This window comes from Undibacterium sp. GrIS 1.2 (assembly GCF_040544435.1).
Lineage (GTDB): Bacteria > Pseudomonadota > Gammaproteobacteria > Burkholderiales > Burkholderiaceae_D > Undibacterium.
In genome coordinates this window covers 1-57,671 of the sequence record NZ_JBEONP010000017.1, presented here as the reverse complement: position 1 = coordinate 57,671, position 57,671 = coordinate 1, and the positions used below count along the sequence as shown (strand labels likewise).

Sequence of the window (57,671 nt, the reverse complement as noted above, 5' to 3'; positions counted from 1 at the left end):
CGTCTGGAGCAAGTGCGCCAACGAGAACAAGCGATTCAGCAAGAGCGTCAGCAAAAGCAAGCAGCAGAATTACAAGCCCAACAGCAGGTCATTGTGCAAGCCAACAAGCAAGCCGCCGAGCAAACGGCTAGGCAAGAAGCACAGCGCATTGCACAGCAAACCGCACAGCGAGAACAAGAAAGCAAGCAAGCTCAAACCGCTCAGGCCAGCACAAAATTTGAGCCGCGTACCTTGCCTGCGATCGGTAATAACAATAATCACGGCGATAGCATTGCCAGCCGTGCAGATAGTGGCGACCGTAGTGGTGATAAATCAGGCGAAGGCAACGGCATCAAAGACGGCGACCGTAATGGTAACGGCAGTGAAAAAGGTTTCGTCCTGCCTAAAAATTTATTCAGCAGCGATCTCGCCAACAAAGCGCTGGAGCAATCACGCGGCTTAGGTCTGTTACGTGGCCGGCCACCAGTCCCCATCTTTGGCGATGACGACAAATCACGTCGCCGCGCAGTCGGTAGTGAATACAGCAAAGATGTTCCATTACGCATGTATGTAGAAAGCTGGCGTCAAAAAATCGAGCGCAATGGCAGCCTTAATTATTCACAAATTTCTAAAGACAAAGCCCGTGGTTATCCCGTCGTATCGGTCATCATCCGCAGCGACGGCAGCGTAGAAGACATCGTCCTCATCAGTTCTAGTGGTCGTGCAGATCTGGACGAAGCGGTACGCCGCATCGTCAAAGTCAACGCCCGCTACGCATCCTTCCCCGCCAACGTGGCAGAAAAATATGACACCATCGAAATACGCCGGGTCTGGAATTTTGAGGAGGCGTTAAGGATTACTGAGGAATTGCGGTAGATTTGTTGGCGATGTTTAGATTGGATGTTACGAGTGATTGTTTTAAATGAAATTACATTAAATCCCTAAAGGGACGAATGATGCATCGCTTAATCAGTTCGCTTTGCTTTGCCGCAGTTATCGGTGTGACGGTGGCGACCTCTAGTGCATGTGGTATCGGTTTGTTCGAAGGAACCAGCACATGGTGTGGCTTACCGCTTTACTGGATTTTTGGATTTCCTGTCGCGATTATATGTGCTGTTATTTTTGGTTTTCCTGCTCAATTACTATTTCGCCGTTTGGGCTTGCGCCGTTGGTGGCAGTTTGAGTTGGGAGGTCTATTGTTTGCGATGCTTTTCTGGTACTTGAGCGCAAATCCATTTACATCCGCGCGCTGGATTCAATCGAGATTTTTCGATTCCCTAAATTACCTTGGGTCTGGTGCAGCGGCAGGTTTCGCTTTCTGGTGGCTTTCTATTCGACGGGAACGGCAGAACGCTCTTTAAATAGAGTAACTAATGAATAGGCGAGTGGAATTGTAACCAACCATTAATCGCCAGCCAAGTCATCACATGCGCTTTGCCGCTGGTTACCCACGAGGGATCTTTTAGTAAGTCCGGTAGTTCATGCCATCCTACGCGTAGCAGATTGCCTTCCCAATTTTCTTGCAGTTGTTGCAGCGCTTGCGCACTGACGCTTATGCCGATGGCGGCGCATTGGACGAAGCCTGTGGTTTTTTCTTTGACTAGCGATAGCGGGCGCGATGAAGGCCAAGCTTGTTGTAGCTGTTGTAGTGGAATGGTGATTCCGGTTTCTTCTTTTATTTCTCTTTGTATTGTCGCCAGCAGGCTTGCTTGTCCGTTGCTCCGGTCTTGTCCGGGGTGGAATGCGCCGCCGATGATGTGCAGGCAGTTTGCGTGGGTGGCGACATCGGCTGCTCTGCGTTGCAGAATGATTTCTTGCGTGTCTTCGCAAATCAATACTGCGCTGGCGCTGAGGATGGCGGGTCGCTGTCCCTCGGCGCGTAAGGCACACAGTTCGGAGAACTGAATTTCTTGTACTTGTAGTCGTCTGGGGTTTGCTGATGATGGTGCGTTTTGAGCTTGTTCATCTAACCCTGATACGACGATGACATGGGGATCATCTGGTTTGCCTGACTGATGTAGTTGCCTTGCGAATTGATGCGCTTGATGTTGTTGCTGCTCCGTGAGTATTACTTTGCAGATGATTTCAATTGTTGGCTCTGCTTCTAAAAAAGCGATCAGTTCCAGTTGATCCCGGAACTCGTGGCGTAGCCGCTGCTGTAATACTAAAAGAGGGTGTGACATAGTCGTGGCAAAGAGAGTGGGGCGGTGTTTTCTGACGGGTCTTAGGCGAGTCTTATAGTAAGTCTTATAGCGAGTCTTATGGCAATATAGGCAGATTCACTAGAAGAGGCAATCACGATGCGTATTTTGATCACGGGTGGTACCGGTGTAATCGGGCAGCGCTTATGCCCAGCGTTGTTGGCAGCGGGGCATGAGTTGACTGTATTAAGCCGCAGCCCAGCAAAGGTGCAGCGTTTGTGCGGTGCTGCGGTAAAGCCGATGGCGTCTTTGCAGGAGTGGTTGCCAGCGGTCCATTTTGATGTTGTCATCAATCTTGCCGGCGAGCCTATTATTGATGCGCGCTGGACCGAAAAACGTAAGCAGTTATTGTTAGATAGCCGGGTCGCATTGACCCGCGAGTTGATCGCTTGCATGCAGTTTGCTGCACAAAAGCCAGCACTGTTTTTAAGCGGATCAGCGATTGGTTATTACGGCGATACGGGTGATCGCATCATTGATGAAACTGCAGAGCTCGCTCAAGATTTTGGTGCCCAGCTGTGCAGTGCATGGGAGCATGAAGCCAATCAAGCCAGTGCGATGGGGATTAAAACGATACTTTTGCGTACCGGTCTGGTGTTCGACGCACGCGGCGGCATGCTGCAAAAAATGCTGCTGCCGTTTAAGCTGGGTTTAGCGACACGATTAGGGCAGGGGCAGCAATGGATGAGCTGGATACATATCGCCGATTACGTCGATGCTGTTTTGTTTTTGCTGGCCCATCCTGATGCTGAGGGCGCGTTTAATATGGTGGCTCCGAATGCAGTGAGGAATGCCGAATTTACACAAACGTTCGCCAGCGTATTGCATCGTCCGGCAATCTTTGCTGCGCCTGCATGGTTGCTCAATACCGCCATGGGTGAGATGTCCTTGCTGCTGTTGGGTGGTCAGCATGTCGTGCCAAAAAAGTTGCAAGCACTTGGGTTTGCGTTTAACTATCCAAGCTTAGATCATGCATTACAAGCCTTGGTGACTGAGGGTTGAGCGGTAAAAAAGTGTATTTGAAAATAGTCAAAATTTGATAAAAATAAAATGAATGCAGCGACTAAATCTTGTACGGGGTTAAGTACCCAGCAGGGTACAACCCAGACTGCAAAGCGTAGCAGTTGTACGCGTTGTCTGCGTCCGCAAAGCACTTGTATTTGCCATTGGATTGTCGCTATTAATCCCCAAGTTGAGATCGTGATTTTGCAGCATCCGCTAGAAGTACAAAATGCAAAAGGTAGCGCACGCTTGCTACATTTAAGTTTGACCGGAAGTCAAATTTGTATCGGTGAGAAATTTGAAGAATCTTTGCTTAAATCCTTACTGGATGTACCCGGAAAAAATAGCATATTGCTGTACCCGGAAACGCCGCAAGATCAGGGAATAGGTGTGATGCCTGCGCCTGTTTTTGATGTTAGATTATTGGCGCAGCCTGACAAAATACGTTTGATCGTGCTGGATGGCACCTGGCGTAAAAGTCGAAAAATGTTGTACCTTAATCCGCTGCTGCAAACATTGCCTCGTCTGCCTTTGCGGGACACGGCAACGTCGTTATACCGGATTCGCAAAGCACATAAGCCGGATCAGCTTTCTAGTTTGGAAGCGACTTGTTATGCATTGATGATGTTGGAGAATACATCGGAAAAGTACCAGCCTTTGCTGGATGCATTTGATGGATTTGTAGGGCAGCAAGAAGCGCTTAAGACATCGCACTATTCTGCTTCCGATGCTGTTTTGATTTAAGTTTTTTAGCTAATTTAATCCCTCTGACGCCTCACCTCTGCGCACACAATGTTTGCCGCCTTGCTTGCCTGCATACATCGCGGCATCGGCACGTTTGAGTAAGCTGATCGGATCGTGCCCATCTTGTGGTGCCAGCGCGTAGCCTATGGTTAAGCCGACGCTGCAAGTTTGCTCACTTAAGACAAACGGGCTGTCAAAAGCATCCAGCAATTTAAGTCCCAGATCGTTTGCTTGCTGTACGTTATTGAGCCCACTCGACATGACCACAAATTCATCCCCACCGAGTCGTGAAACAAGATCTGAGGTGCGCAAATTAGCTTGCAAGCGTTTGGCGACAGCGATTAGTAGTTCATCGCCAATGTCGTGACCGTATTGATCATTGACTTGTTTAAAGCCATCCAGATCGAGCATATATACGGCGAGAATTTTTTCTGCGGATGCTTGTGGCAATAGGTTGCCTAGGCTGGTATTTAAGCCACGTCGGTTAGGTAGTCCTGTTAATGGATCGGTATGTGCTAACGAATGCATGGTGTCACGTTCTTTACTCACGTTTTGGGCTTCCATATGGATCGCTTTGGTACGTAAGCCAAGTACGCGCATAAAAATCAGCATGTCAAAAGTTGCGCCAAACTGGAATGAGTGCATGGTCCAAAAATTAGCCGGAATTTGTCCTTGAATAACCCCGATGAGGATCGCGGTGGTGATGAAATAAACCGCCCAGCCGCTTAAGAAATACATCCCCACTTTATCGCCTCTGCGGGCACGGGTGATTGCGCCCGGTATGCCAAGTACAGCGGGCGCTAAGCCCAAAGTGCTGATGATGGCTGTGACCGTGTAAATATTGATCAGATCAAACGTGTAAAGCACGGCAAAAAAGACGGTCAGGCACGCGCCTGTTTTCATTAAAAAACCAAAGTGCCGATAGCGATCTTTACTCTGTAACGCCTGCTCGATAAATAGAAACGATCCACAGGCAGCGATCAATGCAGATAGGCCGCCTGCATGGAGTTCCATCCAGACATTGTCGGTCCAAACGTACTGCGCGCCCACACCAAATTGCAGTAATGAAAATAGTAAGCTGCCGGAGATCAGCAGAGCGTATTTAATAAACAGATATTCGCGCAGACTAAACCATTGAGCAACGCTATAGAGCAAAAGACAAAGTGCGATACCAGTCAAAATGCCTTGCAGCATTTGCTCGTCCATTGCGCGTGCATGGAAGGTGGAGGGCTTGCTCAGGGTGATCGGCAAGATCATCGGACCTATCGTTTCTACCCGCATAAACATCACGTAGTCCAAGCCTGGTTTTAGCCGTAAACCGGAGGCGTGAGAGCGGCTGGTGATCGGGCGTTGGGAATAGGGTTGCATATTTCCTAGCAGCCGATGTTGCACCATATCTTGGCCTTGCATCAGATAGACATCAATTTTGTTTAGGACTGGATAGTCAATGTCTAAAGCCCATAAGCCATCACCATTGGCGGCAACAGTTAAGGGCAGGCGTAACCAAACTACATCTTTGCGCAAGCCTAGGGTATCCGTTGCTGTCAGAGGGATGGTAAATTGATTGCTGAGCGCGATGGCGTCATTCAGACTTAGTTTGCCGCTGGCATCTGGCAAGAAGGTGATTGCAGACCAGGCATGGATCAGCGGAGTGCTATCGGTTAACAGCAGCGGTGCTGTTTGCTGGGTTGTTTGGTGATTGCTAATGGCTTTTCTGAGTTTGCCTGGGGCACTGGCCGGACTCTGAGCAAACGCGGAATTTGTGGCGCCTGCTGAACTTATATTGGCATTATCACCAACATAGCCCAAGCTGAGTGCAGCAAGCAAAATGAATAAAATACAGTGACGCAGCACCTGAAATTGGTGCATTGAAGGATGCCGGTATTTAGGCAATAAGGACTTAGCAAATCTATGCAATTTACTTGTCATGAGTTGCAGATGGATGTGGCAAAAAAGCCAGTGAGAATAAGTACGTCAGTTCAGCGGAAAACCAAGTTAAGAGTATCGTGTCGCTGAGGTTTTTCTGTCAAGCAGCATTTTTGCCAAAATCGCAGCGAATATTGTCGTGTTAACCACTCGTCATCCCCCAAAGCCTTGTCGATAAAATAAGTTCATTCTGTCGCTTGTAGATGTTTTGGGATGAACTAAAATCGCTTCCACAACTCTGTTAAGGATGACGCAACGGATCTTGATGCAGGCTGCGGACTATATAGATACTTTGGGTGAGTATATTTATATTGTCCATATAATCATTGGACTATAAGGTATTTTTCATAAAAAATCGTGGGAGTATATGAGTAATTGCTACTGTTGGCATATGAGAATGGGCGAAATCTAGCTACTTGATTTCGCCCATCTCGCCCTGGCTTGCATTGCTCTGCATTCCCTTTTTTTACCCTCTTCGTGTCTCCCTGGGATTGCCTCTCTGTTTATGCAAAGCCTGACTTAACTTGCTGTGGAAGAGGGCTGATCTTCTGCCTTAGTATCTACCTTAGTGTCTTACTTAGTTGCAGGTTTACTCAAACGCGCTTCTAAAGCGTTCATCCATGCAGGTGCTTTGGGGTCGGTTTGCCAGTCTGCCATCGTTGAATTTACCGAATATAAAAGATGCTCAGGCAGTTTTAAAGGCCGAGTCTGATCCATCAGAATCTTGCTCATCAATTGCTTACCCAGCAGGCGAGTAATCAAGCGTGAGATTGAGAACTCTGGCAATAACAGCCGCACCACGGTATCGGTCATCCTGATCAGTAACATACCCAAACTAAACACCATGCGCGACAGCAAAGACACCCGGCCATCAATACCAATATCTTTTGCTGTTCTGGTGCCGCATAAATAACGTGTCATTAATACAGGAAAAGGTTTAATCAAGCGGATAGGTATGATTGCTTCCATCGTATTCATCAATGCCATACCAAGGCCGGGGCGAGGATCGGGATCAATTGGATCTGCGCGACCACGGGCTTGCATCTGATTGAACAGGGCTTCTGCTTGTTCCATAGTCTCAGCCATTAATTCGCGTCGAATCCCTAAAATGTGGCCTACCACATTCCATGTATGCAAATAGGCCAGCTCGTCTTCTTGAACTAATCCTAAGCCCAGTGTGCGCAGACTACGCAAAAATACATAACCAAAGGTGAGCAGGGTATAAGCCAGCTCTTCCTGATTACAAGGCAGACCGTCTTCGCCTAACTTCCAGCCGTGTGAGAACAGTGCCTGGTACATATTGTTGGAGGTCTCTGGCAATGCGCCCGCGGCTAGTGGCGGTATGACGCCGGCATCATTTTGATTTTGATGATTACCCAACGCCAGCACCAGATCGGCAGGATTGCCATGCAAAATCAAGTTACGTATGGTGGCGTGAATCAGGCGTACTTTAAGGATCTGTGCGACGCCGCTGCCGTCTGGTTTGGTCAACCCACCCGCCAACATGACAGGGAAGATCATCGCCGCAGTGGAGCGTACCCGGTACTCAGTGTGTTTCTCTAATTGTCCTGCAATATGCAATACCGCCGACAGGTCGGGTATGACATAGCATTGCGGCAGGCTAGAGCAAAAAAGCAAAGAGCACGACAACATGCCGTAGTCGATAAACAAGGTCTCGGCACGATGTATTTGCGCCAGATCTGCCCATGGCGGTAGCGCACGCCCTTCGTGCAGATAGCTTTGTAAGTTGGCGCTGATATCGGCTGGCGTGGCTGGGTTGGCAGGTGTCCAGTGATAGATGGCGGCGTTGGATTGCCATTGCTCAAATTGTTGATTGATGATGCCGATTTTTTGCCAGTGCATGGCATGTACTCGCAAAAAATCGATTCCTGTGGCCGCATCCCAAGGGCCGAGAATCGCGGCAATGGTATTGTCTGCCAAGGGGTCCGCCTGATATTGGGCTTGGTCTAATTCGGCATCGCTGACTTTACTTTCTGACGGCGGCACTGGTTCTATCGTCCACTGCCACCAGCCAGCAAAGGCGCACAGCAAAGGTATGCCCATCACAAATACGGTCATGCTACGGATTTCTACAGGGTAGCCTAGCAATAACTGGAAGATCATCCCACTGGCGTATAAACCCATCGGCAACAGTGCCTCTTGTTTGCTAAACGCCACACCGGGTTTTTTAATCGCATCCCGAGTGGAAAGGCGGAAGGTCAGTAAAATCATCGACGACACAAAGACCCAGCCAAAAAATCCCTGAATAGTTTCGCCAAACCACCAGCCATCAGTTTTGGTCATGATCCAGGCTTTGAGTACGAATACCATATACGGGTCTGCGCCCAGATCAAATGCAGTCACCAGCATCGCTGCTAAAAACGACATGAACAATATATTGCCGGACGCGGAGGAAGTGTCCAGCGGCGTGCGCCAGACAATCAAGTTGCTGATCACATAGCAAGAGTAGGTCAGCGCAAACCACATTAGCGGGATCACCATCGGCACATCACCTAAGCGCCAGCCCAGCACCTCGGTGTAGGTGTAGCTACCAAAAAACCAGCCATGTGATGCTCCCATTTGCTCGGCAAACCAGCCAAAACTCAGGGCAATCGCGACAAACTTGAGTGCTGCTTTGCCACCAAGCAAATGGATGGCATTGGCCCAACACATTGCAAACATGAGAACAGAGCTACAAACAATCGCAATCGTAGTGTCGTTGTGGGTGCGTAAAGCGGTAGCAATTAAAAAACCTGCGAATAGAAAGTAACTAATAGCGGGTAGACGTGCTGACAGTGATTTCATCATGGCTCTATGGTCTTGTAAGTCGTTATTGAAATAATGTCCGGACTTGCAGCAAACTGCTTTTGCGTCACTCGGTTAGCAACTTTGCTTAAGCCCTACATCTGAACACGGATGAGAATGCATTAGAGAAATCTTGCGTTGTACAAGTATAAATTTCTCTGTTAAGAATATTACTCTAAGAACATTATTTATTTTCAACAGATTGACGTTGTATTTACACAGATGCGTTGTCTTGCCTGAATAGTTTTATCCTCTTTCGATTTGCCCGGCACGGCATGGAATAACCGAAAATAAATATACTCCCCATTAAATTATAAAAAATATACTTATTGTCCAATGATTATATGGACGATTTAAATATACATACTATGAGTATATTCATTCTTGGTTTGCAGCCGTATGATTTCATGCTATCCCCTAACTCTGTACACAGTTAATCTTACAAAATAAAAAAGCTCCACAGTTTTCACTGTGAAGCTTTTTTGCTTAGCTTTTGCTTACCTAATGTGGCGTATTGCACGCCACGTTCAGCGAAGTTATTCCTTGCGGAATTACATCATGCCGTCCATACCGCCCATGCCGCCCATACCACCCATGCCGCCGCTCATACCACCAGATTTGTCATCTGGTAATTCGGCAACCAAAGCATCAGTTGTCAAGATCAAGCCAGCGACAGACGCTGCATTTTGCAAAGCAGAGCGTGTTACTTTTGCTGGGTCCAGAATACCCATTTCGATCATGTCGCCATAAGTATCGTTAGCAGCGTTGAAACCGAAGTTACCTGTGCCGTTAATGATGGCGTTGACAACAACGCTTGGCTCGCCACCGGCGTTAGCAACGATTTCACGCAATGGCGCTTCGATCGCTTTCAACACCAGTTTGATACCGGCTTCTTGATCTGGATTGTCACCTTTGATGACGCCAGCAGCTTGACGTGCGCGCAACAGAGCAACACCACCGCCAGGAACAACGCCTTCTTCTACCGCAGCGCGAGTCGCGTGCAGAGCATCTTCAACGCGGGCTTTTTTCTCTTTCATTTCAACTTCAGTTGCAGCACCAACCTTGATCACAGCAACGCCGCCTGCCAACTTGGCAACGCGTTCTTGCAGTTTTTCACGGTCGTAGTCAGAAGTTGCTTCTTCGATTTGCGCGCGGATTTGTTTAACGCGTGCTTCGATACCAACAGCTTGACCAGCACCATCAATCACTGTCGTGTTTTCTTTACCGATTTCGATACGTTTAGCTTGACCCAGATCAGCCAAAGTCGCTTTTTCTAATGTCAGACCAACTTCTTCAGCAATTACTTGGCCGCCAGTCAGGATAGCGATATCTTCCAACATCGCTTTACGACGATCACCAAAACCAGGCGCCTTAACAGCGGCTGTTTTCAGAATGCCACGGATGTTGTTGACAACCAGAGTGGCCAATGCTTCGCCATCGACATCTTCTGCGATGATCAGCAATGGACGACCTGATTTAGCGACTTGTTCCAAGATTGGGAGCAAATCACGGATGTTCGAGATTTTTTTGTCGAACAACAGGATGAACGGATTTTCCAGAATCACGGATTGTTTTTCCGGGTTGTTGATGAAGTACGGTGACAGGTAGCCACGGTCAAACTGCATACCTTCAACGATGTCCAGCTCATTGTCTAAAGATTTACCATCTTCAACAGTGATTACGCCTTCTTTGCCGACTTTGTCCATTGCTTTTGCAATGATGTCGCCGATGTTTGCATCGGAGTTAGCAGAGATAGAACCAACTTGAGCGATCTCTTTGTTGGTTGTAGTTGGCTTGGACAACACTTTGATTTCAGCAACGATGGCTGTAACCGCTTTGTCGATACCGCGCTTCAGATCAGTTGGGTTGAAACCAGCAGCAACGTATTTGAAACCTTCGCGAACAATCGCTTGTGCCAATACAGTTGCTGTTGTTGTACCGTCACCAGCGTTGTCAGAAGTGCGTGAAGCAACTTCTTTCACGAGCTGCGCGCCCATGTTTTCTAATCTGTCTTTGAGTTCGATTTCTTTAGCGACTGAAACACCATCTTTAGTCACTGTAGGTGCGCCGAAAGAGCGTTCCAGGACAACGTTACGACCTTTAGGGCCCAGTGTTACTTTAACTGCGTTAGCAAGGATGTTAACGCCATTAACGATCTTAGCGCGTGCATCATCGCCGAAAATTACTTGTTTAGCTGCCATGTTAAATCTCCAGAATCTTGAATGGAATATTGTTTTCAGTCTGCATTACAGAGTAAATAACAGACTGAATTACAAAAAATGAATTACTTCTGAACGACTGCGAAAACGTCTTCTTCGCGCATTACCAGAACTTCATTGCCGTCAACTTTGACTGCTTGACCAGAATATTTGCCAAACAGGACGCGGTCGCCCACTTTGACTTCTAATGGACGTACTTTGCCGTCGTCGAGTTGTTTGCCGTTACCAACCGCCAAAACTTCACCTTGATCTGGTTTTTCAGCCGCCGCGTCAGGCAATACGATGCCAGATGCTGTTTTTGTTTCTTGATCCAGACGCTTGACGATAATGCGGTCGTGCAGGGGACGAAGGTTCATACAAACTCCTTGTGATTAGCTAAAAATAGCAATGGTTTTACAAAATAATGTAAGACACTGTGCTGCGATGCTCTGCAACGTTACCGGTGTCTCACGGACAAAGATGATATTTAAATAATGGTTGCTACAAAAATAAGTACAGGTCAGAGATTGTTAGCACTCTCTCCCGACGAGTGCTAATTATATGGGCGGAAGACGCCTATTTCAAGGCTGATTGAAGTGAAATATTAAAAATACTTTAATAATCAGATGCTTATCGATGATGAAGTTATGTTGAATTTTTTTTAATTTTGATTTGGAATCAAAAAGTCATCAAAAATATCCGTTTAGCACGACTCTACATGGTGCAAAAAGAAAATCGACAACGATGAAAAAAATCGGGATAGCGAATCTATTCGATTACGCTACCCCGATTATATTTATGCCGTGATTACCGCAGGATGATTACGCTAGTTTGAACGGCAATTCGCGTAAGCGTTTGCCAGTCGCTTTAGCAATCGCATTTGCAAAAGCCGGCGCCAGCGGAGGTAATCCAGGTTCGCCCATACCGGTCGGTGCATCCGCACTTGGTACGATATGCACGCTGACTTTTGGCATTTCTGTAATTCGTGGCACGACATAATCACCGAAATTACTTTGTTCCACCACGCCATCTTTTAGAGTGATCGCCGCACCCGGTAAGCACATCGATAAACCCATCAACGCACCGCCCTGGACTTGAGCTTCGATACTCTTAGGATTAACGGCAAGATTGCAATGGATGCCTGCTGTGACGTTATGCAGTGTCGGTGTGCCATCTTTGACCGAGGCTTCTACGACATAAGCCACGACCGTCTGGAAGGATTCATGCACTGCAACGCCCCACGCATGACCTTTGGCTAAGGTCTTTTTACCATAGCCGGACTGAGCGACGGCTAATTGTAAGGCGGCTTTATGACGCGGATGCTGATCGCCGATCAGGCTTAAACGATAAGCGACCGGATCTTGCTTGGTCATTGTTGCAATCTCGTCGAGCAAGGTTTCCATCACGAAAGCGGTATGAGTAGAGCCGACGCTGCGCCACCACAATACCGGCACATTGACTTTGGGATGATGTACTGACAGACGCATAGGAATTTCGTATGGCTCTTTCATCCCTTCCAGTGCGGTGGAGTCAATCCCGTCTTTAACCATCATGGCTTCAAACGGTGTGCCAGCCAGAATCGATTGTCCTACGACCACATGATCCCAACCGGCGATTTTTCCCTTGGCATCAAAACCGATTTGTGCCCGATGCACATGCATAGGCCGGTAGTAACCGCCTTTGACATCATCTTCACGACTCCACAACGTGCGAACCGGCGCGGTCAATCCTGCGGTCTTGGCGGCTTTGGCAACAGTGCATGCTTCTGCCACAAAATCGCTGGTCGGCACTGCCCGGCGACCAAATCCACCGCCTGCCATTTGCGTGTTGACCTTGACGTTTTGCGGTGGGATTCCCAATACTTTTGACGCTGCAAGACCGTCTATGCCTGGCATTTGTGTTCCTACCCATAGTTCTACTTTGTCACCATTGATCGCCACGGTGCAATTGAGTGGCTCCATCGGCGTATGCGCTAAAAATGGGAAGACGAATTCAGCATCGATCTTCATTGGTGCTGCCGCCATGCTTGAAATATCGTCGTTAAATTTCAGCTTACCAGTTTGTTTCGACAGCTCTTTGTAGCTCACTAATAATTGCGCACTATCTGCTTTTTCAACAGCCGAGTTATCCCATTGGATTTTGAGTGCGTCACGGGCTTGCTTGGCAGACCAGTAGCCATCGGCAATCACGGCAATACCCTCTCCACCACGATCAACCGGGATGCGGATAACGGCCTTCACGCCGCGCATTGCTTTGGCGGCTGTGTCGTCTACGCTGGCAATTTTTGCACCGAATACCGGAGGGCGGGCAACGACCGCTGTCAACATGCCAGGCAGATGGGTATCGATCCCGTATTGTTGCGAGCCAGTCGATTTTGCTCTGGCATCAAGGCGCCCGGTAGGTTTACCGATCAGACGGAAATTCTTCGGATCTTTGAGCGTCACTTTTTCTGGTACCGGCTGGCTCATCGCTGCTTCTGCCAGTTCACCGTAACTTAACTTTTTACCGCCCGGGCCGATCACGACACCATTTTGTGTTTTTAAACTGCTGGCATCTACATTCCATTGCTTCGCTGCTGCAGCGACCAGCATGGCGCGTGTACGCGCGCCTAGTTCGCGATACTGTGTGTACGAATTTTTGATCGAACTGGAACCGCCCGTTAAATGAATTCCAAACACAGGATCAACATAGGCAGGGTTGCTGTCACCATGCACACTCTTGACTTTGCTCCAGTCGGCATCCAGCTCTTCTGCCAGTATCAGCGGTAAACCAGTCTGCACACCTTGTCCAAAATCGAGCCGGTTGATGGTGATCGTGGTCGTACCATCTTTATCAATCCGGACAAACGCCGCTGGTTGTTCGATTGCTTTCAGTCCGCCGGCTTTCGCTGTAACCGAATCTTGACTGTTTTGTGCGTTGCCGATGAGCGGATATACGCCGAGAGCAAAACCGCTGATGGTCGCAACTTTTAAAAAGCGGCGACGTGGCAGGTCAGCTTGTGCGCTGACAGCATTGTTTGCGCCGGACTCTTGCTCGAACATGGCTTGCAATTGTTTTGGTAATTCATTACTGATATCAAAATGCATGATCGTCTCCTGGTTCAGGCAAGGTGGGTGGCTGCATCATGGATTGCAGCGCGGATACGGACATAGGTTCCACAACGGCAGATATTGCCCGCCATTGCGGCATCAATATCGGCATCGCTCGGTTTTTTATTCGACTTCAGAAGCGCTGTCGCGCTCATGATCTGTCCGCTTTGGCAGTAGCCGCACTGCGCGACGTCATGCTTCACCCAGGCGTCTTGCACTACCTTGCCAACTTTGTCGCCGGACATGCCTTCGATCGTCGTGATCTTTTGTCCTGCCACTGCAGAAATCGGCGTGACGCAAGAACGCGTAGCTTGCCCGTTGATATGCACGGTGCAGGCGCCGCACAAAGCCTGACCGCAGCCAAACTTGGTGCCAGTCAGACCCAGCGAATCGCGTAAGGCCCACAACACTGGCGTACTGGGATCGGCATCGAGAGTATGTTCTTTGTTATTGATATTGAGAGAGGTCATGGCTTGCTTCTCCATTAGGTTGATATCGGGGGAGTTGTACTGAGGCGACAGATAAAAGGCACGCTGACAAGTACAAAAGGCTGGCTACGTCGTTGATGAATCAACGCTTATTTTGAGCTAGTTTGGGAATCTTTGCTGATGATATTAAGAAAGTTGATACTTTGTGACTTACGGACTTGCCTTCGTGCTGATCTGACCCAAAAACGTTCCTGCTAATTTGTAACAAATGAAGACTTCCGTAAGCAGGCTTGACGAGTTTTATCGCGTATTTGTTATTTCTTCTTTACATAATCAAGCAATCACCGATGAGAGTGCATTTGCGCTTGTCTAGCAGTTACTAAAAACGGTGTGACATCTACTTACAAAGTGCGAATAGGCAATTAGGTTCAAGTTATCTATTGTTTCAATGTGTGAAAACAAGATCGAAACTAATAGAACGTTTAGAAAACAGCCCATCGCAACGGAGGCAGTACATGTCAGAGAACACGAGTTTGACGGATATATCCGCGCCGATCGCATCAAACAACCCACCTGAGTCAACGGACGATAATAATAAAGCCAGGATAAATCTATCTAGTACGACTCTTGCTAATGGCGTACTTGCAGGATTGTCAGCATTATCAGCCTTGTCACTAAGCGCTTGCGGTGGCGGTGGCTCAGGTGCTGTCGCAACATCTTCTGGCACGAGTTCTGGACCCGTCAGTCCGCCTGTTACTCCTCCAGTAACACCACCGGTCACACCGCCCGTCGGCATTACTGCCGCCCAGGCTGCGCGCTTTTTAGTGCAGGCGTCGATGGGTGCGAACAGAGCACAAATCGCGCAGGTACAGCTACTTGGTTATTCTGGCTGGCTGGATGCGCAATTCGCCTTGCCTGCATCGACTGCTCGGTTTGATTGGTTGGTAACTAAGGGGTTTAATGCCGCTACTTATCAGAACTCAGAAGCGGGTTTTGATTCTGCTGCCTGGTCCAAGCTACTTTCATCTCCCGATACATTACGACAGCGCCTGACCTTTGCTATTTCTGAAATCACGGTAGCGGCGATTGATGGTTTGATCGGCGGTGGCTGGCGCGCATTTTCGGCGGCTGCGTATCTTGATTTATTAGAAGCCAATGTGTTTGGTAATTATCGTACTTTGTTGCAGCAAATTTCGACCAGCGCTGCGATGGGACAGTTTCTGACTTTTCGCGGTAACGTTAAATACAATCCGGCCACCGGTGCGCTGCCAGATGAAAACTATGCACGCGAATTAATGCAGTTGTTCAGTATTGGTTTGCTAAAGCTAAATCAGGATGGTTCGGTGCAGCAGGTCAACGGCGTCTCGCAAGAAACTTATGTTCTGACCGATATAACCGGGTTGGCAAGAGTGTTCACAGGCTGGGACTTTAATCTGGATGCGTTGAAAACCAACACGCCAGATTTTTTACGCCGGCCAATGACACAAATACCCGCTCGTCACGAGCTGGGTGAAAAAGATTTTTTGGGCATCACTATCCCGGCAGGTACCAATGGTGTCGATAGTTTACAAATGGCTCTGGATGGCATTTTCGCACATCCCAATATTGCGCCCTTTATCAGCCGCCAGCTAATACAGGGCTTAGTTACAAGCAACCCAAGTCCGGCGTATATACAACGTGTTACGACGGCATTTAGTAATGACGGCACCGGTGTCAAAGGTAATTTAAAAGCAGTCATCAAAGCAATTTTGCTAGATACCGAGGCGCGTAGTGATGCCGGAATTACCGATCCCAACTTTGGAAAATTGCGTGAGCCGATTTTGCGCTTTACCGCCTGGGCTAGAGCATTTAATGCCAGCTCGGCGACCAATGCCTGGCAAATTGGCGACACTACAAATCCCGCCACCGCATTAGGACAAAGTCCTTTGCGCTCGCCATCGGTATTTAATTTTTTTCGCCCCGGTTACGTCCCACCTAACACGGGATTTGACAGCGCATCTTTAGTCGCGCCAGAGTTTCAGATCACGAACGAATCAACCGTCATCGGCTATGTCAATTATATGCAGCGTGCGGTCAGTACCGGGATTGGCGATGTAAAAGCCGATTACAGCAGCTTATTACCATTGGCAGACAACGCGCAATCCTTGCTGGACGAATTGAACTTGGTTCTGGTTGCCAGCCAGTTGAGCAGCACGACATATAGCCTGATTCTCAATGCGATTAATGGCATGCCAAGCGGTAGCGACGCGGTGCGGTATAACCGGATTTATGCAGCGCTGACGATGATCCTGGCGTCGCCAGATTTCATTGTACAAAAGTAGTCCATCTAAAAATAGCAAAGGGAAATCATGAAAAACATTATTCGGATGGATGCATCACGCCGGGCATTTTTAAAAAAGGCCAGCGCCTTGTCATTAGCTGGTGTCGCTACGCCATGGGCGATTAATTTAGCCGCGATGGCAGAGGCCTCAGCAGCGAATGCGACCGATTACAAAGCGACCGTTTGCATTTTTTTATACGGTGGCAATGACTATGGCAATACGCTGATACCTTATGACACCACCAACTACTCTTTGTATCAACAACTGCGCCCAACCCTGTGTTACGCCCGCGACAGTTTGAGCTCCACAATTCTGGTGCCGAAAGTCGCCCCCGTCGATACCGCAGGCGTGAGCCGGCAATATGCGTTGGCACCAGAGCTGGCACCATTGCTACCGATTTTTAATGCAGGGAAAATGGGCGTGATGCTGAACGTCGGCACCTTAGTACAACCGACGACCAAGCTGCAATACACCAATAAATCGGTGTTATTGCCCCCTAAATTATTCTCACATAATGACCAGCAATCGGTATGGCAATCGTCGGCGCCAGAAGGTGCGGTGTCTGGCTGGGGCGGACGCATGGGTGACTTGTTTGAGTCCAGCAATGGCAACACGACTTTTACTTGCGTCAACGTATCTGGCAACGCAGTATATTTGTCGGGTAACACGGCGGTGCAATATCAGGTTTCTACCAGCGGTTCTGTCCCCTTAAATGCCAGTACCAAGCCCTTGTTTGGATCAGCCGCATGCTCGACTGCGCTGCAAACACTGATGACCCAAACGGGTGGCAATTTATTCGCGACGGAATACAACCGCGTGACCAGACGATCTATGGATGCCAACCAAGTCCTGACTAGCGCCTTAGCGGGTGCGCCGGCTTTAACGACAGTTTTTCCGACGAATAATAATTTGGGTGATCAGCTCAAAATGGTGGCAAAAATGATTTCTGCTGCCAGTAGTTTGGGCGCAAAACGGCAAGTGTTTTTTGTGTCTATGGGGGGCTTTGATACGCATGATGGTTTGCTCGATATCCACCCCGGTTTACTGACCAGTGTGGCAGATGCGATGTCGGCATTTTATAAAGCGACCCAAGAATTAGGTGTGGCGAACAATGTCACCAGTTTCACCGCGTCTGATTTTGGGCGAACATTAAGCGGCAATAACGACGGTTCAGATCATGGTTGGGGCAGCATGCATTTTATGATGGGCGGCGCAGTCAATGGCCAAAGCTTTTATGGCACACCACCGATTGTTGCTAGCGACGGGCCAGACGATGTAGGCCAAGGACGCTTGTTGCCAAGTACCTCGGTAGACCAGTACGCGGCAACGCTGGGTAAGTGGATGGGCGCGTCGGATTCTGACTTGCTGACGCTATTGCCGAACCTGCATAATTTTGACGCGACTAAACGTAATCTTGGATTTGTGTAGATGGCTAGGGACTGAATTCAAGAATGAGTTGATAAGTGTAGATAACATCATGCTAGAGTCTTGTCTTAGCGACTTCCTGTTTTAAAGGGACGCTTTATTTTGACCACAAGGGTGATGACAAATGGCAAAGAAAGAAGAAATAGATCCAGAAACCGCTGCCCTCATCGCATGGTGTACTGAGGTAGAAGGTTTTCTGGTCAAAGGCGGCGCGACTTTGCGTCAGGCACAGGATCATATTGAAGAGGAGATCGATTGGTTTACTGATTTATTCTTTGATGGTTTGACGCCAGAGCAAGCGGCTAAAGAAGCATTGAGCGAGTAATCCAAATAAAGGGAGATTTTAATATACTCCCCTTATTTTTTTATAAATATGCCTTATTGTCCAGAGATTATATGGACGATTAAAATATACTAATATCCAGTATATGTAGATTGTCAGCGAAAAATAGTGATCGCTGCGCTCCCTCAAGTAAGAATTTTTAGTGACACAACTTGTCGTCACCACTGACAAAAGTTCGTTCCTAATTATTCAACACCACGCTGATGCACTTGCCAGGCTAAATTAGCACCGCATAAATCCTCTATCGCCGTCCCTACAGATTTAAATACCGTGATTTGCTGATCATCACTGCGCCCTGCATGCTGCTGGCTGACCAACTCTGCCAGCTCGGCGACGATGGCGCTGCGTTGTAGGCTGCCGTTTTGCAAAGTTTGGGTCAGGTCGCCGGCTTCTGCAATCGCACCTTCGTAGGTGTCGACAAACACAGTTGCTTTGGACATCAGCAGATCGTCAACCTCCCGCATGCCAGGAGTAAAACCGCCGACCAGATCGATATGAGTTCCGGCTTTGACCCATTCACCCAGCACAATCGGCGTGGTGCTGGTGGTGGCGCAACTGATCACATCTGCTTGACTGACAGCGCTTGCCAGATCGGTGGCGATGCTAAGCCGGATATGCGCAGGTAATTCTGTCTGCGCTTGAATAGCCTTGAGGGTTTGCGTCGCTTTATCTGCCGATCGTCCCCAGACCGTAATTTGTTTGATCGCTCGTACTTGGCTATGGGCGCAGGCAAGGTAAGGAATTAAGCTGCCCGTACCAACCATCAACAGATGTTCACTATCAATGCGGGACGCATAGCTGGATGCTAGCGCAGATGCGGCTGCCGTACGCCGTAACGTCAACTCCTCACCATCTATCAATGCCAGCGGCACGCCACTCACAGTATCAAACAATATAAATACCGCATGCACAGAGGGCAGCAAGGTATTTTGCGGAGCCACTGTCACCAGCTTCACACCGGTCGTGCCTTGTGGCTGCCAGACTGGCATTAACAGCAAGGTAGAAACCGGCTGTTCAGACAAACTATATACATGCCTTTTTGGCGCAATGATATTGCTGGCAAATGCAAGTTTTAAAGCAGGTATCAGATCAGCATAAGTCAAAGTCTGTTGTAGAGTTTGCTTGTTGATGTAGGGAATGGTGCTGGGAATGTTATTGGACATGATATGAGACACAGATAGCAGCCTTATTCGCGATTGGATCAGTCGCCTTGGTTGTGACAGTAATCCTTCATTCTAGCAATATCGGAGACAGGTAATAAAAAAGACTGGGCAATAAAAAAGCCCGAACGACTCGGGCTTTAACTGACATTTAATTCGATCCAACTTACTTTTTACAGCACAGTGACTTTGACATCAATATTGCCGCGGGTTGCATTTGAATATGGGCAAACTTCATGCGCCTTAGCAACGAGGGCTTCCGCAGCTGCGCGATCCATGCCAGGGATGGAAACATTTAACGCAACTTCTAAACCAAAACCGCCTTTGTCATTTGGGCCAATACCGACTAAGCCGTTGACGGATGTATCCGCTGGCAATGCTACTTTAGTTGCAGCGGCGACAAATTTCATTGCGCCAATAAAACAAGCGGAATAACCAGCAGCGAACATTTGCTCCGGGTTAGTACCTTCGCCGCCTGCACCGCCTAGTTCTTTAGGTGTGCTCAGTTTAACGGCGAGGTGATTGTCGTTACTAGCTGCTGTGCCATCACGACCACCAGTTGCTGTTGCGTTTGCTGTGTAAAGTACTTGCATGTGATTCTCCTGTTGGATTGGACTAATGAGTTTAGTCCAAATAAATAATTGATCAAGCTGAAATAAATGTTGCTGCGACTAATTTTCGATCTACTTACTCTGAAATTCTAACTACGCCGTTTTGGCATTATCGCTGCCAGTGAAAATATAATAGTACACAATTAAATTGTGCGCAATCTAAATTTAAATAAATATTTAGTAAACTTATTTAAAACCCGTATTTAAAAACCGCATTTAAAAATCTAACCATACAAATATCTCAAGCAATTCTTTTGGGTAATGTTTGTCGAACGATACTGCTCGGTTAGCCTAAGTTGCTCTCCGTTAAATCACCTCTGATTTGCGATAACTGAGACCGCAGATTGATTAAGGTTTCTTTCGTTTGCCCACTGGCACACATAATTTGCAGAGGGATTTCTTTGGCAGCTTTTTTCAGTTGCTTCCCTTCTTTAGTCAAAGTGATTCTGACCTGGCGTTCATCGATCTCGTCGCGTGTACGTTGCAGCAGATCGGCGGCTTCCATCCTCTTTAATAGCGGCGTTAACGTGCCAGAATCCAGGAATAGCGCCTCGCCTATATCTTTAACCAGAATGCCATCATGCTCCCACAGCACGATCATGACCAGGTATTGTGGATAGGTCAGGCCGATTTTTTCTAACAAGGGTTTATACGTCTTAGTCATCGCCAGGGACGCAGAATACAGCGCGAAGCAGAATTGATTGTCTAGTGCCAGTAAATCGACTTCAGCAGTAGTGCTATCTTTAGAACTATTTTTAGAGGTATTTTTCATTGCTGTATTGATACGCTGATGATGGTGGATCTGAATGTTACGTCTTGCCAGAAATTGCATAAAGTGTGCATGAATTATCGGCGCTCTAGGCCAGATTATCAAATAAAGACGGTACCTTTACCACGACGCAGCGGCAGTTTTGAGTAAGTTCTCATAATGTCACACGTTATAATGTCGACTATTTCATATATCCAGGACTTACGCAAAATGATCCAGCAAGACGTAGCGACGACGATAGTACTTTAGTACAACTAAGAGCTACAACGCAGCTGGAGCGGTTTTGCGTAAGTCCTCATATTAATTCATGCATCAAATTGCATTTTACTGTTCGGATCAACATCGTTGCTCTGAACACACCCTAAGGTAAATCGTGACGTTCATCGAAAAACTCTCCGCCGCTTGGGCGAAAAATAATTCTTTGTTGTGTGTCGGGCTTGATCCTGATGTATCTCGCTTTCCCGCAGAGATCGCGCAGCAGCCAGATGCGATTTTTGCATTTTGTAAAACTATGATTGATGCGACCGCGGATCTCGCCTGCTCATTCAAGCCACAAATTGCGTATTTTGCTGCCTTACGGGCAGAAGATCAGTTGGAAGCTATTTGCCGCTATATCAAAACAAGGTATCCGGCGATCCCGATTATTTTAGATGCCAAACGTGGCGATATCGGCGCAACCGCCGAGCAATATGCGCGTGAAGCGTTTGAGCGCTATGACGCCGATGCTGTGACAGTCAATCCGTATATGGGTTTTGATTCAGTCGCGCCGTACATGGAATGGAAAGACCGTGGCGCGATAGTTTTGTGCCGCACCTCCAATGCAGGCGGATCGGATTTGCAATTTTTAGATGTCGGCGGCAAACCGCTGTATCAGCATGTCGCCCAATTGGTAGCCGACAAATGGAATACTAACGGCCAATGCGCCTTGGTCGTCGGTGCAACTTTTCCTGCGGAGCTAGCGCAGGTACGCCAGATCATTGGTGATATGCCTTTGCTGGTACCGGGAATCGGTGCGCAAGGTGGAGATATCGCAGCGACAGTTGCCGCGGGTAAAACGGCTGGCGGAACTGGGATGATGATCAATTCGTCCCGAGCAATCTTGTACGCCAAACCGCAAGCCGAGGAGAGCTATAGCCAGGCTGCGCGACGGGTTGCGATGGAAACCAGAGACGCGATTAATGCTTGTCGTATTTAAGTAAAAAGCGTTTGATTGAAGAGTTAAAAAGGGAGCCTGGCTCCCTTTTGTCATTACAGCTTACCGGTCTTAAAAATAAACCTGCATTCTAAGCACTCACTGAAATACTACTTCCAGAGCCGGTATTGCCAGACTGAAAAGGATCAGCGTAGGCCTGCAATAACTGCAATGCTTTTCTAAATAATGTGGCATCGCTGCTGGTGCTGGCGTTGCCGCTACTGTCGGAACTGGTGCCGGTCGATCCTGAGCTGGACGATGCTGCATTGGACGACGTTGCCGCTATTCCAGTAACGCCCGTGGCACTGGTGGTGTTGGCGGTACCCGATGAGCTGGTACCCGACGTTGCTGAGCTAGATGTCTCGTTTAGCTTTGCCTCGGCGGCGGCTAATAGTTTCTCCGCATAGGCCAAACTCTCTTTGGTTGACACCGTGCCATCTTCATTGGTATCCGCCGGGTCATAGGTTTTTGTCGCACTGCTGCTGGCGGTTGCACTGGCAGCGCCACCACCACCACCGCTTTGTTCGCCAGAATCAGCTGATTGCGCCTGACCAGAGCCTGCGCTTTGAGTTGGCGGTGGAGGTGGGGCTTGATTGCTGACATTGCTAGCGCCTGCACCAGAAGTGCGGCGGGCGTTGAACTGGCTTTCTAGTTCATCGCTGAGTTTTTGCAAACCAGAGCTGAATTCTTGTTTAGTGACTTTGCCATCGCTGTCACTATCTAGTTTTTTGAAAAGATCACTAATTTCGGTCGTGCTGCTTGAGCTGCTGCCAGAAGCTGTAGTTGCATTGGACGAGGTTGTAGCAGACGTGGAGGAGGACGAGGAAGACAGTTTGCTAAACGCCGACTGCAAATCAGCTTCGCTTAAATAGCCCTGATTATTGGTATCAAGCTTACTAAAAACATCGTCCGCAATCTGCGTCGGGTCTGGCTTTTGTCTTTGTACACTGCTGGAATAATTATAGGCCGAGGTAGTGCCTATGCTTCCTATTGAACTCATGATGTCGCTCCCTTCTGATTGATGACGTTAGTAAGCAAAGTGCTGCGGAAAAACGGATAGTTCCAGTTTCTCCCAGCGATGTTGCTTAGCTGTGTCTGCTTTGTATCAGACTCGACATATTTAAAACGAATACAAGAAGTTGAGTATGTTCAGAACAATCACTGAATAGGATTTTATTAAAATAATGTAATTACTGATCAGACAATTTTCTAGGCAAGCAGATCTGTGCAGTCAGGCCGCGGCGCTCAGTATTATTGAACAAAACTAAATCGCCAGCATGCTGGCGTGCGATTTCTCTGGCGATACTTAAGCCCAGACCAACACCGCCGCTATTTCTGTTACGTGATTCTGATAAACGGACAAATGGTTCAAACACCTGCAGTAACTGATCTGGCGGAATACCTGGCCCATCATCAACAACCTGAATTAAAAGTTGATCGGGACTATCGCGCAAAATAATTTCGACTTCTTTGCCATGACTGAGCGCATTTTCTAAGATGTTAGAAATACAGCGACGCAAATCAGAAATAATCGCAAAGAGTGGCTGAGCATCGCCTGAAAAATGTACCTGATGTCCTTGCTCTTGTGCATTATCAACCAAGGCTTCTACCAAGGCTTGCACGTCCAATAATTGCCCCGATGCAGTCGCTTTACCGTTACTGCGCAGGTACTCCAAAGTCGTATCCAGCATCAAGCGCATTTCTTCTATATCTTGTTGCAATTTATCTTTGGTGGCATCGTCGTCCAGATGTTCTATCCGTAATTTCATGCGGGTTAAAGGTGTACGCAAGTCATGCGACACCGCAGCTAAAAAGCGACCTCGCTCTTCTAATTGCAATCGAATCCGTTCCCGCATTTTATTAAATACATTGGCGGCCTGGCGTGCCTCTGCCGGGCCGGTTTCCAGCAAAGCTGGTGCATTCAAATTATCGCCAACCTGGCTTGCGGCATGCGCCAGATTTTGTATCGGTTTCGCCAGATTGCGTGATCCATACCAGGCAGCAATTGCAAGAATTAAAAATTGCATAGACATACTCAGAAAAAAACCCAGCATCGGCCCCGGGAAGTGATCTTCATGCGGTGGCAGATGTCTTAGTGGTGCCATATTGTCGGGCGGTGCCGTTTGCATTTGCCTAGAAAACGGTGGTCTGTTCTCTGCATGCGGATGTGGAAAACGGTCACCCAAAAATACGAATAACAAAATAAATGTCATAACATGGCTGACGATCACCGCCCCCATTGCCAATCCGAATAAGCGTGTAAAAATCGTATCAGAGAAAAAACGGCGTAATCCCAATGTTGTTGCTGGTGTTGTCGTCATTATTTAATTCGAGGAAGGATGAGGCAAAGACGGCGATGGCAGCAGCGTCGGTGTAACTGTTTTCGATGCAGATGCAGATGCCGGTGGCTGAAACATATAGCCTTCGCCGCGTATGGTTTTTAGCATTGATGGTTGGCGCGAATCCTCACTGAGTTTTTGCCGTAGTCGCGAGACCAGCAGATCGATACTGCGATCAAATGCCAAAGACGATTTGCCACGTGCGATATCCAATAACTGATCGCGGCTAAGAACTTGCCCCGGGCGCTTTACAAAAGTTAATAGCAAACGGAACTCTGCATTGGACAGCGGCACCACTAAATTGTCGGGCGTATTGAGCTGGCGCGTATGACAATTAAGACGCCAGCCATGGAACGTAATTTCTTCTTCGGTTCGGTTATTGTGCTGGCTATGGTGTTGGCTAATTTGGTTGCTCTGGCTGGCCTGACCGGCCTGTGTCCGGCGCAAAATCGTATGGATACGCGATACCAGTTCTCGGGTATCAAAGGGCTTGACTACGTAGTCGTCTGCACCTAACTCTAAACCAATAATTCTATCGGCAGATTCGCCGCGAGCGGTCAACATCAGGACGGGGATTTGGCTGTCTTTGCTATTTCGCAGACCTCGCAATAAAGAGAGTCCGTCTTCATCAGGCAACATCAGATCAAGCAAAATAATATCGATCTGGGTAGCTGCTAATTGTTGACGCATCGCTTTACCGTCGGCGACGGTAATGCAGCGGATACCAAATTTTTCTAAATAGCGTGCTAACAGTTCACGGATGTCAGCATCATCATCGACCAGCAGGGCATTAATGTGCGGTTCTGGCAGCGTTGCCTGCGAGTGGGCTTTACTGGCGTTGGGGCTCGTTGTGAGTGCATCAGTGTGTACATTAGTCGTAGACAAATCAATTTCCTTCACACTATCTTTGACAGGACTTGCGCTACATTACTCCGGCGAAGTTCTTTTAAATTTTTTGCTACGCTTCTTTAACATAGCGTAGCAACTTATCTAAAGCATGCACGATAGTTTGCTCACGTACCGCGTGACGATCACCGCTAAATACTTTGCGTTCAGTATGCGTGATGCCTCCAACCAGCCAGGCAAAACAGACTGTGCCAACCGGCTTGCCCGGTACTGCACCGCCCGGACCAGCAATACCCGTGGTGGAGAGGGAGACATGGGCCTCAGAATTGGCTAGCGCGCCTTCTGCCATGGCCGCGGCAATTTCTTCACTGACCGCACCGTGCTGTGCAATCAATGCGTCGGAGATATTTAATAATTCCGTTTTGGAGGAGTTGGAGTAAGTGATAAACCCGCAATCAAACCATTCCGAGCAACCGGCGATTTCGGTAATGGCTTGGCAAACGCCGCCGCCAGTGCAGGACTCTGCGACCGACAATAAAAGTTTTTTGGATTGCAGGGCTGAGCCGACTTCGGTAGCGAGTTGAATAACATTTGGCATGGCATGGTCTCCTGTGGTGGATTAACTCAATTAGGCGAATAAACGAATCAAGTTGATGAATTACTTTACCACTTTGTCCATGCGCATTGATAGCGACTTGATGAAGTTTCAGCTTTGTAAAGTGGATTTTTACAAACGTGCAAGATCAGATCTTTAGCTAACACTACTGGCTGAAACAGTTTGCCTGCAGACGTTGAAAAAGCGTAAAAAAGTACGTATTTGGAATACTTTTTTTAGTTTTTATAACAAAGATTGGATTGAGATGATTTTATATACTCACTATGAGTATATTTTATTGTCCAAGTAATCTCTGGACAATTTGGCATATTTATTAAAAATAAGGGGGGAGTATATTCAATTTAATGAGGAATTTAATGCAATGAAGCCGTCAGATTACGCGCCACAAGGCAAATAGCAACAAGGTATAAAACGCGGCCAGAATATCGTCCCACATCACACCAAAACCGCCTTTGAGCTGACGATCAAAATAGCCTATCGGTGGTGGCTTGACCATATCAAATACCCGGAACCAGAAAAATGCCCAGCATTGGGTAGAAAAACTGGCAGGCGTGACAAACAGCAATACTAGCCAAAACGCAATGATCTCGTCCCACACCATGCTGCCATGATCTGCCACGCCCATATTGCGCCCGGTTACCTGGCATGCCCATACACCCACGACAAAACCCAGCACAATAATCCAAGCCCACGAGCTTGGCGTGAATAAATCTGGCCAGCGCGTACTCAGCACATTAAAACTTAGCCAGGCAAATAAGGTGCCGCTGGTACCAGGCATGATGGGCGAGAGTCCGCTGCCAAAGCCTTGCGCGAGGATATGTGCCGGATTACTCAGCATAAAGCGTGCGCTTGGTTTGATTGTTTTTATGCCGTCGGTGCTAGAGGTGTTAAATATGCTCATGGGCTGATTCTGTCTCGGCTACGGACTACTAAAATGATCAAAAGAGGTCAATGATAAAGCTAATGGCTGCCCGCTGGCATCCAGCAAGCGTAAGCCAAGATCAGTCTCAATCCGGCCAATACGTGTGACCGTAGTCTGGCTGTGGCGTCCCGCCTCCGCAACCGCATCACGTTGGCTAACAGGGGCGGTAAAACATAATTCGTAATCATCACCACCCGCAAGACAAAACTCGCGGCGCCTTGTTTGATCTTGCTTGCGTAGCGCCAAACCTGCTGGCAAATCATCCACCGACAAGCTGGCACCAACACCGGATTTTTTTAGAATATGCCCAAGGTCGCCGATCAAACCGTCTGAGATATCCAATGCCGCATGCGCAATAGCCTGCAATGCCGTGCCCAGCGCAATACGTGGTGTAGGCTGATGCATGCGTGGTGCGGCAATCGCCAGATCGGCGTCACTCAAGCGCATCTCATCCCAATAGTGCGCCAATGCCAGACGCGCATCGCCTAAAGTGCCAGAAACCCAGATGTCATCGCCGACCTGTGCGGCATCACGGCGTAAGGCTCGTCCGGGCGGCAATTCACCAAAAATCGTGATGCAAATTGTCAGCGGACCTTTAGTCGTATCGCCACCGATCAAAACACAGTGATGTTGCTCCGCCAGTGCCAGCAAGCCGCCAGAAAATTCTGCCAACCAATCTGGTCTTGCTTCTGGCAAGGCCAGCGCCAAGGTAAACGCAACTGGTTTGGCACCCATCGCTGCGAGGTCAGACAAATTCACCGCCAGACATTTATGCCCCAGCATACGGGGATCGGCATCCGGGAAAAAGTGCCGGCCCGACACCAGCATATCGCTGGAAATCGCCAATTGCATGCCGGGTGAAGGCTGGAGTAAAGCGCAGTCGTCACCTATCCCCAGCGCAATCCGGCGGTCGCTGCTGGCGGGTGTGACGAAATACTGTTGGATAAGGTCGAATTCAGAGAGCATGCCGGATTGTACCGAATCTCTTTTGTTGATCAAGTGAATAATGATTGAAGACAGGCAAGGCTATTTCTTTCTAAAAAAGATGGTACTAGAGAAAAGAAAAAACAAGAAAATGCAAGAAAAAGCGATAGCAAAAGTAAGTAAAAAACAAAGTAAAAAGCTCAGTAAAAAGTCGGTTGCAAGGACATTGTGAATTTGATAGACAGCCAGAAGTAGATAGATCCGTGTTGCACTTTACACTCAGATGACCGAATATAAACTTTCCCTGCGGGAAAACTTGAATCTTCGGGTTAGAATTCGACAGGTTTATTGGCTGATGAATTGGTTGATTGCTCGGCAGTTCCAACAGCTCCGGCAGTTCCCGCAGTTCCATTAACGGGTCTATTTTTATTTACGGACCTGTTTTTATTTAGATTCGTTGCGTCATTCGAAACCCTATTTATCCAATGGGGTGCGTTGCAGTTGTTATCCATATTCTGATATCTACTGATACTTATTGATTCGTGTACAAGCTAAAAAATTATTTCCATGCATGGTTGCAAAAAAGTGTGTACGTGCGGCTATATGTCCCACTGACTTTATTAATTATTCTCGTAAGCGGGTTTCGCTATTATTTGCTGATACAGGCTGAAACTACTGAGGTCAGGCAGCGCGCCTCTGCTGAAATGCGGCAAGCAAGTCATTTTTTACTACCTGTAATTAAAGAGCTTTCAGCGAGACATCAGCCTGCTGAGATAAAACAATTAATTGAACGCGAAATAAGTACCAGTGACCAGATTACCGAGATCACTTGGCAGGATGAGCACGGCCAGCTTGTTGCAGAAAATATTACCAACAGCATCAGTGCTGCACCGCCTTGGTTTTTTCATTTTATCCTACTAAAAAATGAGTCGCAGGTTCATCAGATTATGTTATCAGATGGTGCTATGGCGACGCTCCAGTTAACGACCTCGCCCGCTACGGTCATCGATGCTATCTGGGCTAAAGTATGTACGCAAGCCAAGCTGTCGGCTGCGATTATTTTTACTATTTTTTTCTTACTTAGTTTGATTTTACGCGCCAATGCCAGAACCTTAGCAAAACTCGCCATTGCAACGATCAGATTTAAAAAAGGCGAGCATTCCGTCCGTATGGAAGTCGCTGGTAGTGTGGAATCGCGCGCATTGGCAAGCACCTTCAACAGCATGACGGAAGAAGTTCAGAAACTCTTTAAGTCTTTGCAACTCAGCAGACACGAGCTGGCAATCGAGAAGGAGATCGTAGAAACTACCTTGGCATCCATTGGTGACGCTGTGATCAGTACCGATATTGACGGGAATATTTTGACCCTGAATAAAGTCGCTCATCAGCTGACGGGTTGGAGCCAGCAAGAGGCGCATGCTACACCTTTAAAACACGTCTTCACTTTGCTGGATGCAATCGATCAACGCAGAATGACGATTTTTGTTCAGGGTATTCATGTTGTTGAAAACAAGCTTGAAAGCAGCGGAAACAATAGCCCAAATAATAGCGAAAAAAATAGAATTGAAAGTGATAACCAGGATGTACTGCAATCCTCGGGGAAGATGCTGATAAACAGAAATGGTCAGCAACATGAAATCGACTTTACTGCTTCTCCGATCAAACGGAAAGACGGTAGCGTAATTGGTTGCGTTCTGGTCTTCAGAGATGTCAGCGAAAAGCGTCTTTTAATGCAGAGAATTTCTTGGCAAGCCGGTCATGATCAGTTAACAGGCTTAGAGAATCGTCACCTGTTTACTGAGCGTTTTAAACTGGCTATTGAGCAGGCAAATGCCGATCAATATTGGCTCGCAGTATGCTTGCTTGATCTGGATCATTTTCAAACTATTAATGAGCAACACGGACAAGAAGTCGCTAATAAATTACTTCAAAATATTGCAGGAAGATTAGAGACGTGCATAGCAACAGCTAACTCCGGCAATTACATAGCGCGCTTGGGCGGTGACGAATTTGTTGCATTAATCCAAGTCCAGATCGGCGCCGCAGATCTGGAGGATAAATTGACCAGACTAATGACGGAATTATCCCGTCCGCATCAATTTGAGCAAAAAGAAATTGCCATCACAGCGAGTATTGGCGTGGCAATTTATCCGCGTGATGATCTTAATCCCGATATTTTATTGCGTAGCGCTGATCAGGCTATGTACCAAGCAAAATTGAATGGACGCAATCAATTTCATGTCTTTGATGCGCAATTAGATCAGCAGGTCAGGACACATCACAATCAGCGCACCAGAATCAGACGTGCATTAATTGACGGCGAGTTGAGGTTGTATTACCAGCCCAAAGTCAACATGCGAAAAGGCGAAATCATTGGTATGGAAGCGCTATTGCGCTGGCAACATCCTGATAAAGGTATCGTCGGGCCACTACATTTTTTGCCGATAGTTGAGCATACCGATTTGATCGTTGATATCGGCGAGTGGGTTATACATCAGGCATTGGAGCAATTAGTTCTCTGGTATGAGGCTTACTCGCATTGGGTGCTTAGCGTGAATATTGCGGCAAGACATTTTCAGCATCCCGATTTTTTGGCAAGATTGACGAGCATTCTGGCCGACTATCCCCAAGTCAATCCACAATCTTTAGAAATTGAAATTTTAGAATCTGCAGCGATTCAAGATATTCAGTATGTCCGTGAAGTCATCATCGCCTGCCAAGAATTGGGTGTACGTTTTGCCTTAGATGATTTTGGAACGGGTTATTCCTCTTTGTCGTATCTAAAACGATTACCCACTAATACCTTAAAAATCGATCAGAGTTTTGTCAGAAACATGCTAGAAGACCAAGAAGACCTTGCGTTAATCAGTGCGGTTATCGGCCTTGCCGATGCTTTTAAACGCGAGGTTATTGCTGAGGGTGTTGAGACAGCAGAGCAGGGCGTCTCCTTAATGCGACTTGGTTGTGATTATGCGCAAGGGTATGTAATTGCGCATCCTATGCCAGCGCGCACAGTAGACTCTTGGGTAAGAACATATAGACCAGCATCTGAGTGGAGTCTGCAAGCCAAACTTGCCTAGCTGGGTGTTGGCACAATGTTGGCTTAAGGACGGCCGCTATACAGTAGGATATCAGTTACTAATTTCTTGATTAAATTACCTTAATAATGATGATCTCTATACGTCGCTACCTTGCAACTGACTGGAACAGTATTTGGCCGATCTTGCAGACCACTTTTGCCCAAGGTGATACCTACGCTTATGATACTCAAAGCACCGAGGCAGAGATACATAGCGCGTGGATTAAGACTCCTGCCGCCACTTATGTCGCCTGCGCAGCAGATGGACAGATATTAGGTACTTATATCCTCAAACCTAACCAGCCAGGTTTAGGTAGCCATGTCTGCAATTGCGGTTATGTGGTCGCGCCAGATGTACAAGGCAAGGGTATCGCTTCTGCAATGTGTGAACATTCGCAGTCAGAGGCAATCGCGATGGGGTTTCTTGCTATGCAATTTAATTTGGTGGTGTCTACCAATGAGCGCGCCGTGCGCCTTTGGCAGCGGCTGGGCTTTAGCGTGATTGGTACTCTGCCTCTCGCTTTTAAACACCGGCAACTTGGTTATGTTGATGCTTTTGTGATGTTTAAGACCTTGGTAAGTCCACCATCTGATTAGATGTGGACAGGATTATGCGCTGATAGACCAACACACCTTAAGACAGCCAGTGCATAATTCTGAGTGCTTGCTATAGGTTAAATATTCTCAAGGACTACAATGATACGTGTTGCCATTTGTGATGATCATCAAATTGTTCGTGCTGGATTTAAGCAGATTTTTTCTGAGGTAGCCGATATTGAGGTCGTGGCTGAGGCAAGTACCGGCAGAGAAGCATTGGATATTGCGCGGAATAAGTTGTGCGACGTGATGCTGCTCGATATCAGCATGCCAGATCAGAGCGGCATTGATACTTTGCGCACCATCAAGCAAGGGCAGCCAGAATTACCGATTTTGATTTTAAGTGGTTATCCAGCTCAGCAATACGCGGTCAATTTATTCAAAATGGGTGCCAACGGTTATCTGAATAAAGAGTGTGACACCGATGAGCTGATTAAAGCTGTTCGTACGGCCGCTACCGGACGGCGTTATGTGAGTGCAGAGGTGGGAGAAATATTGGCGCAGGGCTTTGATCAAGATGTCACTGCAGCTTTACACACAGAATTATCTGATCGGGAGTTTCAGGTATTTTTGCGCTTGGCGAAGGGAGAATCGGTGTCTGATATCGCGCTTGTTTTATCGCTTAGTGTAAAAACGATCAGCACCTACCGTGCTCGCGTGATGGAAAAAATGCACTTACATTCAAACAGTGATCTGACGTATTACGCTTTAAAAAATAATTTGCTGGATTGAACATTACTTAAAAAAATCGTCAACTATTTCAATAAATTTACTTGTATCGCAAGCTTGTTTCCCCATTAAATTTTAAGACTTTAATGTAGCAAGTCCCGAATACGGCTGACCAGCAAATCCATCTCACGCGACTTATCAAAAAAATCTTCAGCACCGTATTTAAGACTGTGGGTTCGCAACGCTGGCGTAGGATGATTGGTAAATACAAAGCGCTTTCCGTAATCACGGGCATCATTTTGTAAGGCGGCTAATACGGCTAAGCCATTACCTTCGCTCAAACTGATATCTACAATCGCTACGTCCCATTCACTAGCCCTCAATTGCTTTAAAGCGTCTTTTTCGTTCTCAGCAAAACCTACCACTTCGATCTGTTCCGTGTCATGCAGCATGTCAATCAAGACAGTACGGATTCGCTGAGAATCCTCTATCAAGAACACTTTAAGTTTTTTCGTTACATCCATAATTTCGACCTCACGTAACATCGCTGAAGATGTTGACGATTTTTCAGTTATTTGCTGCATTGCGGCTCCAATTCGCGATTTCCATTTATGATCTCGCTTTAGAGTCATTGTAAACATGGTGATAAGTGCTTGCAATCAGCGTAAACTGAAGATGATGTAGGAGTGTTCCTACGTGCAGATTTTTCGTACTATTTCGTACTTAGTTTTATTAATAATCGCCAGCTAAAATCTTAAAAAAACGCATAACAGTCGCCACATCCATAGCAAATTAGGATATTCGTGTGAATAAAACTTCCTCCACTTCACTACCGCTGTACATCACAGCTTTATTTCTCGTTTGTTTAATTACCTTGATTGGTAACGCGATATCTGATTATCAAAATCTGCAAAAGCTGAAAAATAATACCGATTGGATCGAGCACACATGGAATATTAAAGATCATTTAAAAAATGTGAATTTGCTCATCATGGATGCCGAGAGCAGCATGCGTGGTTATTACTTATCAGGCGATGAGGTATTTTTAGGGCCGAAGAAAAATGCCGCTATTCAGCTTAATCAGGAATTTATTTTACTGAATAGTTTAGTCAAAGATAATCCAGCTCAAATTAAAAATCTATCTCAGTTGCGCGAGATGTTTGATCGGAAAATGAAAAAATTTGATCAAGGTATTGCGCTATATAAAGATGGCGGTTTAGATGAGGTTGTTAAGGTAATTCGGCTAGGTGAGGGCAGAGAAATCATGGATGAGATCCGTCTTCTGGATGTCATCATGGAGAAAGAAGAGCTGGAGTTATTATCCAATCGTCGTACTCAATTTTTTAATGAACATAATCAGGCGCTATGGATAGGCAATATGATCAATATCATTGCCATTCTGGTGTTAATGCTTTTTTATCGTCTGATACAAAAGAGCTTTGCAAAACAAAGAGAGGTAGAGGCAGAATTAAAAACGACAAACGATAATCTTGAGTCTACGGTCATGGCACGTACTGAACAGCTGTCAGTTTTGTCGCATCATCTGCTGCGTGTATCTGAGGAAGAAAAAGCAAAATTAGCGCGAGAGTTGCATGATGAAATGGGGGCTAGCCTGACCGCTATTAGTATGGATGTATCAATGTTGACGGAGAAATTAAAGACCAAAGAGCCAGCTTTGTCTCTTCAGCTACAAAGAGCAAAAACCACCTTGTTAGAAGTGGTTGATCTTAAGCGTCGCATTATCGAAGATCTGCGCCCCAGTATGTTGGATAACCTTGGTCTGGCAGCATCCATACAAAATTATTGTGACGAGGCAGCGCGTATCGCTGGCTTGCAACTGGTGATGGATATTGATGAGGATATCGACAGAATAGATCCAGCCTGGTCTATTGCTTTATTTAGGATCGCGCAAGAATCGCTGACGAATGTGATCAAGTATGCCAAAGCAAAAAAAGTCACAGTCAGTTTAAAAAGAGAGCGGTCGGACCTGTATTTACAGATTTTAGATGACGGTATTGGTATATCTATTGACGCTATTAAAAAACCGCGCTCACATGGATTGCTGGGGATGCGTGAGCGTACTCTGCTATTGGGTGGAACGTTTACGATCAAACCAGGTAAGGACGATACGGGCACATTAGTTGAGGCGCGTATTCCCTACCCTGGACAAACTCCTGCTAGCGAAATGATCTGACTGCTATCGTTTGATTGCCGCATTTGCCAGCATTAAATCGAAGGCATGTCTGGCGACTTTGTAGCATTCGCCAGCATGTGCTTCCAGGCCTTCTCTATCCAATACCGTGATGCTGCCACGACGATATTTTAGCAAGCCGGCGTGTTGTAACTTGCCGGCGGCCTCGGTAATACTCTCACGGCGTACACCCAGCATATTTGAAATTAACTCATGCGTTACTTTCAGCTCATTAGTCGGCAAACGATCTAACCGGTCTAACAACCAACGGGATAATTGCTGGTCTACAGAATAGTGGCGGCCAGAGACAGAATTTTGTGCCATCTGTGCGAACAAGGCTTGGGTATAGCGCATCATCAAAGACTGTAATTTATCTCCTTGATTACAAGCTTCTTTTAAGACAGATGTTTTTAAACGATACGCGTAACCTGTACTTTGTACCATTGCTGTACCCATGGCGCTTTCGCCCATCAGTGCAGAAATACCGACCATACCCTCATGACCGATCACGGCAATCTCTGTTACACCACCGTCTGCCAGCACGTATAAGAGCGCAACGATGGCAGTAGTTGGGAAGTAGACATAAGAGAGCTTATCGCCGTAGTCATGCAATTTTTGATCAAACGACAGGTCGACAAACTCTAGATGCGGCAAGAGGAAGGCTAATTCTTCAGCAGGCAATGCCGCCAACAAATCATTTTGAATTGGACCGATAGGACGTGGATTCAATACTGCATTGATGGCGAAATCATGTTTCAGCAAAGAGCGTTGTAAGCGTGGTGCTACATCTGCTTTGATGGAGATTTCAGTGCGCAAGGATTGAGTCATTTTTAGCCTCTCATTTAAATCACGTAAGTCGTATCAAACTTGGTCAAAGTTGCTGCAAACATCAACACGTCTGGTGTCAGTGCATGAGTTGTACTTTATGTGTTTAAAGTAAGAGTTGCCATCGGAATAAGGGGCGTACTTTTGTACGCAAAGAGCCTGGGATGTTGTCAGCGTTGTCTTACAGCACAGGCAGGGAGAATAGCACCAGAGATTGTTTTTGCCGAGATAATATCTGGCGCTTTAACCTGTTAATTTAATATACTCCCATCTAAATTTTTTAAAAATTGTGCATTATCCAATGATTGTATGGACGTTAAAAATATACATGGTGGGAGTATATTATTATCTTGTTTAATTATCGAGTTGGTTTTATGCGCTTTCAGCACTGTATTTTGTTACCGTGTAATGTCAGATTCTTGATTGGCGCGTGTAGGACTCAGTTTTAATCCAGCGTCTGAGTTACCTGAGTTAGCGCAAAGCGGATCAAATCTGCTTGTCCTTCAATATGTAATTTGCGTTTGATATTGAGTCTGTGTGTTTCTACCGTTCTGACACTTAAGTTGAGTTCGCGGGCGATGTGTTTATTGGATTTGCCTGTAGCGATGCTTTTGAGTATGCCTTGCTCTCTTTGGGTCAGCATCTGCGCCGCCGAGGGCGCAGCGGATTGTTTTTGTAAGCCTGAGCTGAAATACCGCTTACCATCCATCACATCATGGATGGCCGCGATGATCTCTTCCGCCGGCGCATCTTTTAAAACATAAGCACGTGCGCCAGCTTGCATGGACTGGCTGACATATTCCGCTTTCTCATGCATGGATAACATGATCACTGCGATTTTTGGATAATCCCTGCTTAACTGTGCAGTCAAACTAATACCGTTAGCAGAATTTGCCCCCAAATTGATATCCATCAGTATCAGATCAATGGGCAAGTTGGCTGCCAGTTGCAGCGCCTGCTCAGCATGAGCCGCTTCACCAATAATATGGAAATGCGGAATCGTTTCCAGCCTGGCTTTAAGACCGTCTCTGACTAGCGGATGATCATCTACCAGCAGCAGATTGATGGATTTTGTGGTGGCCTGATCTGGCGTTGCTGTGTTCATGATGAGTTCCTTGCGATGCTGGTGATGCGGGCAATAACTTGGGTACCGCTGGCGCTGGAATGCAATTCTAACTGGCCGTTGACGGTTGCCAGTCGCTCTCGCATATTGCTCAATCCTATACCGCGTTTGGGGTGACTGGCGATACCTTGTACGTCAAATCCGGCACCATTGTCCTCGATCATTAAATCGACAGAATGTTTGTCGCCCCGCAAAGTAATCTGCACCTGTGTCACCTGGCCAGCATGTTTGTGGATATTGGTCAAAGCCTCTTGGGCGATGCGGAATAAGACCGTATTACTGATGTCGTCCAAACCATCGCAGTCGCCATCGCTTAAAAAGTTGACTGGCAGGCCAGTGTCTTGGGTAAATTCTTCGCTTAAATGCTCAAACGCTGCGGCGAGTCCCAGGTCATCCAGCATTGCAGGGCGCAGATCATGTGAGATTCTTCTGACCTCGCCTAGTGCATCGTTGAGTTGGGTTGTGGCGCGCATGAATGAGGATTTAGCAGATATATTTTTAGACCCGTTCTCAGAGGCGGTTTCTAACTGCTCTGCATCCAGCTTGGCTAAGCCTGATTCGATTTGCAATTTGACCGATACCAATAACTGACTCAATCCATCATGCAGATCACGCGATAAACGGGCGCGCTCGTCTTCTTGTGACCGGACTACACTTTGCGCCAGCACCTTGAGTTTTGCCTCTGCTACGCGAGATTCGCTAATGTTTAATGCCAGGCCAGAAGCGGCAATCAACAAGGCGCTGGTGATGGCAATGCCCGCAATCCAGAATAGAGTGCTTTGGCTATTTTTAGTATTTTGTACTTCGATTTTATTCAAAGCGTTATTCACATCATCGAGATAAATACCGCTACCCAGCATCCAGCCCCAGCGCTCCAACGGTATGACATAACCTAGTTTGGCGGCGACCTTGTGGGTGGAGGGTTTTTCCCACAAATAACGGACTACGCCGCCACCTTCCTGCGCTTTAGCGATCAACTTCCTGATGGTGAAATTACCCTCAGGATCTTTCATATTCCATAAGTCCTGGCCAACCAGATCGCTTTGACGTGGATGCATCAAATTTTTGCCATGCATGTCATACACATAAAAATAACCATCATCGCCGAAATCTAGCTTGGCTAAAATTGCCTTGGCTTCTTCTTGTGTGCGGAGATCTTGTTTTTCTGCATTGTATAAATTCGATATCGCAGCAGCACCCAAGGTGACATAGTGTTTTAACTCAATTTCTTTACTCGCCAGATAAGCTTGTTCCACAGTCGTGCGCTGTTGCTCCGCAAGCAAAGTGGTCTGATAAAAAACCGCCATCGCAATCGCTGCTAAGGAAAGCAGCAAAGGGGTGATTGCAAACAGGATAATTTTTTGTCTGAGCTTCATCGGGTTGGTTTTAATTAATTTGTAGAAAAATTTTTAGGATCAGCTTTAAATATCAATTTTAAGCATCAAGGTATATGAAAAAAGCCCCGCAAGGATGCGAGGCTTAATATGTTTTATCTGGACAGCTAAACTGCTGGGCTTATTCAGTCGGTGGTACATAGCCAGTTGCGGCATCTGCGCCATCGCCAAAGAAATGTTTTTCCATTTGTGTTGCCAGATATTTACGGGCGCGGGTATCTGCTAAATTCAGACGGTTTTCGTTGACCAACATCGTCTGATGTTTGAGCCAGGCAGCCCAGGCTTCTTTCGATACGCTTTCGTAAATTTTCTTACCGAGTTCACCCGGATACGGAGGAAAATCTAAACCTTCAGCTTCTTTGTCTAACTTAATGCAGTGGACCGTACGGGCCATGGTAAAACTCCTATCAATCTTTGAAAAGGGACTTACGAAAAATCGCCCCAGCTGCGTTGTAGCGTCCGTTCGTACTAAGTAAGGTACTAAAGTACTGTCTTCGCCGCTACGCCTTGCTGGGACAATTTTGCGTAAGTCCTAAGAAATAACAACCGAGGTTGCAGCGATGCTCAAGATTATAACTGCTTAATCAGCACCAGCGATTTGCGCTGCCAGTTATACATTTTTTGCCGATTCTTTGGCAGATCATCAACGGTCGCTTTGACAAAACCGCGTTTTAAAAACCAGTGCTCGGTTCGCGTCGTTAAAACGAACAGCGAATGGATACCCGCTCGCCTTGCCCGTTTTTCAATATGTTTGAGGATCCGTTCACCGTCACCCTGACTTTGCACATCGGGATTGACCGTCAGGCAGGCCATTTCTCCCATTTTCTCCATAGGGAAAGGGTAGAGCGCCGCGCAGCCAAAAATCACACCATCATGCTCAATCACGGAGAAGTAATTAATCTCACGCTCGATCAGCTCACGACCACGTTTGACCAGGGTGCCGTCGGCTTCCAGCGGCTCGATCAGTTTAATAATGCCACCGACATCTTCAATCGTGGCTTCACGCAAGCTCTCCAGATTTTCATAGCTGACCATCGTGCCGACTCCATCATGCGTGAATAACTCTAGCAAGGCAGAACCATCCAGTTTGTAGGGCACAATATGTACCCGAGGCACGCCACCGCGTGACGCCTTCACCGCATGTTCCAGATAAAACGAAGAATCTGCCGGCAGATAATTTGCTTTGATTTCTTGCTCTGCCTGTACCGATGATAGCTCGCGTAGCTCATCATTATCTTTGTCCAGCATCATCGGTGTTTCGCTGATGAAGATCAGCTTATCCGCTCGCAATGCAATGGCAGCAGCCACCGCGACATCTTCCATTGTCAGATTAAATGCCTCACCCGTCGGAGAAAATCCCAAGGGGCCCAGCAGTACCAGACTGCCAGCAGCCAGAATCGAGTGGATGGTGTCATACGCTACTTTGCGGGCAATCCCTGTTAGACCAAAGTCAACGCCATCGACAATTCCAATCGGTTTGGCCGTGACAAAATTACCAGAGATGATCCTGATCGCAGAATGTGCCATCGGCGTATTTGGCAAACCTTGGCTGAATGCAGCCTCAATATCCAGTCGCAACTCGCCAGCCGCTTCTTTAGAACACTCCAGCGCGGCGGTGTCGGTGATGCGTATGCCATTGTGAAATTTGCCTTCCACGCTGCGCAATGCCAGTTGCTCAGCCACCTGTGGTCGTGAACCATGCACGATGACAATTTTGATTCCTAGTGCATGTAACAGCGACAGATCTTGCGCCAGAACTGGCAAAGCGCCCGCCATGACTAGCTCACCCGGGAAGGCGACCACAAAGGTTTTGCCACGGAAGGCGTGAATATATGGCGCGACTGAGCGCAGCCATTGAACGAATTGAACAGGATTTTCCATGGGCAGATTATAATGCGCTCCGCTATGTCTGCTAATAATTCATCCAAAAATTCTCCCAAAAAAGCCACGACTGATTTACGTCAATTGCGTGATAGCCTGCGTCAGGCTCAACAAGTGAAGCTAGAAGTGAAGCCGGACGCGGTTAAAATCCCCGTTGTGCCGCCACCAAAGGCAGTCCAGCCTGCGCAAAATCACCCAACTACTTCAGATCATCGAGGGATTGCTCCGCCTGCTAAAACTAGACAGGGTGGGACAACGACCGTGCGGGAGCAAGTGCTACCGTTCCGTAACCCGCCCCCGATCATCACTTATCCCGAAGAGTTACCGGTGTCGGGTAAGCGTGCCGAAATCGCCGAGGCTTTGCAAAAGCATCAGGTCATTATTGTCTGTGGTGAAACCGGATCAGGTAAGACTACACAGTTGCCGAAGATTTGTCTGGAGCTGGGGCGTGGCTTAAAAGGCTTGATCGGCCACACTCAGCCACGTCGTATTGCGGCCTCATCGACCGCCAAACGGATTGCGCAAGAGTTAAATTCGCCACTGGGCGAGCATGTTGGCTTCAAGGTACGTTTTACGGACACATTGACCAAGGGGGCCTATGTCAAACTGATGACGGATGGTATTTTGCTGGCTGAGACGCAGACCGATCCGCTGCTCAGGCAATACGACACGATCATCATCGATGAAGCGCATGAGCGCAGCCTGAACATCGATTTTCTGCTTGGTTATCTCAAGCAGCTACTACCCAAGCGCCGTGATCTGAAAATCATTATCACGTCGGCGACGATTGATGCACAGCGCTTTGCCAATCACTTTGCTGACGATTCTGCCAATCCGGCCGGACCGGAGCCTAAACCAGCACCGGTGATTGAAGTGTCTGGCCGCCTGTATCCGGTTGAGGTGCGTTATCGTCCGGTGCAAGAAGATGAAAAGGATAAAGAACGCGACCTGATGACGGCGATTACGGATGCAGTCGATGAATTATGTCGGGTTGGTTCTGGCGATGTACTGGTGTTTCTGCCGGGTGAGCGCGAGATCCGCGACGCTGCAGAAGCCTTGCGCAAACATCATCCAGATCACGTAGAAATTTTGCCACTATTCGCTCGTCTGTCGGCGCAAGAGCAAGAGCGCGTATTTAAGGTTAGCAACGCGCGACGCATCGTGCTAGCGACGAACGTCGCAGAGACATCGCTGACAGTACCTGGCATTCGTTATGTAGTTGATACCGGTCTGGCACGCGTCAAACGCTATAGCTATCGTAATAAGGTCGAGCAATTACAGATCGAACCAGTCGCTCAGTCTGCGGCGAATCAGCGCGCTGGTCGTTGTGGCCGTGTCGCTGCGGGCGTTTGCATACGTTTGTATGAAGAGACCGATTATATTCAGCGACCAAAATTTACAGAGCCAGAAATTCTGCGCTCGTCCTTGGCTGCCGTTATCCTGCGGATGAAGTCTCTGCATTTGACCGATGTTGAAACCTTTCCGTTTATCGAGCCGCCACCCGGTCGTGCCATTGCGGATGGCTATCAGTTGCTGCAAGAATTAGGCGCGATGGATGAGGGCAATCAGCTCACGCCTACCGGTAAGCAACTGGCTAAATTGCCGCTTGATCCTCGCGTCGGACGCATGATTCTGGCAGCGCGTGATAATCATGCGTTGAGCGAAGTGCTGATTATTGCAGCCGCCTTATCGGTACAAGACCCGCGTGATCGTCCGATGGAGGCACAAGCTGCTGCGGATCTCGCTCACAAGAAATTCGCGGATGAAAAATCAGAATTTAATTCGTATCTCAAAATCTGGAAATGGTTTGAAGACGCGATAGAGCACAAAAAAACCAATCGTCAGTTACAAGATAATTGCCGCGCGAACTTTCTCTCGCAAATGCGGTTGCGGGAGTGGCGCGATGTCCATAGTCAATTACTGACGATTGTAAAAGAGCAGGCATGGCGCATGAATGAAGCGCCAGCGACGTATGAACAATTATACATGGCGCTGCTGACTGGTCTGCTTGGTAATATCGGCTACAAGTCGGATGAAGAGGCACATTATCTGGGTGCACGCGGCATCAAGTTTTATATCTGGCCGGGTTCTACTTTAGCGAAGAAGGCAGGGCGTTGGGTGATGGCGGCAGAGCTGGTCGACACCACGCGTTTGTATGGCCGCTGCATCGCCCAGTTGCAGCCGGAATGGCTGGAAAAAATTGGTGGCCATTTATTAAAAAAATCCTACGGTGAACCTCGTTGGGAAAAACGTACTGGACAAGTTTCTGCGTTCGAGCGGGCAACTTTGTACGGCTTAGTGGTGTATAGCCAGCGCCGTATTCAATATGGTTTGACACATCCCACCGAGGCACGTGAAATTTTTATCCGTGATGCGCTGGTCGGTGGCGAGCTGGATACCCGTTTACCTTTCTTTGCACACAACCAAAAGCTAGTGCGCGAGATTGAAAATCTCGAACATAAATCCCGCCGTCTGGATGTATTGGTGGATGACGAGTTGATCGCAGCGTTCTACGATAAATATATTCCTGCCGGTGTGTACAACGCGGTATTGCTGGAGCAATGGCATAAGGACGCAGTGAGGGAAAATCCCAAGCTGCTCTACCTGAATAAAGACGAACTGATGCGCCACGAGGCGGCCGGTATCACGACCGATTTATTTCCTAAAACGATGCAAGTGACTGGCGTTGCGCTGCAACTCAGTTATCACTTTGAACCACGTAGCCCGCGTGACGGCGTTACGTTAAGCGTGCCCTTGTTCTCACTGAATCAAGTATCTGCGGAGCGTAGCGAATGGCTGGTGCCCGGGATGCTCAAAGAAAAAGTGCATTTACTGATCAAGTCTTTGCCGCAAAAAATTCGCCGTCATTGTGTGCCGCTGCCAGATTATGCAGCGGGTTTTTGTGACCGCAATGAGTTTGGTACCGGTAATTTAATCGACGTAGTAATCGCCGATATCCGTGAGCAAACAGGTTTGCTGTGTAAAACGACGGATTTTAAGTCTGAGACTCTGCCGGTTCATTTAACCATGAACTTTAAGGTGGTTGATGAGCATGGTCGTCAGTTAGAAATGGGACGTAATCTATCGACCTTGCGCGCCGAGTTTGGCGGCCAAGCCAGGGAGAGTTTTCAGCGAATTGCTTCTGCTGAAAAATTAGCCTTGCTGGAGTCCAGTAGCAATACGTCTAATGTGAAGGCGGTCGCTGCTCCTAATACTCATGCTGCAGCGAGCCGTACTCAAGTATTGTCCGCGACGTCAACGGCAAAAGCTAGCACGGTACAGCAAGCAAAGTTACAAGAGAATCTGACCGCCTGGACTTTTGATGAGCTACCAGAATTGCTTGAAGTCCAGCAAGGTAAGCAAACCTTGATTGGTTATCCGGCGCTGGTTGATAAGCTCACGCATTGCCATATCGAGGTCTTTGATGATCCTGATGAAGCGGCACGCGTACATCGCATAGGCATGCGGCGTCTGTTCGCTTTGCAATTGAAAGAGCAAGTCAAATTTCTGGAAAAAAATATCCCGGGTTTGCAGCAAATGGGCATGCAGTTTATGGTCTTTGGTTCGCAAGAGGAGTTGCGTGATCAGATCATTCAGACCGCGATTGAGCGTGCTTGTTTACAGCATCCTTTACCGAGTAATTCTGGCGAGTTTAATAAGCGCAGAGAAGAGGGCAAAGGGCGTTTGAATTTACTCGCCAATGAAATCGCCAGACTTGCCGCACTGATTTTGGCGGAATATCACGGCTTACCAAAAAAATTGCAGGGCATTAAAGCGCATGCGCTTGCCGAGCGGGATTTGCAAACCCAGTTACAACAACTGATCGGTAAGCGCTTTATTGCTGAGAATGACTTCACGCAGTTATCGCATTTTCCACGCTATCTGAAAGCGATTACGGTGCGCTTAGAAAAGTTGCGGGCTGACCCGGCACGTGATGCCAAATTGCTGGCCGAATGGAATAGTGTCGCCCAACCGTGGCAAAGAATGCCGCGTAAATCCGGTGCAGATGCTGATCCAAAATTGACTGAGTTCCGTTGGTTGCTAGAGGAGTTGAGAGTCTCTCTATTCGCCCAAGAGTTGCGTACACCGATGCCTGTGTCAGTTAAGCGCTTGCAGAAAGTGTGGGAGAGTTTGCAGCGCTGATGTTTTGTAGACTGAAATAAAAAATGCCGATCTTTATCGGCATTTTTTATTTATCAACACTTTTGATTTAGCTACTTTTTAATCAGGGCGATTTTTTTCTCACGATCAGAGTGACGATGGCGATCACGATCAGTATGGGCAATAAGGCAGGAAGAATTGCCAATAGGATCGCACCAGCAATCACTGCAAATAACAACACCAAAAATATCGACACACCCGCCAGTACGACGCCTGTAATGCCAATGGCAAAAACCACCGCCAGTAGCCCAATCATGACGCCGCCTGCCGCTATGCCAACCCCTGCAAAACCGTGTACGGATTCGCCATCGATCATGATTGACGAGGAATCCATTGAAAAATAGGTAGCGCAGATCAGAGCCAGGATCGTCGCTAAAACGCTAAAAGTGACGAGGTAGTTGCGTGTGGAGTTTGTCATGATGGCACCCTTAAAAAATCGTTAAGAACATCAACATCTTCTGTGTTGATGCAATGAGTGCATGATAGGCAAGCAGTTGGCGATGCTCAATTCACTTGCGACAGACTGCAAGAAACGTGGTTCCAATGGAAATTGAGCAAGATGAGCGGGGCGAAAGAATGTTGAGTCGAGTCGGTGGCCAAGCTGATATTCGTATAAGTCGGGAATCATTCTTCAGTGATTTATTTCCGACCAGGATTTACTTTTGCAGGCGTAAATTCGACATTATTTTTATATACTCCCCTATATTTTTTTGGAATATGTCATATCGTCCAATGATTATATGGACACTCTAGCTATACTAATTAGGAGTATATATTAAGCCAAGATTTTCCTTTAGATGCACGAGAGGTGCCGTTTGATTGCTGACGGCGCATTTCTGGTCATTTTTGAGGTTCTTCGTTGCCCGGCTTGCCATGAGCGCCGTATTTACAACAAACTCGCGTCAAAACTATCTTGAAAAGCGCATCCTTCATCAGCTCAAATCCTTAATCCAGGGTTGCAATCACCGGTGCGTGGTCAGATGGTTGCTCCCATTTACGCGGTACTTTGTCGATGACGCAAGCGGTGCAACGTGCTGCCAGCGGCGCCGACAACAGAATATGGTCGATACGCACACCTTTGTTCAAGCGGAAACCCAACTGGCGATAATCCCACCAGCTAAAAGATTTATCTGCCTGTTCAAACATTCTGAAACTGTCTTTCAGACCCAGATCAATCAATGCTTGCAACGCGGCGCGCTCCGGTGGAGAGACTAAATTCATCCCTTCCCAGGCAGCGGGATCATGCACGTCCCTATCTTCGGGGGCAATGTTGTAGTCACCCAGTAGGGCTAATTGAGGATATTGTTGTAGCTCTTGTTGTATCCATTGATGCAGTGCGGCGAGCCAGCTTAATTTGTAGGGATATTTCTCCGAGTCCAGCGCCTGTCCGTTCGGCACATAAGCACAAACGATGCGTATCCCTTCGATCGTGGCGGCAATGATGCGTTGTTGCTCATCAGGGAACAGCGGATTGTTTTTCTGCACATCACTCATCGCATGGCGCGAGATGATGGCGACACCGTTGTAGGTTTTTTGTCCAGTAAAAGCCACGTGATAACCCGCAGCCTCAATCTCCGCCTGCGGAAATTTATCATCCGTGAGTTTGGTTTCTTGCACGCAGACGACATCGACGGGATTGCTCTCTAGCCAGGTTAATACTTGCGGTAAGCGAACCTTAAGGGAGTTAACATTCCAGGTGACTAATTTCATGATGGATATCCTGCTACAAGGTTAGGTGGTTGGTGTGGTTGGCGTAATGTTGACGTTGTCTGACTACAGAGTTATTAATGAGTCGAAAAACGCTAAGTTTAACGAAGACCTTAAGTACAAAATAAAGTGCAAAATAAAATACTAAATAAAAAGCGTGCAATGCTAAGGCAAGGCACGCTTTTCGTATTTTCGTTCAAACTAGGGAAGGCGTTGTTTTCTCAACGAACTCCCTTCAAACTCCGACGGATTTAGCCAGCACGATTGATTAAGAACATTGTCAGCAGAGGAACTGGGCGACCAGTAGAGCCTTTGGCTGCACCTGATTTCCATGCTGTACCAGCGATATCCAGATGCGCCCAAGTATATTTCTTGGTGAAGCGTTCAAGGAAGCATGCTGCAGTAATACTGCCGCCAGCCGGACCACCGATATTCGCCATATCAGCAAAATTTGATTTCAGTTGCTCGTTATAAGCTTCTTCAATCGGCATACGCCATGCGGTATCACCGGTTTGTTTACCAGCGGTCAGCAATTCAGTCGCCAGCGCATCATGTGCCGCGTCATGGCGTGTGAACAAGCCAGTGTTGTGATGACCTAAAGACGTGACGCAAGCGCCGGTCAGTGTTGCGACGTCAACTACGGCGGATGGTTTGAAACGCTCGGTGTAAGTCAGTGCGTCGCACAAAATCAGACGACCTTCTGCATCTGTGTTCAAAATTTCTATCGTTTGACCAGACATGGATGTAACGATATCGCCCGGACGTGTGGCACTGCCAGAAGGCATATTTTCGCAAGTTGGGATGACTGCGACGACATTCAGCTTCAACTTCATTTCGCCAATCGCACGCATAGTACCGAGGACAGAGGCCGCACCACCCATGTCGTATTTCATTTCATCCATACCGGCGCCGCCTTTGAGCGAGATACCGCCGGAGTCAAATGTAATACCTTTACCGACCAGCACGGTTGGCGCATCTTTGGCTTTGCCGCCCATGTGTTTTAACACGATGAACTTTGGTGGTTCGACAGAGCCATTGGTGACTGACAGAAAGCTATTCATTTTGAGCGCTTGCAATTGCTTGCGATCTAATACTTCTATGCCCATTTTGTAATCGGTAGCGATTTTTTTCGCTGTCGTTGCAAGATAAGTTGGCGTGCAGATGTTGGGAGGCAAATTCCCCAATTCTTTGGTTAAATCCATGCCGTTTGCCAGCGCAATGCTTTGTGCCAGGGCATTTTTTGCAGCAGTTGCTTCTGCTGCATCAACGCCGAAAGCGACTTTTTTAACGCCAGTGCTTGTCGTATCTTTTTTGCTTTTGAGGCCGTCAGCACGGAAAATCGATTCGTGGAAAGCGAGTACAGCAGTGCGTATTACCCAAGCAGTGTCACGCTCTTTGACTGATGGCAGAGCTAGTGTTGCGTCATTTGCGCCTAGATTTGCCAAAGCACGTGCAGCGGCATTGACTGCCTGCGTGAACGCTTTTTCTGATATGGTGGCGGCTTCTTCGCCTAAACCAACTAGTAAAACACGTTCTGCTGAGACGTTGGCAACATTGCGCAGTAATAATGATGAGCCGATTTTGCCTGTGATGTCACCGGATTTGAGTGCAGCAGCGATGTCGCCTTTGCTATCTAATGCGGAAGCTGAGGCGGATAATTTTTTGTTTTCGAATACGCCTACAACTACGCAGCCAGTTTTGGTGGCATTCACAGTGCTTTTGGCGTCGAATGTTTTTATGCTAAAGTCCACGTATTACTCCTCTTTGTAAGTCTCGTAAAAACGATATTATAACCCTCCATGATTTTTCAGCGCGCGCTTCGACGTGAATTACTCAGTGCCGCAGGCGCTGTCTTCACCATTCTCTTTACTATTACCGTTACCTGGATGCTGATCAAGATACTTGGATTGGCTGCGGGCGGCAAAGTAGCGTCCTCGGATGTCATCCAGTTGATCGGCTTCTCCGCTTTGCAGTATCTTCCGATTTTATTAATTTTAACTAGTTTCATTTCAGTGTTAATGGTGGTCACGCGAACTTATCAAGACTCAGAAATGGTGGTCTGGTTTGCCTCTGGCGTGAGTTTGACGAAATGGATTGCACCGGTATTGCGTTTCGGTGCTCCCATCGTTGTGTTGACTACGTTGCTCAGTTTTATCGCAACGCCATGGGCGAATCGCCAAAGTACTGAGCTTAAAGAGCGGTATGAAAAACGTGAAGACATTGCCAAAGTAGCGCCAGGTAAGTTCCAGGAATCTGCATCGACAGACAGGATCTTTTTTGTAGAAGAAGTTGCTGGCGATTTAAGCAAAGTACAGAATATTTTTATTAATACCTTCAAAAATGGACGCTCCAGTATTGTGGTCGCCAAAGAAGGGAAAGTAGAAATTGACTCCAAAGGGGATAAGTTTTTGGTGATGAGTCAAGGTCGGCGTTACGATGGTCTGGCAACTGAGCCAGATTTTCAGATGATGCAGTTTGAGCGATATGGCGTTTTAGTATCGGGACAAACGAAAGCTGAAGCTGGTGATAAGTCAGCCAAGTCACTTTCTCTGCAACAGTTATTAGAAGACCCCAATAGTTTTAACCAGGGTGAGCTGTTGTGGAGGGTCTCCTTGCCGCTGATGTGCGTGGTGTTATTGCTGTTAGCCATACCTTTAGGCTTTGTTAATCCTAGGGTAGGGCGATCAGCAAATGTCATCGTCGCTCTGTTACTGGTCATTATGTATCTCAACTTTATCAATATCATGCAAGCGTCAGTAGTACAGGGACGTTTTGGTTTTAATCAGGCTTGGTGGCCGGTTCATTTGCTGACATTAATCTTGGTTGCATTTTTATTTTCATGGCGCTTATACGTCAACAGTAATGCCCATCCGCTGGTACTCTGGTCTAAATTTAAATGCGCTTTGCGTAGAGATAATAATAAAAAGAAGTGCATGTCATGAGAGTACTACAACGTTATTTTGGCGCAGAAATTATCCGGGCCGTGTTATTCGTCATGCTCGCCCTGCTATCCTTATTCGCTTTTTTCGATTTGATGGGAGAGCTGCAATCGATTAATAAAACGGGTTATCGCTTACCACAGGCTTTGTTTTATGTTGTGCTGGGTTTGCCTGGCTACTTGTATGAATTTATGCCAATCGCAGTATTGATCGGGACAATTTATGTATTGTCACAGTTTGCCTCGAATTCTGAATTTACCATCATGCGCGCTGCCAGTATGTCAACGGTAATGGCGGGTACGATGCTGGCAAAAATTGGTTTGGTATTTGTAGTTGTAACATTTATATTCGGTGAATTTATCTCTCCGGTAACGACCAAATTAGCCGAAAAAGTCAAACTCAGCGCACTTGGTGCTGCGGTCACTCAGGAGTTTCGATCCGGTTTATGGACTAAAGATTTGATTCGTGAACATGGATTGACCGGCAATATTGTCGGATCCCGATTTTTGAATGTGAAAGAAGTTCTTCCTAGAGGCCAATTGCTTGGGGTTAAAGTATTTGAGTTTGATCAGCAGTTTCACCTGACCAAAGAAGTAGTCGCTGAAGAAGCGGAATATATGGGTGCTAATGTCTGGCGGGTGAAAAACGTCAGTGAGACCTCTTTCCCCAAGAGTTTGTCTATGCAGGATATCTCTAGCGTATCGACTGTTAAGCGTGCAAGCATGGATGTAACATCAGAAATCACGCCAGATATTTTATCGGTCTTGCTGGTTGATCCAGACCGCATGTCTGCCTACGATTTGTCTGCTTATACCAAACATTTGTCCGACAATAAGCAAGGCACAAAACGTTATGAAATCGCGTTCTGGAAAAAAGTGACTTACCCATTTGCGATTCTTGTCATGATGGCGCTGGCTCTCCCGTTTGCTTATTTGCATGCGCGTAGCGGTGGCGTTAGTCTGAAGATATTTAGCGGCATTATGATTGGTATGGTTTTTTATCTGACCAATAGCCTGTTTTCACATGTCGGACTATTAAATACCTGGCCAGCTCCAGTGACTGCATTAGTCCCCAGTGTTTTATTTTTATTGATGGCGATGGCAGCCCTTTGGCGAGTTGAGAGAAGTTGATATGACGAAAGTAATAAAAAAAGCCCAGATTTTATTCGCGCATGGTGCACGTGATCCACGTTGGGCAGCACCTTTTCAACGCTTGCAGCAAATGACTCAGGTCAGTTTGCCCGATGTCACGGTTGCCTTGGCGTTTCTAGAATTTATGACGCCGAGCTTGCCAGATTTGGTCAAGCAGATGGTCGATAATGACATTACAGAAATAAGCATCGTGCCTATTTTTTTGGGACAGGGCGGTCATGTTTTACGTGATTTGCCGATATTGCTTGATCAGCTAAGATCGGACTATGTTAGCTTGACGATTAAGGTCGCAGAAGCTGTCGGTGAGGACGCTATGGTGTTAGCTGCAATTCGTGACTACTGCATTAAGTCGATGTAATTTAAGGTGTGGTTGAACTGGGTGTGCGGCTAGTGCTAGGGGCAGCGGCAGGCTCAGATTCTGGACTAAGTTTGGCTGGATCTACTTTTCATCGCTTCACCTATCATCACCAGTACCGGGCCTTCGCAATCGCTAAGACCATCTTCTAATTCTTTTAATTGCAGTCGCAAAATACGCTCTTTTGGACGACTGCAATTTTCTATCACGACGACTGGTAAGTCCGGTTGATAGCCTGAAGCCAGCAATCTCTGTGCTGTTAATGCAGCTTCTTTGCCGCCCATGTATTGAATCAAGGTATCGCATTCTGGTATGCGAGTATCTGATGTTTCGCCCGGTGCTGTGCTGGAGGTAAAGAATGCAACGCTGCGGGCGATGCCACGTTTTGTTAATGGCTGGCAGGCGCTGGCTGCGGCGGCAACGGCAGTGGTGATGCCAGGCACAATGGCATATTCAATACCCGCTTGCTCCATAGCCGTAAGCTCTTCATCGGCACGCCCAAACAACATAGGATCGCCGCCTTTAAGACGCACCACAAGGCCGTAGTGCTGTGCACATTCAAGGATTTGTTGATTGATTTGCGATTGTGCGGCAGAGCGTTGGCCACTACGTTTACCGACTGAAATTTTTACCGCTTGCGGGCAAAGTGCCAGCATTTCTGGCGTTACCAGGGCATCATGCAAAACAACCTCTGCTTGCGCCAGCAGGCGAGCACCGCGTACGGTAATGAGGTCGGCAGCACCGGGGCCAGCACCAATTAAATAAACTTTGCCACCCGGTTTCTGCATAATAGTTTTGTCAGCTTAGACTGTAGATTCAGTTAATTTGATCATACCAGCCGCCACTGTCTGGTGGGTCACTTCATCAATTAAAATAAACGCACCAGTCGAACGCAAATCATCGTAGGCATCGACTGCCAATGGCTGCGCCACGTTGATCGTGACGGTAGCTATATCATTGAGTTTTAGCGTTGTTGCAGTGCGTCGCTCCTGCGTGTTGATATCTAATAAGGTATCAATCGCCGTTACCTTTGCCGCTACTTGTTTGGTCGTATGTTTAATCCAATATTTGCGGCCAATATCCATCGCATCTTCTGATAACCAGCATAAATCGGCTTGCAATGTTTTAAGCTGAGTTGCGGGGCGACTAGCAGAGGCCAGCATGTCACCGCGTGAAATATCCAGATACTCGTCCAGCAAGATCGTCACAGACTGACCAACCACCGCAAATGGTAAAGAACCATCCAGTGTCAAAATCTCTTTGACGGTCGCAGATTGTCCGCCAGGCTGTACTACTAATTTGTCACCGACGCTGACTTTCCCAGCTTCGATTCGACCCATATAGCCACGGAAATCATTGGCTTCATGACCGTTATGACGCGCTACCAGTTGTACCGGAAAACGGAACGGCTCGTCATGGCAATCGTCATACACGCTGAGTGATTCCAGTAACTCAATCAAGGTCGGGCCTTGATACCAAGCCAGCTTATTACTCGCCGTAACGACGTTATCACCAGCCAACGCAGAGAGCGGAATCGGGTGAATATCTTTCAGGCCCAATTGCTGAGCGAATGTTTGGTAGGCAGCGACGATGCGATCATAAACAGTTTGGTCGTAATTAACCAAATCCATTTTATTTACAGCAACAACCACATGTTCGATTTGCAGCAAGTGCGCAATAGTGGAGTGGCGTTTGGTTTGTGTGAGTAAATCCACGCTGCCGTCATCACCTAATTTGACCTTAGAAACGTCAATCAAAATGATCACAGCGTCAGCGGTGGATGCACCTGTCACCATATTGCGCGTGTATTGCTCATGTCCCGGAGTATCGGCAATAATGAACTTGCGTTTCGGCGTTGCAAAATAACGATAAGCAACGTCGATCGTAATACCTTGTTCACGCTCAGCTTCTAAGCCATCGGTCAGCAAGGATAAGTCAATGGTGTCACCGACAGTACGTTTATGTTTGGCACGTGACATGGCATCTAACTGATCAGCAAAAATACCCTTACTGTCGAAGAGTAAGCGACCAATCAGCGTACTCTTGCCATCATCGACTGAGCCTGCGGTGATGAAGCGTAGTAGCCCGCGTTCTCTGGTAGCGTCAGCTAAAATGGGTGCCACAGCCGTATTCAAAGTAGCCATTAGAAATATCCTTCTTTTTTACGTTTTTCCATTGAGGATTCTGATGTCTGATCATCCATGCGGGTTGCACCGCGCTCAGTGATTTGGGTAATCGCTGTCTCTGCAATGATGGCATCTACTGTCGCAGCGTCGGATGACACCGGGCAGGTGCAAGAGATATCACCGACGGTACGGAAACGAACCACTTGTGTTTCTACCGTCTCGCCATCGCGTGCTGGTGTCAACTCTGTCAAAGGGACTAATAAGCCATTACGTGGAATAACCTGACGCTCATGAGCAAAATAAATGGATGGCAATTCCAATTTTTCACGTGCGATATATTGCCAGACATCCAGCTCAGTCCAGTTAGAAATAGGGAACACACGCATGTTTTCGCCAGGATGGACGCGAGTGTTATACAAGTCCCACAACTCTGGTCGTTGCGCTTTTGGATTCCATTGGCCGAACTCGTCACGGAAGGAAAATATCCGTTCTTTTGCACGTGCTTTTTCTTCATCACGGCGCGCACCGCCCATACAAGCGTCAAATTTATGTGCCGCGATGGTTTCTAGTAGCGTCACAGCCTGGGCTGCATTACGAGAATCGGTTAAGGGATTCCGTAATCGTACGGTGCCGCGTTTGATCGACTCTTCCACCGACCCGACGATCAATCGCTCACCCAGTTCAGCTACTTTTTTGTCGCGGAAAGTGATGACCTCGGCAAAGTTATGACCAGTATCAATATGCACTAAAGGGAAGGGGAATTTCCCCGGGCGAAAAGCCTTCTCTGCGATACGCAGCATCACAACAGAATCCTTGCCGCCAGAAAATAGTAAGGCAGGATTGGTGCACTCAGCAGCGACTTCACGCATGATATGGATGGCTTCGGATTCTAGCCAATCCAGATGGCGATTACTCGCTGCATCGATAAATTGTTTTTCCATGACTGTATTCATAATCTTCTTTTGACTGTTGGGCTATGACTTTTGAAATACTACTGCTTAGCTATCACTGTTTATTTATCTATCTTCAGGCAATAGATTTAATTCTGATGAGCTTGCCATCAACCACATGTAAACCACATTCTTTTGATTCAGGATTTTCCCACCACCAGCGGCCTGCGCGTACATCCTCCCCAGGCGTAATTGCGCGAGTACACGGCTCACAACCAATTGATGGATAGCCTTTGTCATGCAAAGGGTTATAAGGCACATTATTACTGCGAATATAGTGCCAGACATCTTCCTCTGACCAATCGGCCAAGGGATTAAATTTTTGCATACCATGCGCCGCATCATCTTCTTGTACAGCGAGTTCTGTACGCGTTGCTGCTTGAGAACGGCGCTGTCCTGTCACCCATGCTTTATTGCCTGATAATGCGCGATTAAGCGGTTCTACTTTACGGATACGGCAGCATTCTTTGCGCATTTCTACGCTATCGTAAAACGCGTTTAAACCATTTTGCGCAACGTAATTTGCAACTGCTTCTGGTTCGGGCTTAAATAAATGAATCTCAGAGCCATAGACTTCTTTGATCTTGTCTAGCATGCCTAAAGTTTCTGCATGCAAGCGACCTGTTTCAAGCGAAAAAATACCGATGGCAAGTTTGTTGCGCAAGATCAGATCGGTCAGCACCATGTCTTCTGCCGCCAGACTAGAGGCAAACACAGCCGGGGAAAATTCTATAGCGATGCGTTGTAGCGTGGCCTTAGTGTCTGACAATTTATCCGACAATTTATCGGCTAGCTCATTTGTAAAATCGCTCATATTTGCTCCGTAGTTCTATGCTCACGACGGAATAGCGGATTCTTCTCATCCCATGAGGTCTGATACTTTTCGCTGAAGTCAGTCAGACCTTTGATCGCGTCTTGAATACTGCGATCTTCACGCGTTGCAAAGGCATTAAATCCAACACGCTGCATATAAAATAACTGGTCACGTAACACATCACCGATTGCGCGTACTTCACCTGTAAAACCAAAACGTGATCTTAAATTGTAGGCAATCGAGTAACCACGGCCATCCGAAAATTTAGGAAAATCAACTGCCACTAACTTGAACAGTGATAGATCCTCTTTTAATTCCTTCGCTTGTTCATCACTACCAAACCAGATGGCAATATCTTGCGATTCTTGCTGACGTTTAGCCAATGATTCACGTTGCAATTGCCATACTTTTAGCGGCACAATGACTTTGCCCGTTGGAATGGCGACAGCATCTGGCGTCTCGCCCTCAGCCAGGCGTAATACTGCCCAGTCGTCCTGAACGATGGTCTTATCTTTGATTATTGCACGCATATAAATTCTTTCTCAAAAATATAGGACTTACGCAAAACTGCCCCAACTGCGTTGCAGCTCCTAGCTGTACTAAAGTACTATCTTCGTCGCTACGCCTTGCTGGGACAATTTTACATAAGTCCTAAAGTAGATCAGTACGACACTGCCGCACCAGCATCTTCGCCGTAATGTTCCAGCGTTTTGATCGGTGTGGCATAGACATATTCTTTAAACGGCACAATACCTAAACGCTGAGCTGTATCTATAAAACGTTCGTTCTCAATACGATCACGCAAATACACCTGAATAATCCGTTCGATTACTTCTGGCATTTGTCCAGCTGAGAACGAGGGGCCGATGATTTTACCAATCGCAGCTTTGTTGCCCTGCGCACCACCAATCGAGACCTGGTAAAACTCGCTACCATCTTTGTCCACACCCAAGATGCCAATATTGCCGATGTGGTGATGACCGCAGGCATTAATACAACCCGACATGTTGAGTTCTAAATCTCCGATGTCATGCAGATAATCGAGGTCGGCGAAACGGTCTGTAATATCGAGAGCAATAGGAATCGATTTTGCATTTGCCAGCGAGCAAAAATCACCACCCGGGCAGCAAATCATATCGGTCAATAAGCCAATATTCGGTGTTGCCAGTCCATGCGCTTTTGCTTCTTGCCAGAGCGCGAATAAGGCAGATTCCTGCACATCAGACAGCACGATATTTTGTTCATGTGTGACGCGTAGTTCGGCGAAGCTATAACGATCGGCCAGATCCGCCATAAAATCCATTTGCTCCGCAGTTGCATCACCTGGCGGTACGCCTGGCTTTTTCAAAGACAAGACTACGCTTGCATAGCCCGCAACTTTATGTGGTTTGACATTACGTTTTACCCAATTAGCGAAGGCTTTATTGTCCTGCTTATGTTGTTCATAGCTAGCATCAGTTGCAGGCAATGTGGCATAGGCGGGCGTACTAAAGTAAGACGCAACACGCTGCAATTCTTCTTTTGTCAGAGTCGCTGGACCATCCTTGATGTCAGCCCATTCCTCTTCCACTTGCTGGGCAAATATATCAGCGCCGATGGCTTTTACCAGGATTTTGATGCGCGCTTTGTACTTGTTGTCACGGCGACCGTATTGGTTATAAATACGCAGGATCGCTTCCAGGTAAGTCATCACGTGTTGCCACGGCAAAAACTCACGGATCACGCTGCCAAGTATCGGTGTGCGACCCATGCCGCCGCCAACCATAACTTTAAAACCGACTTCACCTTGCTCGTTATGCACCACCGTTAAGCCGATGTCATGCACCGCAATCGCAGCACGATCTTCTAAGGAACCATTGATGGCGATCTTAAACTTACGCGGTAAATAAGCAAACTCAGGATGGAAGGTCGTCCACTGACGCAAAATTTCTGCATAAGGACGTGGATCAATGATCTCATCCGCAGCAACGCCGGCAAATTCATCCGAGGTGATATTACGCATGCAGTTACCGGATGTTTGAATGGCGTGCATTTCTACCGATGCCAGTTCTTCTAAAATGGTCGGCGTTTCTTCCAGTGTGATCCAGTTGTACTGGATATTTTGACGTGTCGTAAAGTGGCCATAACCGCGATCGTATTTACGTGCGATGTGGGCAAACTTACGCATCTGGGTAGAAGACAACATTCCGTAGGGTACAGCTACACGTAACATGTAGGCATGGCGCTGCATGTATAAACCATTTTGCAAACGTAGCGGTAAGAACTCCTCTTCCGTCAATTCGTTCGACAAGCGGCGACGTACTTGATCGCGGTATTGAGCGATACGTTCTTTGATAATTTGATGATCGTGTTGATCGTAGCGATACATTGTGAGGTCCTAAAAAAATACGCTCAAAATTACAGTTTAAAGAACCAGCTTAGCGGCAACAATAGTTAAGGTTGTCGCTAACAGTCCACGCAAAAATTTTTCCGGTACGGCACGCGCCGCCATGGAGCCTATCGTAATGCCAGGCAATGAACCTATTAACAAGGTGCCCAGCAACTCCCAGTTGATTGATCCTAACCACCAGTGACCGACGGCAGCAATGGCAGTCAGTGGCACCGCATACGCAATGTCAGTCCCGGCAATGTGCGCAGCAGACATCCGTGGGTACAACATCACTAGCAAGGTCGCGCCAATTGCACCGGCGCCGATAGAGGAAACGGTTACCAAGGTGCCCAGCAAAACGCCAGAAACGATAGTCGCCGCAGCCAATTGCGTACCTTGCAATTGCTTCTCTGGATGGCGATTAAGCCATGCCAGCATTTTAGACTTAAACAGTAAGGCGACCACGGTCAACAGCACCGAACCGGCAATAGAATAACGAATAATCTGACCGATTTCTTTATCCAGAGCGCCAAAATGTTTCAGGCTCAGCGTAGCAATCAATGCTGCCGGAAGGGCGCCGTAACACAGCAAGCGCACCACATGCCAGTCCACTGTGCCACGTAAGCGATGGGTAAAAGTGCCGGTCGCTTTAGTAATCGACGCAAATGCTAAGTCGGTACCGACCGCAACGGTGGGTGACACGCCAAACAGCAGAGTCAACAAAGGTGTCATCAGCGATCCGCCACCAACGCCAGTCAGCCCTACCAAAATACCTACTGCAAAACCGGACGCTACATAGCCTAAATCCATACTACCCCGTTCATATCACCATGTTGAAAGTAACAGCATAGTAAAGAATCTGAGCCTTAATCCAAACTACTTAGTCTTTATTTGCTTATATGTAGTTTTGACATATGGATAGACGTTATTTGTATAAATATATTTTTAACGGTCGTTTAGAGAAAACAGATGTGCTGAGGTAGAGGTGGGCATGCAAGTTTGAGTGATGATGACTATATTTTTAAGCATACTCACATGGAGTAAATTTTTATTGTCCATACTTTCATTGGATAATTCAACGTATTTTGTATTTTTAGAGGGGAGTATATGAATTATTAAATAATAAAGCGACTCAAGAAATGATCTGTTTAAAAAATACCCAATGGTGACAAAAGACTGAAGAGAGATGACGAAGGCGTGCGATCGTTGGGTGCTGAATATCTCATGCTTTAAGTATTAGTTTTGTCGAAAAATTTTACACTTAGTTTTTTGTTCGAGAATAATCCTGACTAAGTTATTGATTTAAATAATTATTTCTTTTGGGCATGTTTATTGCTTTGAGGTAATTGTAAGACATTTAAAGTTAGCTAACCTCCAGAAAGAAAAAAATGCGTTTTTTGAATAAATTGAGGTTCTTGCAAAACGAAACACCGGAGAGTAATTTTATTGCGAGAAGCGCAAAATAGATGAGAAAGGAGCGGCCATTTCTGGCAAGATGAAA

48 protein-coding genes (1 of these 48 running past the window's edge) are annotated in these 57,671 nt (G+C 47.2%); 16 read left to right on the top strand and 32 right to left on the bottom strand.

Annotated features, from left to right (window positions below; translation table 11 throughout):
- On the top strand, positions 1–855 hold the 3' end of the coding sequence (locus AAKU61_RS09580; RefSeq protein WP_354331687.1) for a TonB family protein. The gene continues 1,062 nt to the left of window position 1, outside the view; 855 of the gene's 1,917 nt are visible here — the last part of the coding sequence; its start codon lies beyond the left edge, outside the window; its stop codon occupies positions 853–855.
- A gap of 80 nt (positions 856–935) precedes the next feature.
- Entirely contained in the window at positions 936–1,340 is a 405-nt protein-coding gene (locus tag AAKU61_RS09575) for a hypothetical protein (RefSeq protein WP_354331685.1), read from the top strand.
- A gap of 9 nt (positions 1,341–1,349) precedes the next feature.
- On the opposite strand, the gene AAKU61_RS09570 is transcribed toward AAKU61_RS09575, so the two are convergent.
- Positions 1,350–2,162: an NUDIX domain-containing protein gene (locus tag AAKU61_RS09570; RefSeq protein WP_354331683.1), complete on the bottom strand. Its 813-nt coding sequence runs from the start codon at positions 2,160–2,162 to the stop codon at positions 1,350–1,352.
- A 117-nt stretch (positions 2,163–2,279) separates the two neighbouring features.
- Between AAKU61_RS09570 and AAKU61_RS09565 the strand changes: the two genes are divergently transcribed.
- The gene (locus AAKU61_RS09565) at positions 2,280–3,182 is read left to right on the top strand and encodes a TIGR01777 family oxidoreductase (RefSeq protein ID WP_354331681.1); all 903 of its coding nucleotides are present in this window, start codon (positions 2,280–2,282) and stop codon (positions 3,180–3,182) included.
- Between the two features lie 48 nt (positions 3,183–3,230).
- Entirely contained in the window at positions 3,231–3,926 is a 696-nt protein-coding gene (locus AAKU61_RS09560; protein ID WP_354331679.1) for a tRNA-uridine aminocarboxypropyltransferase, read from the top strand.
- A 9-nt stretch (positions 3,927–3,935) separates the two neighbouring features.
- On the opposite strand, the gene AAKU61_RS09555 is transcribed toward AAKU61_RS09560, so the two are convergent.
- The 6 genes from AAKU61_RS09555 to AAKU61_RS09530 all read right to left on the bottom strand — a co-directional run bounded on the left by AAKU61_RS09555 (position 3,936) and on the right by AAKU61_RS09530 (position 14,414).
- On the bottom strand, positions 3,936–5,795 hold the full coding sequence (locus tag AAKU61_RS09555; protein ID WP_354331678.1) for a diguanylate cyclase domain-containing protein: 1,860 nt from the start codon (positions 5,793–5,795) through the stop codon (positions 3,936–3,938).
- Positions 5,796–6,425: 630 nt separating this feature from the next.
- Positions 6,426–8,660, bottom strand: a complete 2,235-nt coding sequence (locus tag AAKU61_RS09550; RefSeq protein WP_354331676.1) for a carotenoid biosynthesis protein — start codon at positions 8,658–8,660, stop codon at positions 6,426–6,428.
- Positions 8,661–9,208: 548 nt separating this feature from the next.
- A complete protein-coding gene (groL, locus tag AAKU61_RS09545) occupies positions 9,209–10,858 on the bottom strand; it encodes a chaperonin GroEL (protein WP_354331674.1) in 1,650 nt (549 codons plus the stop codon).
- Positions 10,859–10,941: 83 nt separating this feature from the next.
- Positions 10,942–11,232: a co-chaperone GroES gene (groES, locus tag AAKU61_RS09540; RefSeq protein WP_322119693.1), complete on the bottom strand. Its 291-nt coding sequence runs from the start codon at positions 11,230–11,232 to the stop codon at positions 10,942–10,944.
- A gap of 444 nt (positions 11,233–11,676) precedes the next feature.
- On the bottom strand, positions 11,677–13,941 hold the full coding sequence (locus tag AAKU61_RS09535; protein WP_354331672.1) for a xanthine dehydrogenase family protein molybdopterin-binding subunit: 2,265 nt from the start codon (positions 13,939–13,941) through the stop codon (positions 11,677–11,679).
- Positions 13,942–13,955: 14 nt separating this feature from the next.
- Positions 13,956–14,414 (bottom strand): (2Fe-2S)-binding protein, encoded by a 459-nt coding sequence (locus AAKU61_RS09530; RefSeq protein WP_354331670.1) that lies wholly within the window; start codon positions 14,412–14,414, stop codon positions 13,956–13,958.
- Positions 14,415–14,887: 473 nt separating this feature from the next.
- On the opposite strand from AAKU61_RS09530, the gene AAKU61_RS09525 reads away from it, so the two are divergent.
- The 3 genes from AAKU61_RS09525 (at position 14,888) to AAKU61_RS09515 (ending at position 18,443) form a co-directional block, all read left to right on the top strand.
- Positions 14,888–16,693 carry a DUF1800 domain-containing protein gene (locus AAKU61_RS09525; RefSeq protein ID WP_354331668.1) on the top strand — a complete coding sequence of 602 codons (1,806 nt, stop codon included), beginning with the start codon at positions 14,888–14,890 and terminating at the stop codon, positions 16,691–16,693.
- Between the two features lie 27 nt (positions 16,694–16,720).
- Positions 16,721–18,121, top strand: coding sequence for a DUF1501 domain-containing protein (locus AAKU61_RS09520; protein WP_354331666.1), 1,401 nt, complete (start codon positions 16,721–16,723; stop codon positions 18,119–18,121).
- Between the two features lie 121 nt (positions 18,122–18,242).
- Complete coding sequence (locus AAKU61_RS09515) at positions 18,243–18,443, top strand: hypothetical protein (RefSeq protein ID WP_322119688.1); 201 nt, start codon at positions 18,243–18,245, stop codon at positions 18,441–18,443.
- A gap of 203 nt (positions 18,444–18,646) precedes the next feature.
- Here AAKU61_RS09515 and lhpI read toward each other — a convergent pair whose 3' ends face one another.
- The 3 genes from lhpI to AAKU61_RS09500 all read right to left on the bottom strand — a co-directional run bounded on the left by lhpI (position 18,647) and on the right by AAKU61_RS09500 (position 21,004).
- A complete protein-coding gene (lhpI, locus tag AAKU61_RS09510; protein WP_354331664.1) occupies positions 18,647–19,624 on the bottom strand; it encodes a bifunctional Delta(1)-pyrroline-2-carboxylate/Delta(1)-piperideine-2-carboxylate reductase in 978 nt (325 codons plus the stop codon).
- A gap of 170 nt (positions 19,625–19,794) precedes the next feature.
- Entirely contained in the window at positions 19,795–20,214 is a 420-nt protein-coding gene (locus AAKU61_RS09505) for an organic hydroperoxide resistance protein (protein WP_322119686.1), read from the bottom strand.
- Between the two features lie 304 nt (positions 20,215–20,518).
- Complete coding sequence (locus tag AAKU61_RS09500; protein WP_354331662.1) at positions 20,519–21,004, bottom strand: MarR family winged helix-turn-helix transcriptional regulator; 486 nt, start codon at positions 21,002–21,004, stop codon at positions 20,519–20,521.
- Between the two features lie 370 nt (positions 21,005–21,374).
- Here AAKU61_RS09500 and pyrF point away from each other — a divergent pair, with 370 nt between their 5' ends.
- On the top strand, positions 21,375–22,196 hold the full coding sequence (pyrF, locus tag AAKU61_RS09495; protein ID WP_354331660.1) for an orotidine-5'-phosphate decarboxylase: 822 nt from the start codon (positions 21,375–21,377) through the stop codon (positions 22,194–22,196).
- An 88-nt stretch (positions 22,197–22,284) separates the two neighbouring features.
- Here pyrF and AAKU61_RS09490 read toward each other — a convergent pair whose 3' ends face one another.
- From AAKU61_RS09490 to thiL, 6 genes are all read right to left on the bottom strand, one after another.
- Complete coding sequence (locus tag AAKU61_RS09490) at positions 22,285–23,193, bottom strand: EF-hand domain-containing protein (RefSeq protein ID WP_354331658.1); 909 nt, start codon at positions 23,191–23,193, stop codon at positions 22,285–22,287.
- A gap of 190 nt (positions 23,194–23,383) precedes the next feature.
- A complete protein-coding gene (locus AAKU61_RS09485) occupies positions 23,384–24,514 on the bottom strand; it encodes an ATP-binding protein (protein ID WP_354331656.1) in 1,131 nt (376 codons plus the stop codon).
- Positions 24,515–24,517: 3 nt separating this feature from the next.
- Entirely contained in the window at positions 24,518–25,417 is a 900-nt protein-coding gene (locus AAKU61_RS09480) for a response regulator (protein ID WP_354331654.1), read from the bottom strand.
- 73 nt (positions 25,418–25,490) lie between these two features.
- Positions 25,491–25,976 carry a CinA family protein gene (locus tag AAKU61_RS09475; protein WP_354331652.1) on the bottom strand — a complete coding sequence of 162 codons (486 nt, stop codon included), beginning with the start codon at positions 25,974–25,976 and terminating at the stop codon, positions 25,491–25,493.
- 388 nt (positions 25,977–26,364) lie between these two features.
- Positions 26,365–26,895 carry a phosphatidylglycerophosphatase A family protein gene (locus tag AAKU61_RS09470; protein ID WP_354331650.1) on the bottom strand — a complete coding sequence of 177 codons (531 nt, stop codon included), beginning with the start codon at positions 26,893–26,895 and terminating at the stop codon, positions 26,365–26,367.
- An 18-nt stretch (positions 26,896–26,913) separates the two neighbouring features.
- Positions 26,914–27,882: a thiamine-phosphate kinase gene (gene thiL, locus AAKU61_RS09465; RefSeq protein ID WP_354331649.1), complete on the bottom strand. Its 969-nt coding sequence runs from the start codon at positions 27,880–27,882 to the stop codon at positions 26,914–26,916.
- A 551-nt stretch (positions 27,883–28,433) separates the two neighbouring features.
- Between thiL and AAKU61_RS09460 the strand changes: the two genes are divergently transcribed.
- The 3 genes from AAKU61_RS09460 (at position 28,434) to AAKU61_RS09450 (ending at position 32,248) form a co-directional block, all read left to right on the top strand.
- The gene (locus AAKU61_RS09460; protein WP_354331648.1) at positions 28,434–30,920 is read left to right on the top strand and encodes an EAL domain-containing protein; all 2,487 of its coding nucleotides are present in this window, start codon (positions 28,434–28,436) and stop codon (positions 30,918–30,920) included.
- Positions 30,921–31,009: 89 nt separating this feature from the next.
- Complete coding sequence (locus AAKU61_RS09455) at positions 31,010–31,516, top strand: GNAT family N-acetyltransferase (protein ID WP_354331646.1); 507 nt, start codon at positions 31,010–31,012, stop codon at positions 31,514–31,516.
- A gap of 99 nt (positions 31,517–31,615) precedes the next feature.
- Entirely contained in the window at positions 31,616–32,248 is a 633-nt protein-coding gene (locus AAKU61_RS09450) for a response regulator (protein WP_322119678.1), read from the top strand.
- 80 nt (positions 32,249–32,328) lie between these two features.
- On the opposite strand, the gene AAKU61_RS09445 is transcribed toward AAKU61_RS09450, so the two are convergent.
- Positions 32,329–32,769 (bottom strand): response regulator, encoded by a 441-nt coding sequence (locus AAKU61_RS09445; protein ID WP_354331644.1) that lies wholly within the window; start codon positions 32,767–32,769, stop codon positions 32,329–32,331.
- Between the two features lie 221 nt (positions 32,770–32,990).
- Between AAKU61_RS09445 and AAKU61_RS09440 the strand changes: the two genes are divergently transcribed.
- A complete protein-coding gene (locus AAKU61_RS09440) occupies positions 32,991–34,379 on the top strand; it encodes a CHASE3 domain-containing protein (protein WP_354331642.1) in 1,389 nt (462 codons plus the stop codon).
- Positions 34,380–34,382: 3 nt separating this feature from the next.
- On the opposite strand, the gene AAKU61_RS09435 is transcribed toward AAKU61_RS09440, so the two are convergent.
- The 5 genes from AAKU61_RS09435 to argA all read right to left on the bottom strand — a co-directional run bounded on the left by AAKU61_RS09435 (position 34,383) and on the right by argA (position 39,599).
- Positions 34,383–35,204 (bottom strand): Crp/Fnr family transcriptional regulator, encoded by an 822-nt coding sequence (locus AAKU61_RS09435; RefSeq protein WP_354331640.1) that lies wholly within the window; start codon positions 35,202–35,204, stop codon positions 34,383–34,385.
- A 442-nt stretch (positions 35,205–35,646) separates the two neighbouring features.
- Complete coding sequence (locus AAKU61_RS09430; RefSeq protein ID WP_354331638.1) at positions 35,647–36,306, bottom strand: response regulator; 660 nt, start codon at positions 36,304–36,306, stop codon at positions 35,647–35,649.
- Positions 36,303–37,700, bottom strand: a complete 1,398-nt coding sequence (locus tag AAKU61_RS09425; RefSeq protein WP_354331636.1) for a cache domain-containing protein — start codon at positions 37,698–37,700, stop codon at positions 36,303–36,305. Before AAKU61_RS09425 ends, AAKU61_RS09430 begins: the two co-directional genes overlap by 4 nt.
- A gap of 139 nt (positions 37,701–37,839) precedes the next feature.
- The gene (locus AAKU61_RS09420) at positions 37,840–38,112 is read right to left on the bottom strand and encodes an oxidative damage protection protein (protein WP_322119672.1); all 273 of its coding nucleotides are present in this window, start codon (positions 38,110–38,112) and stop codon (positions 37,840–37,842) included.
- A 176-nt stretch (positions 38,113–38,288) separates the two neighbouring features.
- Positions 38,289–39,599 carry an amino-acid N-acetyltransferase gene (gene argA / locus AAKU61_RS09415; protein WP_354331634.1) on the bottom strand — a complete coding sequence of 437 codons (1,311 nt, stop codon included), beginning with the start codon at positions 39,597–39,599 and terminating at the stop codon, positions 38,289–38,291.
- 24 nt (positions 39,600–39,623) lie between these two features.
- On the opposite strand from argA, the gene hrpA reads away from it, so the two are divergent.
- The gene (gene hrpA / locus AAKU61_RS09410; RefSeq protein WP_354331632.1) at positions 39,624–43,742 is read left to right on the top strand and encodes an ATP-dependent RNA helicase HrpA; all 4,119 of its coding nucleotides are present in this window, start codon (positions 39,624–39,626) and stop codon (positions 43,740–43,742) included.
- A gap of 82 nt (positions 43,743–43,824) precedes the next feature.
- On the opposite strand, the gene AAKU61_RS09405 is transcribed toward hrpA, so the two are convergent.
- From AAKU61_RS09405 to AAKU61_RS09395, 3 genes are all read right to left on the bottom strand, one after another.
- Positions 43,825–44,178, bottom strand: a complete 354-nt coding sequence (locus tag AAKU61_RS09405; protein ID WP_354331630.1) for a hypothetical protein — start codon at positions 44,176–44,178, stop codon at positions 43,825–43,827.
- A 527-nt stretch (positions 44,179–44,705) separates the two neighbouring features.
- Positions 44,706–45,470: an exodeoxyribonuclease III gene (xth, locus tag AAKU61_RS09400; protein ID WP_354331628.1), complete on the bottom strand. Its 765-nt coding sequence runs from the start codon at positions 45,468–45,470 to the stop codon at positions 44,706–44,708.
- A gap of 248 nt (positions 45,471–45,718) precedes the next feature.
- Complete coding sequence (locus tag AAKU61_RS09395) at positions 45,719–47,218, bottom strand: leucyl aminopeptidase (RefSeq protein WP_354331626.1); 1,500 nt, start codon at positions 47,216–47,218, stop codon at positions 45,719–45,721.
- A gap of 48 nt (positions 47,219–47,266) precedes the next feature.
- On the opposite strand from AAKU61_RS09395, the gene lptF reads away from it, so the two are divergent.
- The 3 genes from lptF to AAKU61_RS09380 are packed head-to-tail and all read left to right on the top strand — an operon-like array spanning position 47,267 to position 49,915.
- The gene (gene lptF, locus AAKU61_RS09390) at positions 47,267–48,409 is read left to right on the top strand and encodes an LPS export ABC transporter permease LptF (protein ID WP_354331624.1); all 1,143 of its coding nucleotides are present in this window, start codon (positions 47,267–47,269) and stop codon (positions 48,407–48,409) included.
- Complete coding sequence (lptG, locus tag AAKU61_RS09385) at positions 48,406–49,536, top strand: LPS export ABC transporter permease LptG (protein ID WP_354331623.1); 1,131 nt, start codon at positions 48,406–48,408, stop codon at positions 49,534–49,536. Before lptF ends, lptG begins: the two co-directional genes overlap by 4 nt.
- A gap of 1 nt (position 49,537) precedes the next feature.
- On the top strand, positions 49,538–49,915 hold the full coding sequence (locus tag AAKU61_RS09380; RefSeq protein WP_354331621.1) for a sirohydrochlorin chelatase: 378 nt from the start codon (positions 49,538–49,540) through the stop codon (positions 49,913–49,915).
- Positions 49,916–49,980: 65 nt separating this feature from the next.
- Here AAKU61_RS09380 and cobA read toward each other — a convergent pair whose 3' ends face one another.
- From cobA to AAKU61_RS09345, 7 genes are all read right to left on the bottom strand, one after another.
- Positions 49,981–50,700: a uroporphyrinogen-III C-methyltransferase gene (cobA, locus tag AAKU61_RS09375; protein WP_354331619.1), complete on the bottom strand. Its 720-nt coding sequence runs from the start codon at positions 50,698–50,700 to the stop codon at positions 49,981–49,983.
- 15 nt (positions 50,701–50,715) lie between these two features.
- Positions 50,716–52,056 (bottom strand): sulfate adenylyltransferase subunit 1, encoded by a 1,341-nt coding sequence (locus AAKU61_RS09370; RefSeq protein WP_354331617.1) that lies wholly within the window; start codon positions 52,054–52,056, stop codon positions 50,716–50,718.
- Positions 52,056–52,991 carry a sulfate adenylyltransferase subunit CysD gene (cysD, locus tag AAKU61_RS09365; RefSeq protein ID WP_354331615.1) on the bottom strand — a complete coding sequence of 312 codons (936 nt, stop codon included), beginning with the start codon at positions 52,989–52,991 and terminating at the stop codon, positions 52,056–52,058. Before cysD ends, AAKU61_RS09370 begins: the two co-directional genes overlap by 1 nt.
- 73 nt (positions 52,992–53,064) lie before the next feature.
- Positions 53,065–53,802 (bottom strand): phosphoadenylyl-sulfate reductase, encoded by a 738-nt coding sequence (locus AAKU61_RS09360; protein WP_354331613.1) that lies wholly within the window; start codon positions 53,800–53,802, stop codon positions 53,065–53,067.
- Positions 53,799–54,332, bottom strand: coding sequence for a DUF934 domain-containing protein (locus tag AAKU61_RS09355; RefSeq protein ID WP_354331611.1), 534 nt, complete (start codon positions 54,330–54,332; stop codon positions 53,799–53,801). Before AAKU61_RS09355 ends, AAKU61_RS09360 begins: the two co-directional genes overlap by 4 nt.
- 131 nt (positions 54,333–54,463) lie before the next feature.
- The gene (locus AAKU61_RS09350; RefSeq protein ID WP_354331609.1) at positions 54,464–56,170 is read right to left on the bottom strand and encodes a nitrite/sulfite reductase; all 1,707 of its coding nucleotides are present in this window, start codon (positions 56,168–56,170) and stop codon (positions 54,464–54,466) included.
- Positions 56,171–56,206: 36 nt separating this feature from the next.
- Positions 56,207–56,980, bottom strand: coding sequence for a sulfite exporter TauE/SafE family protein (locus AAKU61_RS09345; protein ID WP_322119648.1), 774 nt, complete (start codon positions 56,978–56,980; stop codon positions 56,207–56,209).
- Positions 56,981–57,671: the final 691 nt, after the last annotated feature.

Bases quoted from the DNA above. Each gene is read 5' to 3' on its own strand.
- AAKU61_RS09575 (WP_354331685.1), top strand. From the start codon at position 936: ATGCATCGCTTAATCAGTTCGCTTTGCTTTGCCGCAGTTATCGGTGTG.
- AAKU61_RS09570 (WP_354331683.1), bottom strand. From the start codon at position 2,162: ATGTCACACCCTCTTTTAGTATTACAGCAGCGGCTACGCCACGAGTTC.
- AAKU61_RS09565 (WP_354331681.1), top strand. From the start codon at position 2,280: ATGCGTATTTTGATCACGGGTGGTACCGGTGTAATCGGGCAGCGCTTA.
- AAKU61_RS09560 (WP_354331679.1), top strand. From the start codon at position 3,231: ATGAATGCAGCGACTAAATCTTGTACGGGGTTAAGTACCCAGCAGGGT.
- AAKU61_RS09555 (WP_354331678.1), bottom strand. From the start codon at position 5,795: ATGCACCAATTTCAGGTGCTGCGTCACTGTATTTTATTCATTTTGCTT.
- AAKU61_RS09550 (WP_354331676.1), bottom strand. From the start codon at position 8,660: ATGATGAAATCACTGTCAGCACGTCTACCCGCTATTAGTTACTTTCTA.
- groL (WP_354331674.1), bottom strand. From the start codon at position 10,858: ATGGCAGCTAAACAAGTAATTTTCGGCGATGATGCACGCGCTAAGATC.
- groES (WP_322119693.1), bottom strand. From the start codon at position 11,232: ATGAACCTTCGTCCCCTGCACGACCGCATTATCGTCAAGCGTCTGGAT.
- AAKU61_RS09535 (WP_354331672.1), bottom strand. From the start codon at position 13,941: ATGCATTTTGATATCAGTAATGAATTACCAAAACAATTGCAAGCCATG.
- AAKU61_RS09530 (WP_354331670.1), bottom strand. From the start codon at position 14,414: ATGACCTCTCTCAATATCAATAACAAAGAACATACTCTCGATGCCGAT.
- AAKU61_RS09525 (WP_354331668.1), top strand. From the start codon at position 14,888: ATGTCAGAGAACACGAGTTTGACGGATATATCCGCGCCGATCGCATCA.
- AAKU61_RS09520 (WP_354331666.1), top strand. From the start codon at position 16,721: ATGAAAAACATTATTCGGATGGATGCATCACGCCGGGCATTTTTAAAA.
- AAKU61_RS09515 (WP_322119688.1), top strand. From the start codon at position 18,243: ATGGCAAAGAAAGAAGAAATAGATCCAGAAACCGCTGCCCTCATCGCA.
- lhpI (WP_354331664.1), bottom strand. From the start codon at position 19,624: ATGTCCAATAACATTCCCAGCACCATTCCCTACATCAACAAGCAAACT.
- AAKU61_RS09505 (WP_322119686.1), bottom strand. From the start codon at position 20,214: ATGCAAGTACTTTACACAGCAAACGCAACAGCAACTGGTGGTCGTGAT.
- AAKU61_RS09500 (WP_354331662.1), bottom strand. From the start codon at position 21,004: ATGAAAAATACCTCTAAAAATAGTTCTAAAGATAGCACTACTGCTGAA.
- AAKU61_RS09490 (WP_354331658.1), bottom strand. From the start codon at position 23,193: ATGAGTTCAATAGGAAGCATAGGCACTACCTCGGCCTATAATTATTCC.
- AAKU61_RS09485 (WP_354331656.1), bottom strand. From the start codon at position 24,514: ATGACGACAACACCAGCAACAACATTGGGATTACGCCGTTTTTTCTCT.
- AAKU61_RS09475 (WP_354331652.1), bottom strand. From the start codon at position 25,976: ATGCCAAATGTTATTCAACTCGCTACCGAAGTCGGCTCAGCCCTGCAA.
- AAKU61_RS09470 (WP_354331650.1), bottom strand. From the start codon at position 26,895: ATGAGCATATTTAACACCTCTAGCACCGACGGCATAAAAACAATCAAA.
- thiL (WP_354331649.1), bottom strand. From the start codon at position 27,882: ATGCTCTCTGAATTCGACCTTATCCAACAGTATTTCGTCACACCCGCC.
- AAKU61_RS09455 (WP_354331646.1), top strand. From the start codon at position 31,010: ATGATCTCTATACGTCGCTACCTTGCAACTGACTGGAACAGTATTTGG.
- AAKU61_RS09450 (WP_322119678.1), top strand. From the start codon at position 31,616: ATGATACGTGTTGCCATTTGTGATGATCATCAAATTGTTCGTGCTGGA.
- AAKU61_RS09445 (WP_354331644.1), bottom strand. From the start codon at position 32,769: ATGCAGCAAATAACTGAAAAATCGTCAACATCTTCAGCGATGTTACGT.
- AAKU61_RS09435 (WP_354331640.1), bottom strand. From the start codon at position 35,204: ATGACTCAATCCTTGCGCACTGAAATCTCCATCAAAGCAGATGTAGCA.
- AAKU61_RS09430 (WP_354331638.1), bottom strand. From the start codon at position 36,306: ATGAACACAGCAACGCCAGATCAGGCCACCACAAAATCCATCAATCTG.
- AAKU61_RS09425 (WP_354331636.1), bottom strand. From the start codon at position 37,700: ATGAAGCTCAGACAAAAAATTATCCTGTTTGCAATCACCCCTTTGCTG.
- AAKU61_RS09420 (WP_322119672.1), bottom strand. From the start codon at position 38,112: ATGGCCCGTACGGTCCACTGCATTAAGTTAGACAAAGAAGCTGAAGGT.
- argA (WP_354331634.1), bottom strand. From the start codon at position 39,599: ATGGAAAATCCTGTTCAATTCGTTCAATGGCTGCGCTCAGTCGCGCCA.
- hrpA (WP_354331632.1), top strand. From the start codon at position 39,624: ATGTCTGCTAATAATTCATCCAAAAATTCTCCCAAAAAAGCCACGACT.
- AAKU61_RS09405 (WP_354331630.1), bottom strand. From the start codon at position 44,178: ATGACAAACTCCACACGCAACTACCTCGTCACTTTTAGCGTTTTAGCG.
- xth (WP_354331628.1), bottom strand. From the start codon at position 45,470: ATGAAATTAGTCACCTGGAATGTTAACTCCCTTAAGGTTCGCTTACCG.
- lptF (WP_354331624.1), top strand. From the start codon at position 47,267: ATGATTTTTCAGCGCGCGCTTCGACGTGAATTACTCAGTGCCGCAGGC.
- lptG (WP_354331623.1), top strand. From the start codon at position 48,406: ATGAGAGTACTACAACGTTATTTTGGCGCAGAAATTATCCGGGCCGTG.
- AAKU61_RS09380 (WP_354331621.1), top strand. From the start codon at position 49,538: ATGACGAAAGTAATAAAAAAAGCCCAGATTTTATTCGCGCATGGTGCA.
- cobA (WP_354331619.1), bottom strand. From the start codon at position 50,700: ATGCAGAAACCGGGTGGCAAAGTTTATTTAATTGGTGCTGGCCCCGGT.
- AAKU61_RS09370 (WP_354331617.1), bottom strand. From the start codon at position 52,056: ATGGCTACTTTGAATACGGCTGTGGCACCCATTTTAGCTGACGCTACC.
- cysD (WP_354331615.1), bottom strand. From the start codon at position 52,991: ATGAATACAGTCATGGAAAAACAATTTATCGATGCAGCGAGTAATCGC.
- AAKU61_RS09360 (WP_354331613.1), bottom strand. From the start codon at position 53,802: ATGAGCGATTTTACAAATGAGCTAGCCGATAAATTGTCGGATAAATTG.
- AAKU61_RS09355 (WP_354331611.1), bottom strand. From the start codon at position 54,332: ATGCGTGCAATAATCAAAGATAAGACCATCGTTCAGGACGACTGGGCA.
- AAKU61_RS09350 (WP_354331609.1), bottom strand. From the start codon at position 56,170: ATGTATCGCTACGATCAACACGATCATCAAATTATCAAAGAACGTATC.
- AAKU61_RS09345 (WP_322119648.1), bottom strand. From the start codon at position 56,980: ATGGATTTAGGCTATGTAGCGTCCGGTTTTGCAGTAGGTATTTTGGTA.